General features: G+C 59.7%; 51 protein-coding genes and 6 pseudogenes (2 of these 57 cut by a window edge). 36 read left to right on the forward strand and 21 right to left on the reverse strand.

What is annotated here, in order from left to right:
* The 4 genes from IP86_RS17200 to IP86_RS17220 all read left to right on the forward strand — a co-directional run.
* Positions 1–11, forward strand: the end of a protein-coding gene (locus IP86_RS17200; RefSeq protein WP_012494631.1) for an NrsF family protein. Its footprint begins 628 nt before the window's first position; the window shows 11 of its 639 coding nt (coding positions 629–639); the start codon falls outside the window, past its left edge; it ends in the stop codon at positions 9–11.
* 129 nt (positions 12–140) lie between these two features.
* Complete coding sequence (locus IP86_RS17205) at positions 141–377, forward strand: hypothetical protein (RefSeq protein ID WP_012494632.1); 237 nt, start codon at positions 141–143, stop codon at positions 375–377.
* A gap of 651 nt (positions 378–1,028) precedes the next feature.
* A complete protein-coding gene (locus IP86_RS17215; protein WP_012494633.1) occupies positions 1,029–1,292 on the forward strand; it encodes a hypothetical protein in 264 nt (87 codons plus the stop codon).
* A gap of 682 nt (positions 1,293–1,974) precedes the next feature.
* On the forward strand, positions 1,975–2,376 hold the full coding sequence (locus IP86_RS17220) for a CopD family protein (RefSeq protein WP_049774695.1): 402 nt from the start codon (positions 1,975–1,977) through the stop codon (positions 2,374–2,376).
* 73 nt (positions 2,377–2,449) lie between these two features.
* Here IP86_RS17220 and IP86_RS17225 read toward each other — a convergent pair whose 3' ends face one another.
* Positions 2,450–3,670: an OpgC domain-containing protein gene (locus tag IP86_RS17225; RefSeq protein WP_012494634.1), complete on the reverse strand. Its 1,221-nt coding sequence runs from the start codon at positions 3,668–3,670 to the stop codon at positions 2,450–2,452.
* A gap of 621 nt (positions 3,671–4,291) precedes the next feature.
* Between IP86_RS17225 and IP86_RS17230 the strand changes: the two are divergent.
* The 9 genes and pseudogenes from IP86_RS17230 to IP86_RS17260 all read left to right on the forward strand — a co-directional run bounded on the left by IP86_RS17230 (position 4,292) and on the right by IP86_RS17260 (position 11,810).
* Positions 4,292–5,330 (forward strand): annotated as a pseudogene (locus tag IP86_RS17230) (IS256 family transposase).
* Between the two features lie 68 nt (positions 5,331–5,398).
* Positions 5,399–5,682, forward strand: a pseudogene (locus IP86_RS29420) (cupredoxin domain-containing protein); the annotation flags it as partial.
* A gap of 818 nt (positions 5,683–6,500) precedes the next feature.
* Positions 6,501–6,823 (forward strand): annotated as a pseudogene (locus IP86_RS28175) (TolC family outer membrane protein); the annotation flags it as partial.
* A gap of 131 nt (positions 6,824–6,954) precedes the next feature.
* A complete protein-coding gene (locus IP86_RS17235; protein ID WP_012494636.1) occupies positions 6,955–7,506 on the forward strand; it encodes a sigma-70 family RNA polymerase sigma factor in 552 nt (183 codons plus the stop codon).
* Positions 7,503–8,141, forward strand: coding sequence for an NrsF family protein (locus tag IP86_RS17240; RefSeq protein ID WP_012494637.1), 639 nt, complete (start codon positions 7,503–7,505; stop codon positions 8,139–8,141). The genes IP86_RS17235 and IP86_RS17240 overlap by 4 nt, the downstream gene beginning before the upstream one ends.
* Before the next feature lie 139 nt (positions 8,142–8,280).
* The gene (locus IP86_RS17245) at positions 8,281–8,511 is read left to right on the forward strand and encodes a hypothetical protein (RefSeq protein WP_012494638.1); all 231 of its coding nucleotides are present in this window, start codon (positions 8,281–8,283) and stop codon (positions 8,509–8,511) included.
* A 32-nt stretch (positions 8,512–8,543) separates the two neighbouring features.
* Positions 8,544–8,786, forward strand: a complete 243-nt coding sequence (locus IP86_RS17250) for a hypothetical protein (RefSeq protein ID WP_012494639.1) — start codon at positions 8,544–8,546, stop codon at positions 8,784–8,786.
* Positions 8,787–9,137: 351 nt separating this feature from the next.
* Entirely contained in the window at positions 9,138–11,543 is a 2,406-nt protein-coding gene (locus IP86_RS17255) for a heavy metal translocating P-type ATPase (protein WP_041809487.1), read from the forward strand.
* A 21-nt stretch (positions 11,544–11,564) separates the two neighbouring features.
* Positions 11,565–11,810, forward strand: a complete 246-nt coding sequence (locus IP86_RS17260) for a DUF2933 domain-containing protein (RefSeq protein WP_012494641.1) — start codon at positions 11,565–11,567, stop codon at positions 11,808–11,810.
* A 274-nt stretch (positions 11,811–12,084) separates the two neighbouring features.
* Here the strand turns inward: IP86_RS17260 and IP86_RS17265 are convergent, their stop codons facing one another.
* Positions 12,085–12,912 carry an IS5 family transposase gene (locus tag IP86_RS17265; protein ID WP_012494642.1) on the reverse strand — a complete coding sequence of 276 codons (828 nt, stop codon included), beginning with the start codon at positions 12,910–12,912 and terminating at the stop codon, positions 12,085–12,087.
* A gap of 455 nt (positions 12,913–13,367) precedes the next feature.
* On the opposite strand from IP86_RS17265, the gene IP86_RS17270 reads away from it, so the two are divergent.
* Positions 13,368–14,477 carry an efflux RND transporter periplasmic adaptor subunit gene (locus IP86_RS17270; RefSeq protein WP_245264891.1) on the forward strand — a complete coding sequence of 370 codons (1,110 nt, stop codon included), beginning with the start codon at positions 13,368–13,370 and terminating at the stop codon, positions 14,475–14,477.
* 373 nt (positions 14,478–14,850) lie between these two features.
* On the opposite strand, the gene IP86_RS17275 is transcribed toward IP86_RS17270, so the two are convergent.
* Positions 14,851–15,681, reverse strand: a complete 831-nt coding sequence (locus IP86_RS17275) for an LOG family protein (protein ID WP_012494643.1) — start codon at positions 15,679–15,681, stop codon at positions 14,851–14,853.
* Between the two features lie 226 nt (positions 15,682–15,907).
* Between IP86_RS17275 and IP86_RS17280 the strand changes: the two genes are divergently transcribed.
* The gene (locus IP86_RS17280) at positions 15,908–17,272 is read left to right on the forward strand and encodes an MBL fold metallo-hydrolase (RefSeq protein WP_012494644.1); all 1,365 of its coding nucleotides are present in this window, start codon (positions 15,908–15,910) and stop codon (positions 17,270–17,272) included.
* Positions 17,273–17,331: 59 nt separating this feature from the next.
* Here the strand turns inward: IP86_RS17280 and IP86_RS17285 are convergent, their stop codons facing one another.
* On the reverse strand, positions 17,332–17,586 hold the full coding sequence (locus IP86_RS17285) for a hypothetical protein (protein WP_012494645.1): 255 nt from the start codon (positions 17,584–17,586) through the stop codon (positions 17,332–17,334).
* A gap of 326 nt (positions 17,587–17,912) precedes the next feature.
* Between IP86_RS17285 and IP86_RS17290 the strand changes: the two genes are divergently transcribed.
* The 3 genes and pseudogenes from IP86_RS17290 (at position 17,913) to IP86_RS17300 (ending at position 20,176) form a co-directional block, all read left to right on the forward strand.
* Positions 17,913–18,245: a hypothetical protein gene (locus IP86_RS17290; RefSeq protein ID WP_150104493.1), complete on the forward strand. Its 333-nt coding sequence runs from the start codon at positions 17,913–17,915 to the stop codon at positions 18,243–18,245.
* 349 nt (positions 18,246–18,594) lie between these two features.
* Positions 18,595–19,707 (forward strand): annotated as a pseudogene (locus IP86_RS17295) (OpgC domain-containing protein).
* A 55-nt stretch (positions 19,708–19,762) separates the two neighbouring features.
* Positions 19,763–20,176, forward strand: a complete 414-nt coding sequence (locus tag IP86_RS17300) for a DUF1622 domain-containing protein (RefSeq protein WP_012494647.1) — start codon at positions 19,763–19,765, stop codon at positions 20,174–20,176.
* Here IP86_RS17300 and IP86_RS17305 read toward each other — a convergent pair.
* Entirely contained in the window at positions 20,161–21,945 is a 1,785-nt protein-coding gene (locus tag IP86_RS17305; protein ID WP_012494648.1) for a DUF3141 domain-containing protein, read from the reverse strand. The genes IP86_RS17300 and IP86_RS17305 overlap by 16 nt on opposite strands.
* A gap of 172 nt (positions 21,946–22,117) precedes the next feature.
* Here IP86_RS17305 and IP86_RS17310 point away from each other — a divergent pair, with 172 nt between their 5' ends.
* From IP86_RS17310 to IP86_RS29270, 5 genes are all read left to right on the forward strand, one after another.
* A complete protein-coding gene (locus tag IP86_RS17310; protein WP_012494649.1) occupies positions 22,118–22,813 on the forward strand; it encodes a Spy/CpxP family protein refolding chaperone in 696 nt (231 codons plus the stop codon).
* Between the two features lie 26 nt (positions 22,814–22,839).
* Positions 22,840–24,948 (forward strand): 2Fe-2S iron-sulfur cluster-binding protein, encoded by a 2,109-nt coding sequence (locus tag IP86_RS17315; RefSeq protein WP_012494650.1) that lies wholly within the window; start codon positions 22,840–22,842, stop codon positions 24,946–24,948.
* 1 nt (position 24,949) lies between these two features.
* Entirely contained in the window at positions 24,950–25,645 is a 696-nt protein-coding gene (locus tag IP86_RS17320; RefSeq protein ID WP_012494651.1) for an iron reductase, read from the forward strand.
* A complete protein-coding gene (locus IP86_RS17325) occupies positions 25,642–26,418 on the forward strand; it encodes a cytochrome c3 family protein (RefSeq protein ID WP_012494652.1) in 777 nt (258 codons plus the stop codon). Before IP86_RS17320 ends, IP86_RS17325 begins: the two co-directional genes overlap by 4 nt.
* 313 nt (positions 26,419–26,731) lie before the next feature.
* On the forward strand, positions 26,732–27,040 hold the full coding sequence (locus IP86_RS29270; protein ID WP_210168175.1) for a hypothetical protein: 309 nt from the start codon (positions 26,732–26,734) through the stop codon (positions 27,038–27,040).
* 631 nt (positions 27,041–27,671) lie between these two features.
* On the opposite strand, the gene IP86_RS17330 is transcribed toward IP86_RS29270, so the two are convergent.
* The gene (locus IP86_RS17330; protein ID WP_054163739.1) at positions 27,672–28,055 is read right to left on the reverse strand and encodes a hypothetical protein; all 384 of its coding nucleotides are present in this window, start codon (positions 28,053–28,055) and stop codon (positions 27,672–27,674) included.
* 539 nt (positions 28,056–28,594) lie between these two features.
* Here IP86_RS17330 and IP86_RS17340 point away from each other — a divergent pair.
* From IP86_RS17340 to IP86_RS17365, 6 genes are all read left to right on the forward strand, one after another.
* A complete protein-coding gene (locus tag IP86_RS17340; protein WP_049774782.1) occupies positions 28,595–30,040 on the forward strand; it encodes a TolC family protein in 1,446 nt (481 codons plus the stop codon).
* Positions 30,041–30,052: 12 nt separating this feature from the next.
* The gene (locus tag IP86_RS17345; RefSeq protein ID WP_012494656.1) at positions 30,053–31,435 is read left to right on the forward strand and encodes a multicopper oxidase family protein; all 1,383 of its coding nucleotides are present in this window, start codon (positions 30,053–30,055) and stop codon (positions 31,433–31,435) included.
* Positions 31,432–31,929, forward strand: coding sequence for a cupredoxin domain-containing protein (locus IP86_RS17350; protein ID WP_012494657.1), 498 nt, complete (start codon positions 31,432–31,434; stop codon positions 31,927–31,929). Before IP86_RS17345 ends, IP86_RS17350 begins: the two co-directional genes overlap by 4 nt.
* Before the next feature lie 32 nt (positions 31,930–31,961).
* Positions 31,962–32,264: a copper-binding protein gene (locus IP86_RS17355; RefSeq protein WP_041810228.1), complete on the forward strand. Its 303-nt coding sequence runs from the start codon at positions 31,962–31,964 to the stop codon at positions 32,262–32,264.
* A 98-nt stretch (positions 32,265–32,362) separates the two neighbouring features.
* Positions 32,363–33,004: an RNA polymerase sigma factor gene (locus IP86_RS17360; protein WP_245264892.1), complete on the forward strand. Its 642-nt coding sequence runs from the start codon at positions 32,363–32,365 to the stop codon at positions 33,002–33,004.
* 229 nt (positions 33,005–33,233) lie between these two features.
* Complete coding sequence (locus IP86_RS17365; protein ID WP_012494660.1) at positions 33,234–34,262, forward strand: IS110 family RNA-guided transposase; 1,029 nt, start codon at positions 33,234–33,236, stop codon at positions 34,260–34,262.
* Between the two features lie 621 nt (positions 34,263–34,883).
* Here IP86_RS17365 and IP86_RS29425 read toward each other — a convergent pair.
* The gene (locus tag IP86_RS29425; protein WP_012494661.1) at positions 34,884–35,066 is read right to left on the reverse strand and encodes a hypothetical protein; all 183 of its coding nucleotides are present in this window, start codon (positions 35,064–35,066) and stop codon (positions 34,884–34,886) included.
* Between the two features lie 492 nt (positions 35,067–35,558).
* On the opposite strand from IP86_RS29425, the gene IP86_RS17375 reads away from it, so the two are divergent.
* From IP86_RS17375 to IP86_RS17385, 3 genes are all read left to right on the forward strand, one after another.
* Positions 35,559–36,467, forward strand: a complete 909-nt coding sequence (locus IP86_RS17375) for a transporter (protein WP_150104496.1) — start codon at positions 35,559–35,561, stop codon at positions 36,465–36,467.
* Positions 36,418–36,810, forward strand: coding sequence for a hypothetical protein (locus IP86_RS17380; RefSeq protein ID WP_150104497.1), 393 nt, complete (start codon positions 36,418–36,420; stop codon positions 36,808–36,810). Before IP86_RS17375 ends, IP86_RS17380 begins: the two co-directional genes overlap by 50 nt.
* Before the next feature lie 548 nt (positions 36,811–37,358).
* On the forward strand, positions 37,359–38,543 hold the full coding sequence (locus IP86_RS17385) for an acyltransferase family protein (RefSeq protein WP_012494664.1): 1,185 nt from the start codon (positions 37,359–37,361) through the stop codon (positions 38,541–38,543).
* A gap of 152 nt (positions 38,544–38,695) precedes the next feature.
* Here the strand turns inward: IP86_RS17385 and IP86_RS28785 are convergent, their stop codons facing one another.
* From IP86_RS28785 to IP86_RS17395, 3 genes are all read right to left on the reverse strand, one after another.
* Complete coding sequence (locus IP86_RS28785) at positions 38,696–39,160, reverse strand: hypothetical protein (RefSeq protein ID WP_012494665.1); 465 nt, start codon at positions 39,158–39,160, stop codon at positions 38,696–38,698.
* Positions 39,157–40,371, reverse strand: coding sequence for a hypothetical protein (locus IP86_RS17390; RefSeq protein ID WP_012494666.1), 1,215 nt, complete (start codon positions 40,369–40,371; stop codon positions 39,157–39,159). Before IP86_RS17390 ends, IP86_RS28785 begins: the two co-directional genes overlap by 4 nt.
* A gap of 101 nt (positions 40,372–40,472) precedes the next feature.
* The gene (locus tag IP86_RS17395; RefSeq protein ID WP_054163740.1) at positions 40,473–41,195 is read right to left on the reverse strand and encodes a hypothetical protein; all 723 of its coding nucleotides are present in this window, start codon (positions 41,193–41,195) and stop codon (positions 40,473–40,475) included.
* Between IP86_RS17395 and IP86_RS28790 the strand changes: the two genes are divergently transcribed.
* Entirely contained in the window at positions 41,188–41,427 is a 240-nt protein-coding gene (locus IP86_RS28790; RefSeq protein WP_150104499.1) for a hypothetical protein, read from the forward strand. The two genes, IP86_RS17395 and IP86_RS28790, sit on opposite strands and share 8 nt — an antisense overlap.
* A gap of 403 nt (positions 41,428–41,830) precedes the next feature.
* Here IP86_RS28790 and IP86_RS17400 read toward each other — a convergent pair whose 3' ends face one another.
* From IP86_RS17400 to IP86_RS17415, 3 genes are all read right to left on the reverse strand, one after another.
* Positions 41,831–42,376 carry a c-type cytochrome gene (locus IP86_RS17400; protein ID WP_012494668.1) on the reverse strand — a complete coding sequence of 182 codons (546 nt, stop codon included), beginning with the start codon at positions 42,374–42,376 and terminating at the stop codon, positions 41,831–41,833.
* Positions 42,377–42,605: 229 nt separating this feature from the next.
* Entirely contained in the window at positions 42,606–43,784 is a 1,179-nt protein-coding gene (opgC, locus tag IP86_RS17405; RefSeq protein WP_012494669.1) for an OpgC domain-containing protein, read from the reverse strand.
* Between the two features lie 1,283 nt (positions 43,785–45,067).
* Positions 45,068–46,669 carry a Fic family protein gene (locus IP86_RS17415; RefSeq protein ID WP_012494671.1) on the reverse strand — a complete coding sequence of 534 codons (1,602 nt, stop codon included), beginning with the start codon at positions 46,667–46,669 and terminating at the stop codon, positions 45,068–45,070.
* A gap of 528 nt (positions 46,670–47,197) precedes the next feature.
* Here IP86_RS17415 and istA point away from each other — a divergent pair.
* Positions 47,198–48,766: pseudogene (istA, locus tag IP86_RS17420) on the forward strand (IS21 family transposase).
* Positions 48,699–49,427, forward strand: a complete 729-nt coding sequence (gene istB / locus IP86_RS17425) for an IS21-like element helper ATPase IstB (protein ID WP_012494672.1) — start codon at positions 48,699–48,701, stop codon at positions 49,425–49,427. The pseudogene istA and the gene istB overlap by 68 nt, the downstream one beginning before the upstream one ends.
* Before the next feature lie 76 nt (positions 49,428–49,503).
* Here the strand turns inward: istB and tnpB (IP86_RS29715) are convergent, their stop codons facing one another.
* From tnpB (IP86_RS29715) to IP86_RS28795, 7 genes and pseudogenes are all read right to left on the reverse strand, one after another.
* Complete coding sequence (gene tnpB / locus IP86_RS29715) at positions 49,504–49,776, reverse strand: IS66 family insertion sequence element accessory protein TnpB (RefSeq protein ID WP_080518789.1); 273 nt, start codon at positions 49,774–49,776, stop codon at positions 49,504–49,506.
* Positions 49,734–51,262: pseudogene (gene tnpC, locus IP86_RS17430) on the reverse strand (IS66 family transposase). The gene tnpB (IP86_RS29715) and the pseudogene tnpC overlap by 43 nt, the downstream one beginning before the upstream one ends.
* Positions 51,263–51,331: 69 nt before the next feature.
* On the reverse strand, positions 51,332–51,688 hold the full coding sequence (tnpB, locus tag IP86_RS17435; RefSeq protein WP_012494673.1) for an IS66 family insertion sequence element accessory protein TnpB: 357 nt from the start codon (positions 51,686–51,688) through the stop codon (positions 51,332–51,334).
* Entirely contained in the window at positions 51,685–52,095 is a 411-nt protein-coding gene (gene tnpA / locus IP86_RS17440) for an IS66-like element accessory protein TnpA (RefSeq protein WP_245290657.1), read from the reverse strand. Before tnpA ends, tnpB (IP86_RS17435) begins: the two co-directional genes overlap by 4 nt.
* 85 nt (positions 52,096–52,180) lie before the next feature.
* A complete protein-coding gene (gene tnpB, locus IP86_RS17445; protein ID WP_347336003.1) occupies positions 52,181–52,351 on the reverse strand; it encodes an IS66 family insertion sequence element accessory protein TnpB in 171 nt (56 codons plus the stop codon).
* 92 nt (positions 52,352–52,443) lie between these two features.
* A complete protein-coding gene (locus IP86_RS28190) occupies positions 52,444–55,965 on the reverse strand; it encodes a tetratricopeptide repeat protein (protein ID WP_080518791.1) in 3,522 nt (1,173 codons plus the stop codon).
* 17 nt (positions 55,966–55,982) lie between these two features.
* Positions 55,983–56,354 (reverse strand): hypothetical protein, encoded by a 372-nt coding sequence (locus IP86_RS28795; protein ID WP_150104500.1) that lies wholly within the window; start codon positions 56,352–56,354, stop codon positions 55,983–55,985.
* Positions 56,355–56,774: 420 nt separating this feature from the next.
* Between IP86_RS28795 and tnpB (IP86_RS29720) the strand changes: the two genes are divergently transcribed.
* On the forward strand, positions 56,775–57,032 hold the full coding sequence (gene tnpB / locus IP86_RS29720) for an IS66 family insertion sequence element accessory protein TnpB (protein WP_080518792.1): 258 nt from the start codon (positions 56,775–56,777) through the stop codon (positions 57,030–57,032).
* A gap of 410 nt (positions 57,033–57,442) precedes the next feature.
* On the opposite strand, the gene IP86_RS17460 is transcribed toward tnpB (IP86_RS29720), so the two are convergent.
* A protein-coding gene (locus IP86_RS17460) for a hypothetical protein (RefSeq protein WP_012494677.1) crosses the window boundary here: on the reverse strand, positions 57,443–57,671 show its 3' portion. Its footprint extends 14 nt past the window's final position; the window shows 229 of its 243 coding nt (coding positions 15–243); the start codon falls outside the window, past its right edge — the gene reads right to left on this strand; the stop codon is at positions 57,443–57,445.

Here is a 57,671-nt window from a genome sequence, read left to right on the forward strand (position 1 = left end):
TGCGCTGGTGAGCACAACAGACGCCGAGAAATATTCGGCGAACTGATGTAACCGACTCCCGCTTCCTTTCGAACTCACTTTTGAGCGCCCCAAAAGGTGCATCGCAAGGACTGCCCGAAAGGGCGGCGAAGGAGCGTAGTATGTCTGCATTGACCAAGATTTCACTCATGATCGCGTTGGCCACGACCGTTTCGGCGCCCGCGTTCGCGGGAATGAACGGCACCGATTGGATCAATCGTGTGCGGCCGCCGGCCTTGGCGCCATCAGGCCTGGATGCGCGCGCCGAATTCGTCAACCCCGGTTCGACACTCACCGTCCCAGCCGTTCGCCACGACGCGCCACACGCCTACCGCGGCGGACCGCGGTCCATTCACTGATTTGCCATTCAACGGAGGAATAACATGACAAACCGCAGCCTGATCGCCATCGCCGCCGCTCTCGCGTTTTCCGCCGGGCCGGCCTTCGCCCAGACCTCGTCCACGGATCCCAATGCCCACCATTATTAAGGTGGTCCGAAGACGCAGACGCCGCACATGACCAAGCACCCCGACATGGGTGTGAACAAGAAGGCCGGCAATGACGGTGGCCATCATAACAGCGGCGGGCCGAAGTCTGAAAACCATCATATGGGCAAAAGGAAGTAAACATCGGAGCGCGGACGCCGACGGTCTCGGTTTCTGCGCTCTACCGACGGCAGGACGTGTTCCGCTTCCGAGCGATTGCGGATCGGCTTTCCGGCGGCGCGCGGAGCCAAGGGATGTCGCGCCACAAATACTTCCGCGTCGTTCAGCCGGTCGACGTCCTCCAACGGAATGGCGGGACGTCCGCAACCTTCATCACGCCGGCGACGGCGTGTCGCTCCAGCCATTCGTTGCGGGCTCCGAGCTCGCCGGCGTCAGAACCACACGAGATTCTCTGAGTTCCAATGTAACCGAATCACATTCCCCCCCGAACTAATCAATGAGCGCCAAAGCAGGCGTGGTTGACGTCATCACAGAGCGCCATGAGTGGCGCACCAGGAGAAGGCAATGTCCAAACGCAACGCCAGTATCGCACTTTGCTTCGCATTCGCCGTCTCGGCGATGGCGGCTCCCGCCGTCGCCCAGAGCGCGGCCGAGATGGATCAAAATGCCCATCATTATCAAGGCGGACCGAAGACGGTTGTGCCGCACGCGATGAAACATCCGGATTTTGGACAAGAAGCCACCAGAGGCGATGTCGTGAACACCGGTCACCACTACAGCGGTGGACCGAAAGAAGGCGCGCCTCACCACATGGGCGAAAAAAAGTAGTAACGCTCCCAGGCACTACTACCGACTAGGCAAGCCGAACAACGTCGGTGATCGTTTCTTACAAGGTAATAACGTCATGCGATGCTCAGCATTTTTGATTGCCGCAGTGTTGTTCGGAATCCCATTGTCGGCGGCTCTTGCCGGCAGCATCAATCGCGATGACTCAAATAGTCTGCCAATGCAGGAGAAGCGGCTATCTGACGTTGACGTGGGGTCCGCGCTCAACCGAGTTGCCGACAGTCGAGTTAAGAGTGCCCCGAATCTGCGCCGCGGACATTGGGTCTGCATTGCGGATTCCACTCTGGGAAGCCATGGAACGACAACCGTCTGGAGCAAATATGCGGCGTCCATGCAGCAGGCAAAGCGTTCGGCGTTGCGGAAGTGCAACGCCGATGCGGCAAACAAGCAGGACTGCAGCATCTCCAGGTGCTGGCTCGATGGGCACAGTGGCTCATTGGATATCGAATATTAGATATTCGGACCAAGCCGCGCCGCAAAGATCGACGTCACCGAGATCGGCATTTCAATAATAGCGTTCCAGACAGCGGCGGAGCGAATTCCTGAACCACTGCAGATGCCGGGCATCTTCTCGCCGCGGGATCCACCAGCTTCGGCGTGTTATGGGCGGTGCGCATGGCGATCGCTGCCGCGGTCATCGCGGTTGCCGTGATGCAGGGGCGGGTTGCTGCCGCTCGGCTTCATCCTGCTCGGCAACGAGCAGCCCGGAGCGGAAGCCAACTCCATGGTTGTCGACGGCGTGCTCATAAGATTTTCGGGCATGGGTTATGCGGCCGTGGCGACGCCGGTCGGCGGCGGTGTGGTGAACAGCTGGCTTCTGATCGGATCGGTTAGCAAGCTGGTCCAGACCAGCTACGGCCAGATACTCGTGGTGAAATTGGCTCTGTTTGCCGGGATGCTCGCTCTGGCAATAGCGAACCGGTTCTGGTTGGTGCCGGCCTTGCTGACAACCCAAGCCGGCGCGGAGGGCGACGCCGTTCGGCGCAGCCAGTTGTGGACCCACTTGCTGGGCGTCCTGCTGGGCGTGAGCATTCTCGGAACGCTTCGTCCGGCGATTGGGCAATGACGGGCAGCAGCTGCCGTCAAGACGGACGACGACGCAGCACACCTGACGACGAGGCCTGATAAGTAAGCGGTCATCAGCTCGCATTCCCGCGCATTTCGTTTGACGTCGTCTGGTCAGCCGCGACCTCTTGGGGAGGGAGCTGCGAGCTTTGCGTCGCCGGAGGCCGTTTCGCCGTGGTAATTGGCGCCTTGTCAATTTGTTTTGACCAGGAACGGTAGTAGGCGACGCCCGTCATAACCGACAGACCGGCGGCCCCCACCAGAAGCTGAGCGAAGAAGGATTGTGACGTGGTTTCCAAGACGAAGTGCGCGATAAATGCCAGAAAGACCCCGACGCAGAAGACCTCGAGAGATTGCTGGCCGCAAGTGATAAGGGGACGAAAGATCGGCCAGCGAAGTCCCGGCCAATCGATTGGAATGAACCTCACCGCCAGCAGCGCCAACGCCATGAGGTGGAGGACGCGATAAGGAGCAAGATTGGTCTTATCGTTGGGACGAAAGGCCTGGGTCAACTGGCTCACGATCGGGACGTCCATCGCAGGGATCAGCGTGGCGAGCGTTGCCACCAAAGCAAACAGCACAAAGCCGACGCTGACGACCAAGGCCGTCCGAGCTGTGACGATGGCGCGGACGTCTCGGGCGCCTCCTGCGGCGAACCATGCGCCCAGCACGAACAGCAGCTGCCAGGTGAATGGATTGAAAAACCACCCCCCGGACGGATATGAGGGGAGATTCCAATGAAAGGCTCTCGCGGCAAGGTACAGCAGCAGCGATCCGGCAAGCGCCCAGTTTCGGTGCCGCAACATCAGCCACAGGATCGGCACAAACGCTGCCATCAAGACGATGTAGAGAGGAAGCACGTCGAGATTGAGCGGCTTGAACTTCAGCATCAGCCCTTCGGCCAATGTCTCGACCGGGAATTCCATCAGACGTGCAACGTTGAACTGGTCCATCAAGTGGCCGATGTCAAAACGATGGGCCAAATAGTGAACCGAGGTCAGATAGAAGATAAAGAGAAGGACGTATGCGACGTAGAGTTGCCAGACGCGTTTGAGCAGGCGGGTTGCGCCAATCAGGAAGCCGCGTTGCGCCATCATCCGGCCGAACACCAGTGCGGTGGTGTAACCGGAAATGAAGACGAACAAATCAGCCCCGTCGCTGAAACCGTAATTTCGCGAGGTCAACCACGCGAGCGCCGTTCCGGGAATGTGACCGAAGAAGATGGCCCAGTTCGCCAATCCCCGAAACAGATCGAGCCTCAGATCGCGAGCGGGAGGCGGACCAAACAGTGGCATTGGAATATTCCAGAATGTCAGAGGGCTGCAAGCCGGCGATGTCGTTCGCAAAACGGCTACTCAGGTCGGTCGTTGTGCGACGAGAACCACTCCACGCTCAACGGTTCGACCCAACGGCCGCGAGCGTCGCGTTCTTTGCCGCATTTACTGGACTTGTTTGAACCGATTCAACTTTTCCACAATGCTAATTACAACCTATTGCGAAATGGGTCCTTGCTTTGGGATTCGCCTTCTCCCGTTCTGCCGCTCAGGCAGCCTCACGAGCGAACCGGACGGATGGTCTAAGGATCTATTGTATAATTCGCAGGAGAGCGCGGTCCGGTTACAGTTGATTTCAGAGAATTGCCCCGCCGCGCAATCCGAAGCCGCGTCCCCACCAGAACGCATCTGAGGGTGCAAGCGTTGGACGCTTTTGCGAGGGTGCGGCCGCGTTGAACTGTGAGGCGAAGGATCCGTCACGTCGAGGAGCGTGGGTCGTGTCCCATCGGGTGGTGTAGCTGGGCAGTAGCGGAGCCGCTCGCGAGCGCGCTCCCCATAGCGCCGTAGCGAGCGAGCGGCGGTCAACGGCGATGTCCTCGGTAGGATCGGGTTGCGACACCAACCTGACCGAGGATTTCCCCGATGACCGACGACATGATGAACCTGCGCGCCCTTGTGGAGAAGACCCCCTACCCCGATTTGCTGCGCGAGATGATCGGCTTTGCCGCCCAGCGGCTGATGGAGCTGGAGGTCGGCAACCTGACCGGCGCCGGCTATGGCGAGAAGACCCGTGAGCGACTGGCGCAGCGCAACGGCTACCGCGACCGCGACTGGGAGACCCGGGCCGGCACCGTCGAACTGCGGGTCCCGAAGCTGCGCAAGGGCAGCTATTTTCCGGGCTTTCTGGAGCCGCGGCGGATGGCGGAGAAGGCGCTGACCGCGGTGATCCAAGAGGCCTATGTGCACGGCATCTCGACCCGCTCGGTCGACGACCTGGTCAAGGCGATTGCGGTGATTGTCGCGGTCGGCGTCAACAGCGACGGCCGGCGCGAGATTCTCGGCCTCGACATCGGCCCCTCCGAGGCCGAGACGTTCTGGACCGCGTTCCTGCGCAAGCTCGCCCGCCGCGGCCTGCGGGGCGTCAAGCTGGTGATCTCCGATGCCCATGAGGGGCAACAAGGCCGCGGTCGCCAAGGTACTGAATGCCACCTGGCAGCGCTGCCGCGTCCACCTGATGCGCAACGTTCTCGCCCATGCCGGCAAGAGCGGGCGGCGCGTCGTCTCTGCCTTCATCGCCACCGCCTTTGCGCAAGACGATGCCGAAGCGGCGCGTGCGCAATGGCGACGCGTCGCCGATCAGCTACGGCCGAAGCATCCGAAGCTCTCGGCCTTCCTCGACAATGCCGAGACCGACGTGCTGGCCTACATGAGATTCCCGCCGGCGCATCGCACCAAGCTGCACTCCACCAATCCGATCGAGCGTCTCAACGGCGAGATCAAGCGGCGCCCCGAGGCGGTCGGCATCTTCCTCAACGAGGACGCCATCGTCAGCTTGGTCGGCGCCATCCTGCTCGAACAGAACGACGAATGGACGGTGCAACGCGCCCTCTATATGACGTTGGAAACCATCGCCCCGATCGGCGATGATCCCGCCGTCAGCCTCCCGGCATTCGCCAGCTGACCGACCCGGACCTTACCGAGGCCATCGCGGTGACCTGCCGCCAGATACACCACGCCAAGGGGCACGATCCCTGGCGCATTGAGGTTGGCCCTGGCGAGAATGTTCGGTTTCTGATCCGACTTGGGTACAGAGGATCATAAGATCTTCCTTGCCACCGAAGGGGACAACCTAAAGCATGCGGAAGAGATGAAAAAGCATCCTCACATGCAGCACGATGAGCCGAATTGTGCGGTTGGCGCCGAAAAAGACGGCAGAAGTCGTTTGGAAGTTTATCAAGACGGGAACCTTTGAATTCTCTTGTCTAATTCCCGATCTTCGTGAGTACGGAATGACTGGTCACATCAGGGTGAAAGAATTTCTTAATGCCTGCCGCCCCGCCCAGGCCGGCCGTGAGCGCAAGATTGCCGATTCCGGGTTGGCCGAGACACGATCCTGCATTCTGATACCCCGTAGGGGTATCATTGCGCTGATTGGCATTGCATAGGCAATGTTCAACGAAAAGACCACGGGGTGGTGTTGAGCTTGACTAGCATCAAGCTTTTTCTTCAGCTGCGGCCTATCGTATGGATGTTTTGGCCTGCCTCAATCATTGAGTCGGACGAGCGGTGGATTTTGCGCTTAGAATGCGGTTGTTCCGGACCATAGTGGCAATTCTGATCGCCGCTTCGCTGGTGGCTCTACCGATTGGAGCCCACGCGTCAGCGTCGGCGATTTCAAAGAGCGGTTCAGCTTCGAGCGAACACTTCCACATTTCCGTAAGCCACTCCGCGGACATGTCGATGGACGAGTACTGCCCGCACGACACAAAGAGAGCTCCTTCGCCGACACATGGGTTTAAGTGTCCGCTGAGTTTCTGTTGCGTGGGCGCTTCGGTGGCTCTCAACCACGTCACTGCCGTCCGTATCGAATTCAGCATTGGGAAGACCACCCATGTGACGACTTTGATGGACGCATTCGTCCCCGCCCGTGCCGGCAGTCTGCCTTTCCGACCTCCTCGCGTCTGATCTCATTAAGCACTGAACTCGCGGGCGTTTTCACGCGTCCGTCGATGAACGTCGCGTGCATTCCTGTCCCGGCTTGAGACCAGACACGTTTGGAGACCATCATGATCCTGAAGTTCACTGGCGCCGCGGCCTTTGCCGTGGCCATTGGCCTATCCACGTCCGCGGCGCCGCCTGGGTCACCAATGAGGGCTCGAAGACGGCGCTGACGGCGGCCGAATCCGAGGTTCGTGCCGCCGACGTGGCGTTGCAGGGAGTGCAGCGGGAAGCACAGGCCGGGCAGCGTACCACCGTGGATGTTTTGAACGCCCTGCAGTATCTCACCAACGCCCGGGCACGGCTCATCACTTCGCAGCGTGATCGCGTCGTTGCGTCATACACGTTACTCACGCCGTGGGACGGCTGGACGTAAAAACGCTTGGTCTGCGGATTCCCGATTATCTTCCAGAGGTCCATTACCACCAAGTCCGTGACGCACGGCATGGATTGTGAACTCTGTCAGGGAAATGAGCCGCCGGCACTCACGCCGGGGAATGGGCGACACTAACCACCCGTTCCAGATTGTTTTGATGCGACATGTGACCAAATCGCAGTTCCGAATTGACATTGTAGGGGGCGCTGAGATGGACGAGAATCAGTTGAAGCCGCTCATGCTGGCGAGCCTTCACGGTGAGGCAGCTGCCCACCGCGAACTGTTGTCACGGCTGAGCGGCGATCTGCGCGCCTATTACAGGGGCAGGCTCGCCAGAATCGGCCGCAGCGCGACCGAGGCTGAGGATCTTGTCCAGGAAGCCTTGATGGCGATTCATATGAGGCGCGATACTTACGATCCGGCGGAATTGCTGACGCCCTGGGTGCGCGCGATTGCGCGCTACAAGCTGATCGACCACCTGCGGCACACGCGGGGTTCGATGTTGGTTGTTCCGATCGACGACATCGACCCGGCGGCGGAGGACAATGCGGCTGCCGGCATCGAAAGCTCGCTCGACCTGGGCAAACTGATGTCGGGGCTTCCGGATAGGATGCGGACGGCGGTGCAGGCGGTTAAGCTCGACGGCCTGAGCGTCGCCGAGGCCGCAGCCCGGCTCAATATCAGCGAATCCTCGGTCAAGGTCAGCGTGCATCGCGGTTTGAAGGCGCTGGCGGCGATGATTGGACGGGAGAACGCGTCATGAAGACCGACGACCTCATCGCCATGCTCGGGACCAACGTCGAACCGATCCGCCGGCCGGCCGGCCGGACACTGACGCTGGCGATCGCGGGGGGCGTGCTGCTCGCCGCGTGCGGCGTCATGGCCACGATGGGGCTGCGGCCGGACCTGGTGCAATCGGTTTCACTGCTCTATCTGCTGCTCAAAATCGGTTTGATGCTTTTGATCCTTGTCCCGGCCTCGATCTTCCTGAAACGGCTGGCGCGACCGGGTGGCGAGCGCCGGGTGTCGCTGGCGCTGCTGGCGCTGCCTTTCCTTGTGGTCATGGTGCTGGCCATCGTGGCCCTTTCGATGACGCCGCGGTCACATTGGACGGCCGAGATCATCGGCGATGAATGGATCGAATGCCTGGTGTCGATCCCGGTGATCGCGATCGTTCCGTTTGCCGCTATCATCTGGGCGGTGCGCCGGATGGCGCCGACCGATCTCGTACGGGCGGGCGCGGTGTCGGGTCTGGTCGCGGGCTGCATCAGTGCGTTGGGCTATGCGCTGCATTGCACCGCCGACAGCATTCCATTCATCGCCGTCTGGTACGGCGGGACGGTCGTGCTATGCACGCTGGCCGGCGCGCTGCTCGGTCCCCGGCTGCTGCGCTGGTGAGCACGGCAAGATGGATCGGTCCGCCGGGAATATTCTGCGGACCGCTGTAACCAAATTCCTCTCCCTTTCGAACTCCCCTTTGAGCACCTGAAAAGGTGCACCGCACGGACCGCCCGAACGGGCGGCGAAGGAGAGTAAGATGTCTGCACTGACCAAGATTTCGCTCGCGATCGCGTTGATGGCGACCGCTTCGGCGCCCGCGTTCGCAGGTATGAACGGCACCGATTGGCTCAATCGTGAGCGGCCCGCGGCCGCCGCGCAGTCCGGGCTGGATGCACGCGCTGAACTCGCCAACCGCAATCCGTCGGCCAGAGCCGAACAACGCCCGACGTCGCACGCCTATTTCGGCGGCCCGCGCTCCTTCCATTGATCCAACACCAACGACACCGAACGGAGACGACCATGACCAAACGCGCCTTGATCGCCATTGCCGCCGCTCTCGCCTTTTCGGCCGCGCCGGCCCTCGCTCAGACCTCCTCAACGGAATCCAACGCCCACCACTATCAGGGCGGCCCGAAGACAGAGACACCGCACATGACCAAGCATCCCGAAGTGGACGCGACCAAGAAGACCGGCAAGGACGGCGGCCATCACTACAGCGGCGGGCCGAAGACCGAGAACCATCACATGGGCGAAAAGAAGTAATCACCGGAGCACGGAGGCCGAACGTCGACTTCCGCGCTCCGTTTGGCGTTTCAACCTGTTATGGCTTTGAGGATCCCCTGATCTTTTCATCGAAAGTCCCTTTCGATAGCCGGAATGGCAGCGGTACCAGTTTGGTAATGTGGAGCCACCAATGCTCGGACTGTTGATCGGCATGCTCCTCGTTAGCGTGCTGATAATCGTTTCGTTCGTGCTAGTTTTCTGTCGTTGCGGACAGTCCTGGAACCGCGAGTAGCCAAACTTGGCTAATGGATATCCTTGGGATCGCAGCGGATAAACCTCGTCATACTAAGTAGTCAGAAAAGATCTATTTGACCGTAGACGGAGTGAACCATGGCCGGCGATGACACTCACGCTTCGAAAGGGGCTCGTCAAATCACTGACAAGCACGCGAATACAGGCTTCCATTCCCGTCATTCTCAATATCGTTTGGATCATGATGTTGGTCTCGCCGTAGCCCATGTCCGTGGCATGTCCATCGATCCTGCGACAACGCAACATAAGATCGAACGGACAGGTGAAACCGTTTACTTCTGCTCAGATCGTCGTCGAACCGAATTCCTCGATGACCCCGAAAGCTACGCTAGGTTACCGTCGAAGACGGCCAATTCTGTGACGGTGCCAGAGGGTGAAATCTACACTTGCCCGATGCACCCGCAGATTCGGCAACCAGGGCCTGGCAATTGTCCGATCTGCGGCATGGCCCTGGAGCCGGAGATCGCGACGGCAGAGACACGCGCCAATCCCGAATTGGCCGACATGGTGCGGCGCTTCTGGCTCGGCCTAGCGTTATCTGCTCCGGTGGTGGCGCTCGAGATGGGGGGGCACCTTATCGCTGGTCATGGTTGGATTGATCAGACGCTTTCAAACTGGATTCAACTTCTTCTCGCAACACCAGTTGTACTTTGGGCCGGCTGGCCCTTCTTCGCCCGCGGTTGGCGATCCATCCTGAGCCGAAACCTCAACATGTTCACCTTGATCGCGATGGGAACAGGCGTCGCTTGGATCTACAGCGTCGTTGCCACCCTAGCTCCTACGGTATTCCCTTCGACGTTCCGCGGGCATGACGGCGCTGTTGCTGTATATTTCGAGGCAGCGGCGGTCATTACTGTGCTCGTCCTTCTCGGACAGGTGCTCGAACTGCGGGCTCGCGAGGCGACCTCCGGCGCGATCAAGGCACTCCTCGATCTTGCTCCCAAGACAGCGCGGCGTGTGCGTTCCGATGAAGCCGATGAGGAGGTGCAGATTGCGGTGCTTCAGCCGGGTGATCGACTACGCGTACGCCCCGGCGAGAAGGTTCCTGTCGATGGTGAGATTGTGGAGGGCCGCTCCTCCCTCGATGAATCCATGGTCACTGGCGAATCCATGCCTGTCAGCAAAGACATCGGCGGCAAGGTGATTGCCGGTACACTCAATCAATCCGGCGGCTTCATCATGCAAGCGGACAAGGTTGGCAACGATACGATGTTGGCGCAGATCGTCCAAATGGTTGCACAGGCGCAGCGATCCCGCGCACCGATCCAACGCCTTGCCGACCAAGTCGCAGGCTGGTTCGTGCCTGCCGTCATAGGGGTCGCCTTCGCCGCATTCGCCGCCTGGGCTGCCTACGGCCCCGAACCTCGCTTTGCGTTCGGCATCGTTGCGGCAGTCAGCGTGCTGATCATCGCATGCCCGTGCGCGCTCGGACTTGCAACGCCGATGTCCATCATGGTGGGCGTTGGGCGCGGCGCGCAGGTCGGCGTGCTGATCAAGAACGCGGAAGCGCTGGAACGCATGGAGCGCATCGACACCCTAGTGGTGGACAAGACCGGCACTCTGACGGAGGGCAAGCCTAAGGTTGTCGCTGTGGTGCCTGCCATTGGCACTACCGAACTTGAGTTACTGCGCCTCGCTGCAAGCGTGGAGCGTGCCAGCGAGCATCCCTTGGCGGCCGCGATCGTTGCCGAAGCAAAGCAACGTGGTATCCAGACGAGCGACGTCCGTAATTTCGATGCGCAGGCCGGGAAGGGCGCGGTTGGTATAGTCGAAGGGCGGAAAGTGCTCATCGGGAACGTTGCCTTCATGGGGGGCAACGGCGTAGAGACATCCGCGCTTTCGGCTGAAGCTGAACGTCAGCGTGGCGACGGGGCGACTGTTATTAACGTCGCCATCGATGGCCAGTTGGCCGGCATCTTGGCCATCGCCGATCCCGTCAAACAAACCACCCCCGAGGCGCTGCGAGACCTCGCCGACGAAGGCGTCAGGGTGATCATGCTGACCGGAGACAACCGAACGACCGCGGAGGCGGTTGCCGGGCGGCTGGGCATTGCCGAAGTCGAGGCGGAAGTATTGCCCGATCAGAAGAGCGCCGTCGTCGCTAGGCTGAAGGGGGAGGGCCGGGTGGTTGCGATGGCAGGCGACGGCGTGAACGATGCGCCTGCGCTCGCTCTAGCGGAGGTCGGAATTGCCATGGGGACGGGTACCGACGTTGCGATGGAGAGCGCCGGGATAACTTTGCTCAAGGGAGATTTGACCGGCATCGTGCGCGCGCGGCGCCTGTCGCGCGCGACGATGAGCAACATCCGCCAGAACCTCTTCTTCGCCTTCGCCTACAATGCCGCGGGTATCCCGATCGCAGCTGGCGTCCTCTATCCCACTTTCGGCCTGCTGCTGTCGCCCATCATCGCTGCCGCGGCCATGGCGCTTTCTTCGGTCAGCGTTGTAGGGAACGCGCTTCGGTTGCGGGTGGCGAGAATTTGAATTCAAACATTGGAGGTAACGTTGGTCAACCATGATGGACAGGTCGCGGGACAGAGCAAGAAGAGCTTCTGGATTTCCGCCCCGTTTCTAATCGCGCTTGCGATTGGTGGGATCGCCCTTATCGCGCTTTGGCCAAAGCACCAAGGGCACATCGCCATTGTGCTACCGTACCTCATTCTGCTGGCGTGTCCGCTGATGCACCTCTTTCACCATCACGGTCACGGAAAACACGGTGAGCCTCGCGCGCCGGAGAAGCGCTCGCCGTGATGCCGGCGAGCGAAGTTGTTGATCATCGCTCCATAAGCCGGAGTCATTGGCAATGATCACGACTGCGGCGATAACCCGTTCTTGTTGTCAGCACAGCCTGGTAGCAGAAGAACCGCCCAAGGCGGACTAAAGTCGGGAATGCCCTACGAAGGTCGTCAATCGATCCTGAGCGTTTCACGCAGCCGCGTTGAGTGACGCCTTCTTCAAGGAGAGTTTCACCGGCGTGGAATGCTCGGTCGCATCCTCAGAGTCTGACTCAGAACTCGGTGCTGTGTCATGTGGGTTTTGCGAGGCGTCTGAGAAGCAGTCGAAGATGGGCGACGTGCAGCCAGGCGCATTCGGTTGCGGCGGAAGCTTCGAAGTCCTTGGCGAGGCGGCGACATCGGCCGAGCCAGGCGAAGCTGCGTTCGACTACCCAGCGCCGCGGCAACAGCTGAAAGCCTTTGACGCCGGCGGGCCGCTCGACGATTTCGATGGTCCACGGCCCGCAGGGCGCCAGCGCGGTGAGAAGCTGATTGCCGTGATAAATACGATCGGCAAAGACATGGCGCAATCGCGGGAAACAACGGCGCATGGCCGTGAGCAGCGCCACGGCACCATGACCGTCCTGCACGTTGGCAGGGTGAACGTGCACAGCGAGCAACAGGCCGTTGGTGTCGACGACGATGTGGCGTTTGCGCCCGCAGACGCGCTTGCCGGCGTCGTATCCGCGCGGACCGCCGGCTTGGGTGGTCGGCACGCTCTGGCTGTCGATCACCGCCGCAGTCGGCGTCGGCTTGTGGCCGAGTTGTCGTCGCGCGCGGCGAACCAGCGCGGCGAAGATCCTTTGCCAACGCCCGCTATCGCGCCAGCTATAGAAATAGCCTTGTACCGTCGAATAGGGCGGGAACTCCTTCGGCAGCGCGCGCCACTGACAGCCGGTGGAAGCGATGAACAGGATCGCTTCAACCACGCGCCGCAGATCGACCCTGCGAGGCCGTCCCAAACGTTGTCGCGGCGGCATTCGCCGGGCGATCAACGCCCACTCCGCATCCGTCAGGTCGCTTGCGTAGCGCAGCCCGTCGCGCCGATACTGCGCTCGAGTGATCTTGGTCCATGGCATTGTGACCTCCCTCAAATCTTTGCAAATCCGATGGAATCACAACCAACTAAGGTCACTCACCTATTTTCGGTCAGGCTCTCAGGGTTGGGGCCACCGTTGAGCTCGATCTGCTCGAGGGTGCCCGTCGCACCGTGACGATGCCGATCGTGGCGACCGTCGAGGACTATTTCGGCATTCGGGGAATGGTGGACATCGAGGCGCTTCAGAGCTGATGCGCGAGGCGCCCGTTGTGAACAGCGTGAACCTCAGCCTCGACGAGAACCGGAAGGAGCGGCAGTGAAGTCCATGCCGACGGTCGGCGGCGTGGCGCTGCAGCGCGTGCCCCTGGTCAACTTCCGCAAGGCCGTCGCTCCTCATCACCACGATGGCGAGCATCTACACCGGGCTCGCCGCCGTGATCGCGTTCGGAGTGGTTTACAACAACGCCCGGATTTCGCTGTCCGAACGCGACCGTGATGGCGAGCCTGCGGGTGCCCGGCTTCACGCGCGGCGAGGTTCTGCGCATCCTGCTGCTTAAGCTCGCCATCCTGACCCTGATCGCTCAGCCGCCAGGGTGGCTGATGGACTACGGCCTGGCATGGGTCATGAAGACGAACCTGGCCGGAGAACTGATGCGCGTCCGGCTGGTGGTGGAGCATTCGACCTACGTGATCACGACGTCCGTCGTCGTGCTGGCTGCCGTCGCCTCCGCAGCGGTGATCCGCGAACGTATCGACAAAATGGACCTCGTCGCGGTACTGATGCAGCCGACGCTGCCGGGCTTCATCGACGTGCGCTCCCGCGACCAGATTCAGGCCGAAGTATTGGCGGCCGACGCCGCCATCCAGCAGCAGGAGGCTGAGGTGCAGCGGATCGAAGCCGCGCTGGACTTCGCCCGGACCGAATTCCAACGGGCGCAGACGCTCTTGCGCACGCAGTCCACCTCCGCCCAGGCTTTCGACAAGGCGAAGTTCGAGGTGGCCACCAGCGAGGCCGCCCTGTTGAGCGCCAAGGCTCGGGTCGACATGCGTCGCGCGGTGCGGGCCAGCCTGGCGGCCCGGTTGATGGACCCGGCCAACGCCGCGCCGTCCGCGGAGCCGGCCTGCTGCGTCCGGGTGCTCGCGCCGGCGAGCGGACGCGTGCTGAAGATCATCCAGGACAGCGAGGCGACGGAGCTGCCCGGGACGCCGCTGGTCGACATCGGCAGCCCGCTCGATCTGGAGGTCGTCGCGGACCTGCTCTCGACGGATGCCGTCCAAATCAAGGTGGGCGCGGCCGTCCGGATCGACGGCTGGGGCGGGCAGCCCATCAAGGGGAGGGTGGTGCGAGTAGATCCCGCCGGCTTCCTAAAGGTCTCGGCCCTGGGCATCGAAGAGCAGCGGGTCCGGGTGACCATCGACTTCGTGGATCCGCCGGAAACGTGGTCACAACTAGGACACGACTACCGCGTCGTCGTCCGCGTGACCACTTGGAGCGCCACCGACGCATTGACCATCCCGGTAAGCGCCTTGTTCCGGAAAGGTGATCGGTGGGTTGTTTTTGCCGACGACAACGGGCATGCCCGGCTCAGGCCGGTCCCGGAATAACCGATCGGCCGAGGTGATCTCGGGGCTGACGGTTGGAGACCGCATTGTAGTTCATCCCAGCGACAGGATCGTCGATGGGACCAGAGTTGCGGACCGGTAGGTACCGTGGTTCCTTCTTACCGAAACAGTATTGCGGCTCGACCTCCAGCGACGTCCTCCTGTCGTTCCGCGCTTAGGGATTCCGGTTAACCGCCGCCAGGTGATCGTTCTCGGACACGGCGTCAGCGCCCAATCGGAAGACTTCCGGGGAGGGCCTGCAAATCGAGCCGGACTACCGCCGCAATGCGGGACGAAACCGCTCGTGAGGGCGGCAGCTCTACCTCCAGCTCCCAGAGTGGTCGGCGACATGAAGTCTCACCCGTGAGATGAATCGTCAGGCGTGCGAAGATTTGGCTCGACCGAATTTCGAGGCCTGACAGGAAAGACCGGGTACGCCCAGGCCGCATGAAATTAGTTCCGACCAAACGCCTTCAGCAGTTTCCGCGAACCGAAAGATATCGCAGTCGGATCTGTCGATAGTGCCACTGTCGATGAGCGCTTCGAAATTGACGACAGACCGCCAATACTGTTCGTCAAATAGCACAATCGGAATGGCCGGCGATTTCTTCGTCTGCCTCAAGGTCAAGATCTCGAACAACTCGTCCAGCGTGCCGAAGCCGCCGGGAAACGCGACGAGAGCGTTGGCGCGCATGGCCAAGTGCATCTTGCGCATGGCAAAGTAGTGGAATCGGAACGTCAGTTCGGGCGTCGAGTAACGGTTCGGTTGCTGTTCATGCGGCAGGGTGATGTTGAAACCAATGGAAGGCGCGCTCGCGTCGTTTGCTCCTCGATTCGCGGCTTCCATAATCCCCGGACCTCCACCAGTTGCTATAACGTTGTCGCGGATGCCGCCATTCGAGGTGAGTGCACCCCCGCGCTTGGAAGCTAGATGAGCGAACGAGCGTGCCTCCCGGTACCATCGTAAATGCCTGGGCGGTCCATCTTCCCGAACGCGTGCCGATCCAAAGACCACTATAGTCGATCGCACTCCCCACGCTCTCAGGAACTCCTCTGCCTTCTCAAATTCTAGCATGAACCGCACACCACGCATGGAATCGCCAAGCAGGAAATCCTGATCGAGTGCTGCCAACTCGTAGGAAGGCGAGCGCATTTGCTCGAGATTTGAAGGGTGGGTTTCCGTCGACGTTCGCGGGGTGTCGTTCATTACAACATCCATTTCAAAATATGCTGCTTTTACTATTCTATCGGCCGACTACACTGTTGCGCTGGATCAATAAAGCCGCACGAGAACCGTCACTTTTTGGCTCATTGCCGAAGCGGTACAGTCTTCCGAATCGCTGCGAGCGTTGGCCTCGTCATTCCGGCGCGAAGCGAAGCCGGCGAGCGTGCCGGAGCGGCGCGAGCGCAGAACAACTAATTGTGGGGATGGGATGAGCCTGAAATTGTCTTTTCTCGGAGGTGCGGGGACGGTTACGGGCTCGAAATACCTCCTGCAATCGGCGTCGCATCGGCTGCTGGTTGACTGTGGCCTGTTTCAGGGAGCCCGAGCCCTTCGAGAGATGAACTGGGAAAGATTCCCGGTGGAGCCGGCCGGCATCTCGGCCGTTATCTTGACCCACGCTCACCTTGATCACTCCGGCGCGCTCCCTCTACTGGTCAGGCAGGGCTTCAACGGGACCATCCTCTGCTCCGAGGCGACGGCCGCGCTCTGCGAGGTGCTGCTGCGCGACTCTGGGCATCTGCAGGAGCAGGATGCCCGATTCGCCAACAAGCGCGGCTTCTCCAAGCACAAGCCCGCTCTTCCGCTCTACACCGTGAAGGACGCCGAGGCGGCCTTGCGTTTACTAAGGCCGGTATCGTTCCACGGCGGACACAGCTTACCAGGAGGCGGAAACCTAATGCTCCGGCGCGCCGGTCACATCCTCGGAGCGGCCTCGATCGAGATCGAGTGGGAGCAAATTTCGGTCGCGTTCTCTGGTGACTTGGGTCGGCACGACGACCCGATCATGCTCCAACCCGAGCCGCTGACGAAAGCGGATTACCTTGTTGTCGAATCGACCTATGGCGACCGTTCGCACCCGAAAATCGATCCTCAACGCACGATCGAGGAAGTCGTCGGAACGACGGCGAGACGTGGAGGTACGGTCGTCATTCCGGCGTTTGCCGTTGGCCGTGTCCAGGCGCTACTTTACTACTTCGCACGCATCAAATCGGCCGGCGGTCTCAGCAACGTACCGATCTACCTCGACAGCCCGATGGCAGTCGATGCGAGCGAGATCTTTTGTAGATTCAAGGCCGACCACAAGTTGTCGGACGATGAATGCAAGACAACTTGCTCGGTCGCGACCTATACACGCTCGGTCGAGGACTCAAAGCGTTTGAGCGATAGCCCTATACCCAAGGTCATTATTTCGGCGAGCGGAATGGCAACGGGCGGTCGGGTACTCCATCATCTGAGGCGCTTCGCGCCGGATCAGAAGAACACGATCCTGTTTGCCGGATATCAGGCCGAAGGTACGCGAGGGGCAGCCATGACATCAGGCGCCAAAACAATCCGGATCCATGGCAAGGATATACCAATTGCTGCCGAGGTTCGTAATATCGACGCCCTGTCAGCTCACGCGGACGCTGACGAAATAGTCGCCTGGCTCAAGAGCGGAAGAATAGCGCCGAGACGAACCTTCGTCACTCATGGTGAGCAGCGAGCCGCGCATGCGCTGCGGAGCCACATCGCGGATGAATTAGGTTGGACAAGTCTCGTGCCCGAACGAGGTCAACAAACAGCGCTGAGCTGAGTCCCGCCGAAGGAGGAAGTGATCCGACGATGTTAGTTCGTCGGATCACTGCTTCACAATCATTGTTCTTTCCTGGGCCCCATGTGGTGCGGTACGTCCGTCTTGGGTCCGCCGCCGTAGTGATGGCTGCCGCCGGACTTGCTCGTCGAACCGGTGCCCTCCTTCTTGCCCATGTGGTGGGGGACTTCCGTCTTCGGTCCACCCGAATAGTGATGGCCGTTCTTCTCGTCTCCAGAAGTGGTGGTCTGTGCCACGGCAGGCAGCGTAACGAAGGATATTACGGCAGCGGCCGCAAGCAACTTGCAGGCGTTCATTTCTCTCTTCTCCCTTTTGACCGAGCTGGTATCGAAAGCAATCAAATCAGATGTTCGATCCGGAAACAATCGAACCAGAATCGGAGATGTAGCGCTTGAGCTGGATCAACCGTCGCCCGGCGCGAGTCGGAGTCGATGCACAAGACTTCATCCGAGATATAGACGCCTGATGTGGGGATTTCTTACAGAGCTGATCGAGATATTTTTGCAAGCGATCGTAGCCACGAACGGCGAGCGGCAGAGTAGGGTTGTTCTCCAGCCTACTGGGTCGCGAACAACTGCATGGCCAGTCATTCGGAACTGGCGGTTGAAACGATTTGGAGACGATGATGAAGACGATCGGTCAAAGAAGCCTCATGACGGCCCTCTCGCTTATGTTGGCCTTCGGCGTGTCCGGAGCTGCTTCAGCGCAACAGCAAGCGCCAGTTACTCAGGCTCAACAGAACGCACCCCCTCAGCAGGCCGCGCCAGCTCAGCCGGGCCCGGGCATGGGTCAGAAAATGATGAAGGACGGAATGGAGCACGAGCAAATGGGCCGAAAGGGAATGGAAGGCGAGCATGGCCGGATGGGGTCGGGAATGCAGCAGGGTCAGTCGAAGGACTCAGCCCCGACGACTGGCGCAAATCCCTCGACCGCACCGTCCACCGGTTCCAAGTAGCTGCGCGAAGGAGCCGTGGTTACAGGTTCGTTCGACAGATGGGAATAAGTCTGAGCCATCGGACAAACACGCTACGCGGTCGCACGAGGAGAGATATCCTCTCCGTCCTGCGGCAACAGATTCAGATGAACCTCAAAGGCAAAACTACCGAGGGGACGTTTCCGGCTATTGTTTCGTTACATCGGCGAGCGACCCATCGAGAATGAGAGGAGCAACGTTGGCTGACGCAACGACTGGCCGCGCGCCCGGTTGGACGCTGCAGATTGCGATCTTAGTGCGGCAGCGGATCTGGGAAACGATCACCATCAGATCCGTTCTGCCGCAGCCGGAGCGCGATCTGCGCCTGGATTTGTTTCGCGGTCTTGCGAATTGGCTCATCTTCCTGGGGCATATCCCTGACTCCGTGCTCACCTGGTTCACGACGCGAAACTACGGCTTCAGCGATGGAGCAGATCTGTACGTATTGATTTCCGGCTACACGGCGACGTTTGTGTTCGGAAAAATCATGATCGACCGCGGCTTTGTGATTGGGGCCACGAGGTTGTTACGTCGGGTGTGGCAGCTCTATGCCGCGCATCTGCTGCTGTTCATTCTATCTTACGTCGGTGCACTATCTCTCGCACAGATTCGAAGATCCTCATCTCATGGATCAGTTCAACGTCGCCTACCTCATGAACTCTCCTGTCGAGACGCTTTCGCAAGGCCTGCTGCTCAAGTTCAAGCCTCTCAATCTTGACGTTCTGCCGCTCAACATTGTGCTGATGGCGGCGTTTCCGATCGGGCTTTGGTGCATGTTGCGGTGGCGAAACGCGGTCCTGATTGGATCGATCGGTTTGTATCTGGCAGGTCGTCACTATGGCTTGAATTTTCCGTCCTATCCCGCAGGAGTCTGGTACTTCAATCCGTTTGCCTGGCAGTTGCTCTTCGTCTTTGGAGCATGGCTCGCGCTTGGCGGGGCCGAGCCTGCCGATGGCTGCTTCGCTTTCAGATGCTCTACATCCTGAGTGTCGTTTTTCTGCTGTTCGCGCTGGTGCTGACGCTCGCAGAGCGGATTCCGCCCCTGCGGCAGTTCATTCCATTCGCCATTCACGAGATGTTCATTCCCAACGACAAGACTAATCTCGCGCCCTACCGTGTGATCCATTTGGCGAGCTTGGTCTTCATCGTCGTATCGGTCATTCCGATGGACTGGTCGGGATTGCGGTGGCCAATCCTCAAGCCGCTCATCAGATGCGGGCAACAGTCGCTACCGGTGTTTTGTGTAGGTCTGTTCCTTTCATTCGTGGCCCATTTTGTGCTGGAGTTCGGTTTAGAGGGGATTCTGGCCCAGATCCTGGTGGGCGCGGCAGGTCTATGGATGATGACGATCGTCGCCTACTACCGGACGTGGTCGAAGCAAGTCGACAAGAGTCTGTCCTCCAGCCGGAAATCGACGGCCGCGGAGGTCGGTGGCGATCCGTGAACCGCCCGGATGAGGTATTGCTGCTTTGAACTGTGGACATATGGGCGGAGTGGGAATGATAACTTCCGAAAATCTCTTCACCGAACAAACTCAAGGTGCCATTCTGCACGGGCTTCACTGGACCGCGTCGGCTATCGAATTGCTCGGAGTCGTTGTAATCGTCTGCGGCGTCATCGCTGCAACAATCTGGTCCTTGGGCGAAATGCGGCAAGGGTCATTTGACGACGCCTTTTGTTCCTACTGTGCCAATCTAGGCCGCGGAATCTTGCTAGGCTTGGAGTTTCTGATTGCCGCGGATATCATCGGAATGGTCGCGATAGTGCCGTCGTTTGACCGCCTCGGCATTCTCGCCCTTATTATCGTGATCCGGACGTTCTTGAGCTTCTGCCTGCAGATCGAGATCGAAGGTCGATTGCCTTGGCAGCGGTACAAGTCGGCTGCCGAAACGGCGGATCACGTCGTCCTCTGATACGTGTCGGATTTCTTGGGAGGAGCAGAGCCGTACATTATCGCGAACATGCGCTCCAGAGTCGCGTCGCGGTTGAGCCGGGCCGTTTCGATGGACGAGGTAACCAGGCTGATCCATTTTCGTTCGCCGCCAAGGTAGGGATTGTCTTCGGCCAAAGGCTGACGATTGTCGCGGATCGATTTCGCAAGGGGCGGGAGCCCGCGGAGCCACGGCAAGAATGCTGGGGAGAAGAGATAGCGGCGGGCCCGCATCGGGTGAAGCCATTTGGCCATTTCTGCCGTCAACGGATTGGAAGTAGCCTGGACGAAGGGGCTGAAGAACGTCTTGTAGATTGCTTCTGCCGTTTCGGAGAAGTCTCTTATGCGCTCGAAGGCGGGGTCCGGCTTCGGGAAGTTGAGATCTTCGACCTGCCGTGGCTCGAACCGCACTGCAAAGGGGAGATTTGACGAGTTGTCCGAAGCGCCTCCTTCTTCAATCTTCATCTCGTATAAGCCGGGCGCGAGCCGTTCGATCTCGGGCATGCTGGCGAGGATGGCCCGGTGCTCGCGTTGAGCAACCGCACCTGACACGAAGATTCCCAAATGTCCCACGTGGGGATTGGTCAAATATGCTATCCGCTGTCCGGCCTGGATCAGTTCGGAGGTGGTCCTATACACGATCGGAATCCAGCCTAGGGCCTGGTGCGGCGGCGTAATGTTGTCGCCGTAGGAGGCAAAGATCACGAGCGGATTGCGGATGCGACGAAGGTCGGCGAAGCAGTGTTCGCAGATTCGGAAACGACCGTCTTCGAGCTGATTGCCGATGAAGAGGTTTTCGACGATCGCCAAGATTTCCTCACGGCTAAGGAAGAAGAAGCTTCCCCACCAGCGCTCGAAGTCGAGGAACCGCTCCCGTTCTCGGTCGATGTGGGTGAATAGGTTGGCGTATTTTTCCCATTGAGCTTCAGGTTTCAGATTCTCGAAGTTCTGCGCCAGCCAGGCGCCGTCGAATCGTCCATCGCCGAGATCGGCAACGAGATGTGCCAGCCAAACGCCCCCGTTGAAGCCGGCTGCGAGACGCATTGGATTGACACCCGCTTCCCCCGACCAATAGGAGAGCGGCGATCCGTTCAGCACCGCGGGTCCCACAAGTCCGCTGCAGTCTGCCGAGAGCAGCGTCACTGCCCAGCCGGCCTGACAATTGCCGTACAGAATGGGCGCGCGGCCAGCGTGACGGATGGCCACGGCTTGAACGAAGTGACGGAGCGCATGCAAGACGTCGGCGAGGGTCTGTCCACGGCAGGGCTCAGGGAAAAACGAGACAAAGTATACCGGGTATCCCTCCGCAAGGGCGATACCAACCTCCGAATCCTTCTTGAAGCCGCCGATTCCCGGCCCGTGTCCGGCGCGTGGATCGATCACGAGGACGGGAGATTTCTGCTCGTCGCTTGGCGTGATGGTCGGTGCGTCTTCGGCGAAAATGCGCAAGAGGACGTAGTTGACGGGATGCGCAAACTGCCGCGCATCCAGAATGGTCTCGGACCGAAAATCAAGGAGAGGCGGCAGCCCGCGTCTTTCGTGCTCTATCAGATCGTCGGCGCGTTGCCGGAGCGTATCCCAGAAGAGAATGGAGCGTTCGAGGAGGTCGCGGCTGTACGTCCACAGGTCCGGCGCGGCATCGGATGCCTCTGCACGAGTGGGCTGGGAGTTTGCCCCGCATGCATCGCCATTGGGTGTAGGTGCTTCGGGAGCGGCCTGAGAACCAACGGGACTTGAGTGTAAGAACTGCATTTTTGCTCTCTGGCGCTCATGTGAACTCGGATTCGACCGTACCATCCCTCCCACGCTCGCGGGCTGCACTTATTCGCGTAATATTTGGTGCCGTTCTGCGTCTATAACTTGAATACGTATCAACTCGTCCGGTCCTTGAGTGAGTGGGCGAGCATCAACGCGGAGATTGTACATGAAAACCGTAAAACGCGCCGGGACGGCCATCCTTCTTGCACTGAGTCTGGTTCCGGCGGGCCTGTCATTAAACTACGCTGCAGCGACCGAGCGTTCTCGACTTGCGATGATGGATGACGACAAAATGTCCAAGAAGCCGGATTCGCCCGCCGGGGGCGGCATGGGTCAGCCCGGCGGCCAAGGCAATCCGAATAGCATGGGCGGCGGCAGGGACGACAGGATGATGAAGATGCAGCCGCCTGGCCAAATGCAGGACTGTCAAGGTCCAAACTGCCAGGGCTCCGGCATGATGATGCAAATGATGAAGATGATGGAGCAGATGCATGGCAAGATGGGTCCGTCTTCGGGCGCTGCCGCCAGCGGCCCTGCCGATGTAACCGAGCGCCTCGAGGGACGGATCGCCTTCCTCAAGGCCGAGTTGCAGATCTCCGACAAGCAAGCGGCAGACTGGAATCAATTGGCAGATGCCTTGCGCTCCAGCCGCCAGCATCTCCTGGAAGCTCGCAAACTGCTCGTGATGGACGACAAGGTGACGGGAAGCGAACGGCTCGACCACTACGAGCATCATCTGTCGGAGCGTCTGGAAGCGATCAAGTCGGCTCGCGCCGCCTTCAATCGACTGTATGGATCGTTGAACGACGGGCAAAAGCAGACGGCAGATGCCATTTTGCTGCCGCTGATCGCGACGTTCTGACGGCGTCTTCTCGGAAGCAGGGGTTCATGTCGAGATCCGCTACGCCCTTCCGGTGCCGACACGATCTGCTCTCCCGGCTCTTCTGTGGGTCGTTGGTCGCGAGCATCACAGTCGCGGTCACTGTGGCGTTTGCCAATGACGGTCGCGTACAGCAAGGTCAAGATGAGTTCGCGGCGTTGCCGACACGCGTGAGGGTGCCCGATGTTGCTTCAGGTCGGTCGAGCGGCCGGCCGGGCGCCGAGCAGCCGAATCGAATCTGGCGTCTGGCGCAGGACGATAGTCATTCGGCTCACCATCCCGCCGCCCCTAGCAGCGATACGGTGCCGCAATCGAATGGCCCGACAATGTCGGGTGGCAACACCGCGGCTCCATCGTCAAGTCGTCCCAATTCGGGGATGATGGGCGAGATGGAGATGATGGGGCGGCCCCGCAAGGAGTTCTTTCCGTCGCTGATGGAGATGCCGGCCCTCTCGGCGGAGCAGCGCCGCAATTTGGAATCTCAAGCTCGCAGCCGAATCAACTCCAAAATTGACGGAATCTCAACGGCCGAGATGGACTTGCGGCATGCCATTGCTGCCGGCGATGTGGCGGCGGCGGATGGGGCTGCCGCTCGAATTCGCGACTCGCTCAACCAGGTCCAGAGTGGTGTGACCGTGTTGCGGTCGCTGGACGAGGGGGCGTCCCCGCAGCAGATAGCGCGGACCTGGTTCAAGGCGCAGATGAATCTTCCGGTGCAAACCGCGGCGGTGAGTGCTGATGGTGTACTTGGAGTTTCCTGGTTTCACGTCATCACGATGGGACTGCTTGCGATCTTCTCGGCCGGACTGCTGGCCGTCCATGTGGCGCGAATGCGACGGGCCAACGCGCTGGTTGACCGATTATCACATGTCCCGGGCAATTCCCCGGCATTGTCTACCGCAGGCGTCGATATTCGATCGACAACCAGGATGGTCGATGTCCCGGCCGTGCCCGCGACGAGAAATGCGTCTCGAGGGCAGGAAAAGGAGGCGCCAGCCGCGTCGCAGGCGAGTGCTCCGAGCGCTCGTCCAGCAAAGCCGGAGGGACTCTGGAAAGGTAAGCTTCGCGTCGGAGCAATCTTCGACGAAACGCCGAGCGTCAAGACGTTTCGTCTGCAAGCGCCGCAGGGCGGCCCTATTCCCTTCGCGTTTCTCCCGGGTCAGTTCTTGACCTACTCGGCCGAGATTGATGGAAAGGTCGTCAGACGATCTTACACTATCGCTTCGTCCGCCGCCCAGACCGCCTACGTGGAGACCACGATCAAGAAAGAAGACGGGGGCATTTTCTCCGCGTACCTGCACGCCAGCATTAAGGAAGGCGATCTCCTTGATGTCATGGCTCCTTCCGGCGCCTTCACTTTCACCGGCAAGGAGGCCGAGAGCGTGGTCTTGATCGGTGGGGGCGTAGGTATCACGCCCTTGATGGCGGCGATACGATATCTGTTCGATACCGCGTGGCCCGGACAGATCTACCTCGTCTACGGCTCCCAGACGACTGAACAGTTCATTTTCAGAGACGAACTGGAACACCTTCAGCGTAGAATGAACAACCTGCATGTAGCCGCCACTATGGCGCGCGCAGCGGGTACGGCCTGGATGGGAAGCGAAGGCCAAATCACGGCCGAATTCTTGCAACGCTCGGTACCCGAACTTGCAAAGCGTCGCGTGCACTTGTGTGGGCCTCCGGGGATGATGGAAGCGCTCAAGAGGACGCTCCGCGAAATTGGCGTCCCCCCCGAACAGGTCAAAACCGAGGCATTCGGACCCGCCTTCGGAGCCGTTCCGCCTCCAGGCAGGACCATTATCGAAAGTCCCGTGCCGAAAAACGCCGAAGGGGGTGCAGTGATCGGTCCGGCAACGGCATCGATCCGCTTCGCGAAGTCGGGCAAGCTCGCTCCGCTGCCCCCCGACAGAAGCGTTCTCGAGGTCGCCGAGTCGATCGGCGTGGCGATCGACTATTCGTGCCGTGCCGGAACATGCGGCATCTGCAAGACGCGGCTTCTCGAAGGCAAGGTCACGATGGAAGTCCAGGATGCGCTAACGGAGGAGGAAAAAGCCGACGGACTGATCCTCGCGTGCCAGGCGAAGTCGATCGGAAATTTGATCGTCGAGGCTTGACATGGACGGCAGAGGGCGCCTGATCGCTGACATCGTTCTCGCAAGCCTCTTGCTGTTGGTGCCCGCATATCTGCTCCACTCGGATTCGAGATTTGCAGGCAGTCTGGCAGGATTTGCACTCGGCGCGTCGGCCACGATGCTGATGGTGCTTCTCCTCATCTATCCTCTCGTGAAGTACAGCAGAAGCTTCAAGGTCGTGGCAAACCGTCTTGTGTCGACGCGGACTCTCCTGGGATTTCACGTCTACGCCGGGATCGTCGCCGCCTTCCTTGCGCTCCTGCACACGGGACACAAATATCACAGCCCGCTCGGGGTTGCGCTGATTGTCACAATGTTGGTCGTCGTCGTCACCGGCTTCGTGGGAAGATACTACCTGCCTCAGACCGCCAACGAGATCCGGGAGCAGCAATCGCGTCTTTCGATATTGCGGTCGGCCTACGACCGTACGGCGATCGTTCTGTCCATCGAAACTGCGGATCCGGAGGCGGTGAGTGCGTCAGCGCTGCAGGAAGTGCCGCTCTCACAACTGGTCGACGGAATTTCCGATCTTGAGCATGCGATAGGGTCGCAGGAAGCCATCAAGAAGATCTTCATGCAGTGGATCGGCGTACACGTGGTTTCGGCAATCGTCATGTATGCGCTGTTGGCGCTGCATATCGCCGGAGAAATCTACTACGGGCTTCGGTGGCTCTCGTGAGCGTTCGGACGTTCATCTATATGGTGGTCGTGACACTCGCAGTCGCGGGCGTCGCCGCGTTGTCGCTGGGCCTGTATCGTAACGGGTCTCTGGCTGTTTCGGGATGGACCGACGCGGTCCTCCCTGGCCATCTTTCCAGTCGGCACGGGTTTCTGTCCGAGAGGTGCGAAACCTGTCATACGCCGACCAAGGGTGTAGAGGCAGCGGCTTGCATCGCCTGTCATACGACAGCGGCTACCGATCTTGGCAAGCAGTCGACGGCGTTTCATGCGACGAGCAAGGAATGTCGTGGGTGTCATCTTGAGCATGCGGGCGGCGTGCGTCCGACCAAGATGGACCACTCTGTACTTATCCAGATCGGAGCGTTTTCCCGAAACGCCGACACCTCGGCTCGGGCGATTACCGAGAAGATGGTGCTCGATCTGAAGAACGTCCTTGGATTTTCCAGGTCCGATGAACGCGAAAAGGCAAGTCTTGGTTGCTTTGAATGTCACAGCAATCGAGAACCGCATCGGGGGCTCTTCGGGCGTGAGTGCGCTGACTGCCACGGAGTGGACTCCTGGAAGCTCGCGCAGTTCATGCACCCCTCCCCGAGCTCCAAGGAATGCGCACAGTGTCACCAGGCGCCGCCGAGTCACTACATGGAGCATTTTGTGATGATGGATCAGATGATCACCGGAAAGGAGAAGGCGGCCGTGAACCAATGCTACCTCTGCCATCGGACGGACTCCTTCAACGACATCAAGGATGTCGGTTGGTACAAACATCATTGAGGCTGGTGCAAGATGACGATATCAGCCGCGCGTCAACTTTCGCGCAGGGCGGTCTGCGGCGTCATCCCCGGAATCACCTGGCCATTTCGGCTTCGCGCGACTGCCGCTTCGCGTGCGGCGCTGGTGTACAGGGATCCTAACTGCGGTTGCTGCGGAGCTTCGGCAAAGCATCTCGCTTCTGCGGGCTTCTCAATCGAGGTTGCAGAAACCTCCGATCTGGACGAGATCCGGCGCCGTCTCGGGGGACCCGCTGAACTGGCGGCCTGCCATACCGCCAAAGTTGAGGCTATTTCGGTCCAATGAGGACTCCTGAATGGCGGCGCACGCGGAGCAAAGACGATCAGGTGCAAACCGTAGTCGACGTGCATCGCCGGCAGCCCATCTGATCTTTGCCAGCACATTCGCCCGCGATTTTTTCGCGGTCGTCCCAACAAGCAGCGTGATTCCAGACCTGCTTGTCGCCCCGGGTTGGAGGTTTGTTCGTATACTGAAGGGCGGTGGCGCACTTCTGCCCTTTCTACGCCGACAGTCCGCCATTGATGCCATCAAGCAGGATGGGTACCACCTATTCGCGGATCCGGAATTGAACTCCAAGATCGGCAACTGGAACTCGAAGCGGTGACCAGAGAAACATTCCGGTTACGAGCGACCCGGGGGCGCAGCCTTAGGGCGTTGCCCACCACGCCGACCGACGAGAGCGCCTGGTCGTGGCTGCGATTTGCGAGAGCAACATTCCGAAGGTTGGGTAAAGGGCATCGGCAGCAATCGGAATTCAGGCGACGGAAGTGGACAAACAATAGATATTGTCCGACGCTGCCATGGCCGCTTCCGACAGGCGCCTTGGCCGAACGTGGTCGTGCAGATCGACCCTGCAAGCTTGCGCCGCCACTCGCCATGGCAACATCCGTTCCGGTCCCTACGGCGATGCCGACTTCGGTTATAGCCGATGAAAGCGTGGACGCCGTCACCTGCCTTCGCCACGATCCGGCTCTGCAGGCCGGATACAATCACAGATTGGTGTGACCGGGAAAGCTTCCGCCAACTGGCGAGGAGCGAGCTGACCAAGCCCGGAAATGGAACCGGCTCGGCGGCCCACCCACATTGATCTCGGTCAAGTGTCGGCGGTGCGTACCGTATAATTCTTTCGGACCAGCAAGTGGGCGCTCCTACGGGCGCAACCATCTCCAAGCCGGATTTCGGGGTTGTCCTGCGATGCGATACAGTTCAACCGCAGGCCTCGTTACCGTCGTTTTCTATTGGCGTTGGGTCGAAACGGAGCTATATTTCAGTATTAGGGGACTAATCATAGCATGAGTGGCCTGCGGCGACGAGCGGCGCGGAGATGGTTGGGGTGGCTGGTAGCCATCGCATATCTCTTTGGCTCGTTCGCCCCCGCAATGGCCTTCCCAATTCCGGAGGATCTTGCTGAGCTTCTTGCTCAACGTGCTCATGAGCTTACTCATAAGCACGTGCATCAACATGACCACCAACACCAGCACCAACACCAGCACCAGCACCAGCACCAGCACCAGCACCAGCATAGCCACGCCGATGCTAAAGCGGCCGTTCACTCGCACGAAGCGACGACGTCCGCAATCGGAGACACCGACCGCGATCGCCCTAATGGTCACCAGCATGGAAATTGTTGTGGTTCCGTAGTGTGCCTCAGCGCCATTTCTCCTCAAATGGTGTCACTCCCGCAAATCGCACCTCCACAATCCCGGTGCGAACTGGAGCCTGACTCGACCGGTGTCGGGCAAGCGCTCGGCCGGCTTTATCGTCCCCCCATTACCTAAGAAGCACATGAATCAATGAGTTGCCGCGCCCCCAATCGGGGCAGGAGTGCTCATGCGTGGTTGCTTCTTAGGAGATCGATATGCTTGCGCAAATGGTGGCGACTTATGCCGCCACGTTGAACGCGTCCGCGAGACGTAAATTCTATCCGATATGGAGCGCTGCTCCGAGCCTTTTGCTGGGCTTGTTGCTCACCGGTTGCGTAACGACCGTTCCGCCGGCGGAGCTGGATTCTGCGGATCCAGGGGTGAAGGTCGCAGGCGTCGGATACAGGTCGACGATTGCTCCTTACGTGAGCCTGCGGCCGGTATCGCCAAATAGCTGGAGGGATCAGAATCAGCGCGCGGCCCCCACGCCGAAGAACGAGCAGTAGGGGATGAAGATGCCGCTAACCGCTCGATCCGGCCTTTCTCATCACCGAGCCCGCACGACGCTCGGCGTATTGTCGATGTCGATGTTGCTCGCCGGGTGCGCAGCCTTTTCCCCCGATGCCGGCATGTCAGGCGTCGCCGACATTGCCGCGAGGACCATCACGAAGGATGTAGTTGCGATCCGCTCGATCGAGGACGTCGAGCGGGTTAACGTGGCGGTCTCGGCACTGCTGCGGCGAAGCCTGACCGTCGACGCTGCGGTTCAGGTAGCATTGTTGAACAATCGTGGCCTGCAGGCTGCCTACAATGAGCTCGCACTGGCGGAAGCGGACTCCATCAGCCAAAGCCTGCCTCCGAACCCGACGTTTTCTCTCTCCAGAATCGCCGGAAATGGGGGGAGTGAGATCGAGGGCCAGATCGTTGGCGATATCCTCGCGCTCGCGACGTTGCCGTTTCGTACGGAGATCGCGCGTGAACGTTTCCACCAAGCTCAATTGCGCGCGGCTCTGGAAACACTACGGCTCGCCGCTGACGTCAGACGAGCATATTACCAGGTGGTGGGTACGAACGAACTGGTCGGACTTCTGGCCGAGACTAAGACCACTGCCGAGACGATCGCTCAGCTCGCGGAAAAGCTTGGACAGACCGGCTCGCTCAATAAGCTCGATCAAGCGCGCGAACAGGTATTTTACGCCGAGATCACTACCGACCTCGCTACCGCGCGGCAACGCGCTGCATCCGAGCGCGAGCGGATCGCAAGACTGCTCGGTGTTTGGGACGGTCAACTCGATTTCAAGCTGCCCAAGGTTCTTCCGGCCCTGCCGCGCAGCCCGAGGCCGTTACCCAACATCGAAGTCGAGGCCGTCAGCCGTCGCGTCGATCTTCAGATGGCCCGCATCGAACTCGGAACGTTGGCCAAGGCTCTCAATCTCACCGAGGCGACCCGCTTCGTTACGTTGCTCGACGTCGCCGGCATCTCCCGGAAGACCAAGGACCCCGAAAGCCCCGCCTTCCGCGAGCGAGGATTCGACGTCCAATTTCAGATACCGATCTTCGATGGGGGCGAGGTTCGCGTCCGCCAGGCCGCTGAAATCTACAACAATGCATTTAATCGCCTGACCGAGAAGGCGGTCAACGTGCGTTCCGAGGCACGTGATGCGTACCGCGTCTATCGCTCCACTTACGATATCGCCGGCCACTACCAGCGGGAAGTGGTGCCGCTCCGGAACATCATCTCCGATGAAGCTCAACTGCGCTACGGCAGCATGCAGATCGACGTGTTCGCGCTTCTCGCGGAAGCGAAGCTGAGAATCTCGGCCCAACGAGCATCGATCGAAGCCAAACGCGATTTCTGGTTGGCGCAGTCGGAACTGCAGACCGCAGTCAACGGCGGAGGCCGCTCCGACAGTCAACAGGAGAGCCGTTCACCAACCAATTCGCTGGCAAACGGCGGATAAGGAGAGGCGATCATGTTATCTCGAAGAAGCTTTCTTGGTAGCGCAACTGCACTAGCGAGCGCGAGCGTCGTTGCTGGACGCGTTCAGGCAGCGAGCATTCCCGAAGCGCCAACGATGGACAAGGTGACGAGTCAGCCGCCGCTCTATCCCACGAGCGGACCGGAATATCGCCCCGTCGTCACCCTGAACGGTTGGTCGCTGCCGTGGCGAATGAACGGAGACTGGAAGGAATTCCATCTGGTCGCGGAACCAGTCGTCCGCGAATTTGCGCAAGGCATGAACGCCCATCTGTGGGGTTACAACGGCCAGACTCCGGGACCCACGATCGAGGCCGTCGAGGGCGACAAGGTACGCATCTTCGTTACGAACAAGCTCCCGGAATACACCACCGTTCACTGGCACGGCATGATCCTGCCGTGCGGCATGGATGGGGTCGGAGGTTTGACTCAGCCGCACATCAATCCAGGCAAGACATTCGTCTACGAATTCGAGCTCAAGCACAGCGGCACCTTCATGTACCACCCTCACGCGGACGAAATGGTCCAAATGGCGATGGGGATGATGGGAATGTTCGTGGTCCATCCGAAGGACCCGAGCTTCCGACCGGTCGACCGCGACTTCGTCTTCGTCATGAGCAGTTATGACATGGATCCGGGGACCTACGTGCCGAAGGTCACCGAGATGACCAACTTCAATATGTGGTCGTGGAACGCCCGCGTCTTTCCCGGCATCGATCCGCTGCCGGTGAGACTCGGAGATCGGGTGCGCGTGCGCATCGGCAATCTTACGATGACCAATCACCCAATTCATCTTCACGGCCATAGCATTTCGGTGAGCGGCACGGATGGAGGGTGGGTGGCGGAAAGCGCGCGTTGGCCGGAGACCACGATAGATGTCCCGGTCGGATCCATTCGCGCTTTCGAGGTCGTCGCTGACAATCCCGGCGATTGGGCTTTTCACTGCCATAAGTCGCACCACACGATGAACTCGATGGGACACGACCTCAGAACTCTGATCGGCGTGTCGAAGAAGGACATCGCAAAGGCGGTGAAGAGGCTGGCGCCGGATTCGATGGCGATGGGCTCCACTGGAATGGCCATGGGCGAGATGGAGATGCCGCTTCCTGACAACACGCTGCCCATGATGACCGGATCAGGTCAGTTCGGCCCGATCGAAATGGGCGGAATGTTCACGGTCATGAAGATTCGGGAGGGGATGGCGCGCGACGACTACAGCGATCCGGGACCGTACAAGTTCCCGAAGGGTACCGTTGCGTATCAGGTCGAAACTCCGGCCGAAGAGCCGGCGCGTCAAGATGGTCCATCGAAGAGCGAGGGCACCAGGGAAAAGAAAAGTACGAAAGGGATGAAGAGCACGAAGAGCAAGGGGGCATGATCGTGAAACTGCTTTGGAGAATGACCGCTACCTTGATGGCTTTGTCGATGTCGACGGCGGCGTGGGCCAGTCATGGTCATCAACACGACGGTCATCATCACGATGATGAGGCATTTTCCGCGGGCGAGCCGGGAGATCCGAAGAGGCCGGCCCGGATCGTTCCGATCACGATGCGTGAGGCCGACGGCAAGATGCTGTTCGTGCCGCAAGAGGTCGACGTGAAGAAGGACGAGCAAGTCAAGTTCGTTATTCGAAACAACGGCGAACTTGACCACGAATTCATCCTCGCGACGACGGCCGAAAATTTCAAGCACGCAGAAGCGATGAAGACAAATCCCGACATGGAGCACGACGACCCAAACGGGAAGCGGCTCGCACCGAGGACGTCGGGAGAAATTCTCTGGAGATTTACAAAGACCGGAGAATTTGAATTCGCCTGCCTTATCCCGGGTCACCGCGAGGGCGGCATGGTGGGCAAGGTCGTCGTGAAGTGAGCCATTTTCCAAGAAGAAGGAACCCCAAGATGATGAAGTCCAACGTGCGCGCTGCGCTACTAGCCGCGATCATCGCAGTCGCCCCGGTTATAGCCCTCGCGCAGGCAAATCTCGTCGCCGGCGAGGTGAAGAGGATCGACGAAGCGGCCGGCAAGATCACGCTGAAGCATGGGCCAATCAAGAACCTGAACATGGATGACGAGGAAATGACCATGGTGTTTCGGGTCGCCGACCCCGCCATGCTGAAGCAGGTAAAGGCCGGCGACAAGGTTCAGTTCGAGGTCGAACGCCAGACAGGCGGCCTCACACTCACGAAACTTCAGAAGGCCAAGTAAGCAGGCGGGCGTGGCGATGCCGCTCAGGTATCGCCAGGCACGGTCTTGCTGGACATCGAACCGGAGCGATTGCCATGTCATCAACACGGGACAGAGGAGTGATTTCGGCGAACGCTTCCCCACTCGCGACCGCCTCGGATCGCGCGGTGCGGGCGGCCCTGGTGGAGGGCTACGATCGGCTCCGGAACTATCTGCAGAAGCACTTTCGTACGCCGAACGAGGCGGAAGAGGTCCTGCAAACGTTCGTTTTGCGGGCCTTGGAACGCTCGGCCGCCATTCGCGATGCGGATTCGGTGCGTGGGTGGCTTAGTCGAGTTCTGGCGACTACCATAGCCGACTTCCATCGGCAGACCTCGAAGAGAAGGGCGAGGGAAGTCGAGTTTGCCGTTGAATTGTACGATCGCCTCGTCGCCGATCAACGTGGCGAACTGGACTGGGCGGCGTGCGAATGTGTTCATGCTTATCTACCCTTGCTGAAGACGGAACACTCCGAGGCGATCAAGAGAATCGACCTAGGTGGGGAGCAGAGGGAGGCGGTCGCAGCCGAGCTCGGCGTGACCGTGAATAACCTCACCGTGCGCCTTCACCGCGCGCGCCAGGCTTTGAAGGAGCGGCTCGAAGGCTCGTGTGCGGGCTGTGGGGAGGAAAGCTTCTTCGAATGCCGATGCGGCGACCACGAACGGAATATCCACTCTGGATTCGAGCTCCAGCCGAATGGCCGCAACGAAAAACGATCATGACGACATCTCAGGTCGCCGCATCGGATTGCCAGTCAAAACAATGGAAAGACGGCAACGTGCGGGATGCGCCCGGCGCGCCGGAATTTCCCCGATGTCATTCGGCGTGCAAAAATTGGACGCCGATACGGGGTCAAATTTGCGCACGATGACGTAATTGCGGTCAGCGCTTGCGGCACGGAAAGACCGTTAGCATCGAGCTCTCGCAATCAACCGATTCGGAGTGGCGATCATGAAGCATTACGTCGGTTTGGATGTCTCGCAAAGAGAAACTGCGGTGTGTGTGGTCAGCGAGATCGGGCAATTAGTCTTCGAGGGAAAGGCCAAGTCAGATCCCGGCGCTCTGACCAACCTGCTTCACAAACATGCTCCGCTTGCGGAGCGCATTGGCTTTGAGACTGGCGCGATGGCAAGCTGGCTTTGGCACGAGCTTCGTAGAGTCGAACTCCCTGTCGTTTGCATCGATGCGCGACATGCAAACGCGGCCCTGTCGGTCCGTATGAACAAGAGCGATCAAAATGACGCTCGAGGCCTAGCCGAACTAGTGCGGGTCGGTTGGTATCGAGAAGTCAAAGTTAAGAGCGAGAAAAGTCAGAAGATCCGCGCGATGCTTGTAGCACGATCCCGACTCGTATCGATGCGCCGGGACATTGAGAACCAGGTCCGTAGTCTGATCAAAGAATGTGGATTACTATTCCCTCGCGCCATCGGCCAACAGTTCCGCAATCGGGTCAGCGAGCTATTGGGCGAGGACCATCAGCTTGTCAGCGTGGTCGCGCCGCTGCTGTCGATTCATGAGCACATCTGTCTGCAGCAAGGCAAGTTCGACGACGAGGTTCGCCGATTGGCGAAGTCGGACGAAACGACGCGACGCCTGATGACGGTTCCTGGCGTCGGAGTAGTGACCGCCCTGACTTTCCGCCATACGATCGATGACCCATCCCGCTTCCGGTCGGCCTCGACAGTCGGCGCCTATCTCGGTCTTACACCTCGGCGCAACCAATCTGGGGAAACCGACACCAGTGGCAAGATATCTCGATGGGGCGATCGGCTGCTCCGAACGTACCTGTTCGAGGCGGCGACCGTGCTGCTCTATCGGACTAAGAAATGGTCCTCCCTCAAGGCCTGGGGAGTGAAGCTCGCGAAACGGATAGGTATGAAGAAGGCGAAAGTCGCCATCGCCCGCAAGATCGCCGTGATTCTTCACTGCATCTGGGTCGATGGCACATCGTTCGAGTGGGGTCAGGCAACGCCGGCCTGAACGCTTCCTGACGCTTCCTGGTCCGGTCCGCCGGGCTGGCGATGTCCCGCTGGGACGGTGGTCGTGGTGACCTCGGTCAATCGGCTGGTGGCGGCTCGTTCGTACCCCGCTGCACACGTTGAGGCACCCGACCCGGACATCATCATGAGGCGCTTCGCGACCTCGGAAAGGACCATGACCCCAGCGATGCATCAATCAAATGCCCGAAAGACCATGCTATCTCAGCCGCGCGCTCGCGCCGTCTCCGCTACCCAACCAGCTCCAACGGCGCGAGCGCTACCGTCGTGCAGTTGGAGAGTGAAAAAGATGGATTGACAACAAACCGCAATTAAAGGGCCGATTGACAGGCAAAGTCGTGGAATGGATGGACAAGGTCACCGACGAACAATATCGACCATGACGACTTCATGAATTCGCACATCATCTGCCTCGGGATGACCAGCGTGCTTCGTTGGAGCGAAAAGTCTTATGATCCGGAGCAAGACGGCCGAGCTTCGGCGGCGGGCGATCCGCAACCTATCCCGCTCCCGGGCGAAATCGTCCACCGTGACCAAAAGCTTGGCTGAGACGGTCGCGGCCCGCGCAACGGTGGCAGGTCACGGCGAAGGGCCAGGCGGGCTCTTAATCCTCTCGTGGCGAGCCCTTCGCGAATGCGCGCTCGACTTCTGCGGCGAGGGCGGCGAAATGGTCCGCTAGTCTGGTGAACAACTCCCGCTTATGGATATCGGTAGCCAGGTTGCGTATTAGTGCCGCTTCCGCGGCATCGGCGCGCAGCTTCTCAAGGCTTGCTAGGATGTCTTTCATAGCGGCTGCCCGTTTGCCCCGGACGGTGCGGCGATTGGAGGATTTTTGGTACTAGTAGCTCGTAGCGCAATACAATTTACATAAAGACGCCGTACCTAGCTGAATATTACGGCACATTTGAGCATAGCAGTATTCATCCCAGGGTGCGGTGGGGGCGTAATGCCATGGCCGTGTCGCCCCGTAAGCTGCTACAGATCCAAATGGGGATGGCGTGAGGGTGGAAGTTTTTTGGATGCGAAGGTACCGGCCGGCGGTGCGGCTAGTTGCAGCACTCTTTTACAGCCTCTGAATGTCCAACGTAGATGGAGGCTGTTCTTTTGGTCCGTACCCTGAAGCGGCGGTCGAGGGGAAACTTGAGTTCGACGGGCAAATGATCGGCGCGACCCGCGCGGAGCGCGAGTAAACCAAAATAGCCCCCGCACACCTTCGCCCGCGTCCGATAAGCCTCAGTAAGACAAGCGCTGCAGGCGGGGGGCGGCGACGAAGAGTTCTTTGAACTTCGACAAGCAGATGTCCTCGCAGCGAATAGGCCATTACCACAATTTGCGCGTAAGCGAGAAGGTGCTGAAGACCGGGCGGAAGATTTGGGAAGATGCCAAGCAGTGGGATGTGGCGCCGATTCCGGCGTCGAAAGTTTTGCCGCGAGTTAGCGAAGGGAATCGACAAGTGGGGAATCTCCCCTGGTTAATCGTCCCTTTGGTCGCATCCACGATCGGGCTGAATTCCGCATGGGCGCACAACCCGGGAATCGGCGCCGGTGAGGGCGGCGGAGGAATTCTTACGATAGGAGCCGCCACGCTGGAGCGCGGACAATTCGCTTTCTCCGTATTCTCGGACTATCTTAGGCTGAAACAACTCGGCGAAGCGACCTTACTCGCAAATGTGGGAAATGACGTCCACGGGATCAAGGCAGTCGAAAGTCGCGCATTCGCGCTTGCCTACGGGGTCACTGACGACTTCACGATTTCGGTCCGGGCGCCCTGGGTCGAGCGGACCGGCATTTTGGAAGCCTTCACCGAAGGTAGCGCCCTTACGTCCGTGGTGCGGGATCGTGGCGACGCCGCCGGCTTCGGCGACGTCACGCTTCTCGGTCAGTACCGGTTCATGAACGAAAAGTCGACCGGGACACAAGGCGCGGTGCTTTTCGGGGTGAAGCTGCCGACCGGCAGGACCGACGTTGTCGACAGGTTCGGAAGCCTTTTCGATGCCGAGTTCCAACCTGGGTCGGGCTCATGGGACGCGCTTTTCGGCGCGGCCTTGAGCCAGCGACTGACTTCCTCGCTAGGCTTTCATGCAAATATACTGGCGATTGCCAGGCACGGGAGCGCAAGACGCGAATCTCGGAAATCGCATGCTCTACAATGCGGCGCTTTCTTATCGTGTGTTCGGCGACGCTGCTAACGAAGCGCACGCGCACGATCCATATCGCGCCTATGCCCACGTCGGCGAGCATGTGCCGGCGGCCACCGACAGTCCGATGCTCGCCCGGTCGCAGGATCGCGGCGCGCTCGATGCCTTGCTGGAGATCAATGGCGAGTGGCACGACAAGGAGCGTATTGCCGGCCTGATGGACCCGAATTCCGGAGGCAGCTCAATCTTTATTTCTCCGGGTCTGCGGTTCAGCCTGAAGAACTGGACGAGCTACGTGTCCCTGGGCATTCCCATCGCGAACCACTACAACGGGATTCAGGCCACGCCTGCGTGGCGAACCCTTTTCGGGATTTCCGTGGTTTTCGGTCCGTGATCCGATCGGCATCCAAAGATCGCGTTGTCGCAGCGCGACGGTCCTCCACTCGCGCGGCGGGGCCTCCAAAGCGGTCGGGCATGCGCTATCGCATGGCACCGTTCCCTTCGCTGTTCGCGCAAATCCGACGGATTTGAGAGCGAGCGTAGGGCAGTTGCGTGTCACTTCGTGGCTCGCGAAGTGTAAGGTTCTTCGACCCTGTACGTCTTTCACTACAATCGAGAAAGACTTGTGGTCTGCGCATTCGTTTGTGTCGGCGGTTGTTTGTGCGTGCGAGAGCCAGCAATAGCAGCGAGCCCATGGACGCGCTCGATCTATACCAGAGACTTGCCATGGATGCCAATGTTGTGCGCCGCTGATTACCGTCCTCGAAGCGTTTCAGCTCGATCGAGGTTTCGGTCCTCCACGGACTACGGTCCACGAGACCCTCAGGCCCCCTTATCGGTTGGAAGCGGCCGCCCAGAAATGGCGTTCGGCTGGTGCCATCCGTCGCTTGGCCGGATATTCGCCAACAACTTTTCGCAAAGAGACGCGGAGCTCAGCGCTACATGAGGATGACATCGCATGCGGCTACTCCAACGGACGCCGAGGCCATACCAAACCTCAATACGCGCAACGTGGCGTTGGATCGCGTTCGTACATTTCTGACACTCGTAGTTCTGCTGCATCACGCAGTAATTCCGTACACATACTTCGGCCAAACTGACGCAAAATCGTGGATCGGCTTCGATGCGATTATTCTCGCCACGGATAGCTTCTTCATGGCGATGTTCTTCTTCCTCTCTGGGCTGTTCGTATGGCCGAGTCTCGCGGACAAGGAGGCCGAGAAGTTCTTACGCGATCGTCTGCTTCGGCTCGCCCTGCCCTTTGCGCTTGCGGCGCTAACTGTCATCCCGATCGCCTATTTTGCGATCGCGCTGCGCCGATCCCCAGGTACAACTTTTGCTGTGTTCTGGTGGAAAACCATCACGGTCGGACCGTGGCCAAGTGGACCAGTGTGGTTCGCTTGGGTGCTGCTGGCATTTGATCTTACGGCCAGCGTGCTGTATCGCGTCTCGCCCAATCTGGTCGATCCGATCAATAGGTTGTCGCTCCGTGGCTGCGGTCGGCCGACCGACTTCTTCATCTTCCTGCTTGTCATGACGGCTATGCTTTACATTCCGATGCGGATCTATTTCGGACCGGGCCGATGGTTCGAGTTCGGGCCGTTCTCGGTTCAGGCCAGCCGCGTGCTGCTCTATCCGGCCTACTTCATGATCGGAGTAGGCGTGGGAGCTGCGAATCTTCATCGTGGCCTACTGAGCATGGACGGACGGCTCGCCAAGAATAGTTGGGTTTGGGCCGTTGCGGCCCTCGCTCCTTACTGCCTGTTGTGGGCGCTGATCTTCGTCAAACGCGGGATGCTGGAGAATCCGGTGTGGCTGCCTGCTTGGTACGAGGCGAGCTACGGCTTCTTCTTCTCTGCCTTCAGCGCAGCCACCCTGTTTGCGATTCTCGGCTACTTCTTGAGGTTCAAGCGATCAGGTCGAAGCATGCTCGATCGGATGCAAGCGGAAGCCTACGGCATGTTTCTGGTACACTACCCGATCGTCCTTTGGCTCCAGTACTGGCTATTCGACTTCGAGATGCCTGCAATCGCCAAGGCGACGGTGGTGTTCGTACTCACGGTGGTATCTAGCTGGGCTGTAACAGGTATTTTGCGTAAGATTCCGGGAGCGGCGCGGGTGCTCTGAGCCTTTGCTGAAGAGCGGCCCAATCCTGCAATGCGATGTTGTTCGCGCGGCACCCCACTTTTGGTCTTGCTTCAGGAGCGGAGCCTTCCGTATGACAAGCGCGCCTCCGCGACGTGCGGGAGCCGTTCAAATCCGGACGGCTTTGGCTCGCGTCAGCAGGCCTTGTCCAGAGCTTCCTGAAGCGATCGGCGCGCCATGCCGTTCACGTCGAAAGCACGCAGCAGCCCGCTTCCGAGATCGCCGGCGGCGTTTATGTCGATATGCTCGATCTTGCAGTTGCTGCCGGTCACCGTCGCTTTCGCGGTGAGACGATCGGACACGCTCGCCCGTATCAAAGCAGCGTCGCTGGTCCGGCATGTGAGATCAGCGACGATCTCGATCGTGGACTGCGGTCCCGTCGAAGAATAGCAAATGCTTCTTAGATGATGGTCGGGTCTATCCAACCCCGCTCGGGTAAGCGCACTACAATCCAGAGCCTCGATGGGCGGCCGCACTGCCTTTGTTATCAATCGAGAGGCCAGTTCGTCGCATGTCTGAGCCTTACCGGCCGATGGCGATGCTGCGACGGCCAGCAAGGCGAGGCCCAAGACGGATAGTAGAATCTTGATCTGCTTCATGCTGATTTCCCTCTGACTCCGGCTCGAAGAGCAAAGGGGCCTTCGACATCGGGGAGCAGTTTCGACATCCGGCGCATCGCGACGAGTCCGAAGATGTAGGTGATGGCGAAACCTCCGGCATGCATCCAGATCAGATGGAGATTGGAGGTAGAGCTGTCTCCGAGTCGATTGCGAATAAGCACGAGCATGGCGCCCAATGCGGCGCCCGCAAACGCGAAGCAGGCAAGACCCGCGATCGAAGCGGCCGCGGGCGGCGCCACGCGCCAGAGCTGACGCGCAGCGAGAAACCCAAGCAGAAACGCCCCGGTCATGAAGACGGCCAGCCAAGCTTTGAGAGAAACCAGCGTGATGGTCCGCAGCCCGTTTACGGACGCAACGCTCGTGTCTCCGATCATGGTGACGCCGATCAGGATGTTGATTGTCAGAGCACCTGCAAGCACCAGAAGGCGATCATGTCGATCCGGACCAAATCTTCCCATCCCGACCCGCGACACGGTGGTGCTCAGAAAGATTGAAACAAGCCATCCCAAGCCAAAGCTTCCCGGACTTATGCCCCAGAACTCCGCTCTGCCGTGACGCGAAATTCTTTCGACAAACGCAGGGATCAACTCGTGGCCAAGAAGGCGCCCACCGTCGTTCAGAAGGACGAAATAGAGCGAGTCGAAGACCAGACAGACGGTGCCTGTGATGAGTGCGTATACGACCAGTTCATATGCCGCCAACGCATGAACGGCGCTCGTGTTGCCCTCGGAGGCCGGCTGCGCGCCGGCTCTGTCTAGAGGTCGGATGAGGAAGAACGGAACCATAAAGACGAAGAACAGGACCGCAAGCGTGTAGACGAGCCGCTCCGGTTCGCCAGACTTCAGGGCGTAGCTATAAAATTCAAGGCTGGTAATGAATGCGCTTCCCAATCCGACGAGCTTCGCGTTGAGACTTATCTCGTCGCGCTTCGCGACCGCTTCGTTGAGCGTGACATAGCCGAACCAAAGGATGACTACGAAATTAAGCACGATGAAGATGGCGTTGACGTCGCTGACCGCTTGCTGGTTCGGTTGCTGATCCCACGGCACTCCGTCCCGCAGACGTACGAGAAGGGCAGCAGTGAGCGCGCCGGATTGTGCCAGGAATCCGGTGGTCAGGATCGGAACGAGTTCGCGCTTGGTTGACCGCGGAATGCGGGCCCAAAGCGTTTCGTTGCCCGGTTCTTCCATATGCAGCGCCTCTCTCCCGGGCCTAGTCCGAGGTACACGGTTGATGCCTTTACAAACCCCAGCGCCCTTGCACGCAAGTCGATCGTCGGCGGGAGCTCAAGTCATGGCTCGAATTTGCCGCTCTCTGCCATCGCATCGAGACCGAGACTCGGCCACGAACTTCGAATCGCGGCGGTAGACCGGCTCAAGCTCCTCTTCTTTGTAGGCTCGGATCTTGGCCTTGGCGACCTTGGCGCCGCCCCGACCTGCCAAGCGGAAGTCCAGAGCGCGGCGAGAGCTCCAACGCCGTCCGCCAAGGACCGTATCGTCGCCTTGCTGATCTGGTCGTCGTCCCAAAGCGCCTTGGCTCTGGCCGTCTGGCTCTGCGACGGGTCGTCGGCATCTATGATCGTATTCGGGGCGAGGCGCGTCTGCGCATCGTTCATGAGCGCGATCACCGCCTTCGCCGCACGGTGGCCGCTTCGATCAATGCTCACGGCGCGCCGCTTCTTGAGTTCATCGTCCACCGCGGCAAGAGCGCCGGCGGGGTCGACCTCGAGCATGGTCTCCTCGTAGATGCCGTGGATCTTCGCCTCTCGGCTCTTCTTGGATTCCTTGAATTCGTCGCTGTCGCGCGGCACGGGATAGCTTCGTCCGCTCACTTTCCGCATCGGCGGCACGCCGTGATGCATGTAGGAGCAGTGCAGCGGTTGCGAGGCGTCGCCGACATAGTGGGCCATAACGCCCGCGCCAGCGACGAATCGAAGCACGTCCCCTTTCTTCAGGCAAGTCACCATCGCATCCCAGATCTGCCAGACGTGGAATGGGAGTGCTCCAATGGCCATCACGCCGCAGGAAGGCCGGGGCGTCCTGGACGTCGGTCTCGCATTCATTGAAATAGGCTCCGATCTTCATCGAGGCGGCGAATCGCGAACCTTCAGGCGCGCGGATCGTTTTCGCTCCGACGATCACGCTGCCACAAGCAAACGCTGCGGCCAGTCGCGCTCGATCGACCATGGAGAGGCCGATAACGCCGCCGTAGGTGCAGTGGCCGAAAGGGTTCGTGTCGGCGCGTAAACGGAGCATGAAGAGTTTTTCGTCGGTGCAGTCGAACGAGCGCTTCAGAGCAATCTGCTTCTACCGTCGCGCTTTGCTAACTCCTGGCACGCGCCGGCGATGCTGCCAGCCGTCATCGATCTCCAGCCTTCCAGTGCATCACACAAAGCTCCTGCGGCCGGACACCGTCGCCGCCAAGGCTGCAGCGTGACTATGGGGCACGTCTTACAAAGTCCGTTGCGGTAGGACTCTCGGCTCGATGGACGAGTAGCCAGTCAAAATATTACGCGGGTTACACTCTATAATTTCCAAGGCGATCTTGGAACGTAGCGATGGCGTTGAGATCCGTCGCAGGATGGCGTTGCTTCGGAAATCGGCTCGTCGATAATCGGCGTCCGACCGCCATCGGAACGGTTTGCAGATCCTACTGATGCTCGTGCCCCCCGTGGCTGTGGGGTTTGGCGACGTCTGTGGTATCCGATTGAAGTGCTTCGTATTGTTCTGCGGTCAAAGTAGGGAGGCTCCTCACAAACGCCACGACCGCCCAAATTCGCTCGTCGTCATGCGTCGGACCGAATGCGGGCATGCCGGTCATATGGACGCCGTTCTTCACAATCCAAAAGATCTCTGGGGCGCTCCATCGTTTCGCGGCGTCCTTGAGCGGGGGAGGTTTAGGAGAAAGACCGTTTCCGATCTCGCCTGCTTCCTTCCCGGGCGCCCCGTGGCATTGTGCGCACATTTCGTCGAAATCTTGAAAGCCCTGAGTAGCCAGAGCAGGCAGATCCGGTGGCGAGGCGATCGCGGCGGCTCTCGCGCGAACGGAGTTCTCCATTGTCGTATGCAGGGCCCAGGCGAACAGAGGATGCATGCCGCTCCCTGCTGCGACGTCGTACCGGCCGGTGTAAATGACGCCCAACATGCCGAGAATGCCGAGCAGCGTGGCGGTGGCGAATCCCATTGCGAACTTCATGATAGTCTCCGCGGTGCGGGCACTGTTGGGGCTACAACGCGAGTTCCGCGAGCGGGGTCAAGTGGACCTGTTAACCGGCGATGCATAGCGTGGATTGAGCGCGAACCGCGGCTGTTGCCGTACTCCGATCGTCGACGCGCAACAAGCCCTCGTTTCGATCGCTGCACAGTCCCTGACGGTTCGCGATTGATTGGCTTGCTTCGGCACCCCCGGAGAGCAAAAAAGTACGTCACGCGAATTGCCTCTCTTGTGCGCTCATAGCGGACGCGGATGACCAGCCGCAGCTCGTTCGGTTGCGGCAAGCAACGACGCGATAGCGCTCATCGCGCCGAGCCCTGCCAAACTGACCAAAGTCTGCGCCCCAAGGCTGTTCCAACCCAGGTTCAGAACGGCGTGCGCAGCAAAGGAAAGCCGGACGCCGGCGCAATAGATTACGAGCGAATGTTTGCCGCATCGCACCAGAGGGTCGTATCTCCCGCGTTCTCACGATGGCGGAACTGCTCGGAAGAAAGCGCCAACAGAGCAGCGCGAGGGAAGCAAAGTGCAGTAAGCGCAGCACATCGAGGTTGCTCTTATCCACCGGATAGTTGAGGCGGGAGAGCCATGCCGGCACGTAGGCCTCGATCGAATGAATTGGCCACCCCAAGGTAGTCACGAGTGAGAATGCCAAGTGGAGCGTCGCCAGAGCTGCGAGAGCGTTTGACCTGAGAACGACAAGCTGCCACGTGCCCCGGCTTGCTCCCCACCAGACGCCGATTACGAAGAGCAACTGCCAGTTCAGCGGATTGAAATAGAGCTGGCCGGTTGGATAGGCAGAAAGGTACCAATCGAACAGGTGAGCGCAGACGTAAAGTGCCGCTGACCCATGCAGCGCCAGCTGCCAGGCATGCATCACCAAGGGAAGGATCAGCAGCAGCCCAAAGTGGAGAACGATCATCAGCAGTAATGGGTCGCGATTCACGGGCGAATACCGCAGCAAGATTGCCTGGAACGTGGTCTCTGCCGACCTATCAAGCAAGACGTCCAAGTTGGCATGATCCAGCATACTGGCCTGCCGGGCACCAAAGTAAGACACTTCGGCCAACAAGAAGGCCAACGTGACGATTTGAGCGATATAGATCTGAGCGGCTCGCCGGAATACACGCATGCAAGCGAGGGCCAGGCCCGAGTATCGTGCAACGCCGTCATAGACCACGCCGGATGCGAGTCCCGAGAGTAAGTATCTCTGCGGCGTCGCTGACCCGAAGTTCTCGGGTGTGAAATGATTGAGATAGCTTTCGGGAACGTGATCAACCAAGATCCACCACAACGAAAGCCCGCAAAAGAGATCAATCCGAAGATCGCGCTCACTTGACGACGTGGACATGGGAGAGTTGTACTTCACGTCTGAGTCTTTGCCCGTTGCCACCAGCGAGTCCTTGACGCTGCATCAGTAAACGTAGGCGATCTCCATGCCGAGACACCAGCCAGGCAAAGTGTTGAACGAGTACGGTTGCCCGAACTCTTTATGGACGCTGAGCTTCGCGAGATATTACAGCCGTTTGAGCATGCCAGTGCTTGCGTCGTGGACAGGCAGAGTCCGCGGCGCGGCGCCATAATGGTTCTCCTACGTCGCGCTGGTGCTTTGGAGATTTAGTTTCCGTTGGTCGTTGGCGCTTGCCTTATCGAAACTGCCGCGGGATGCGTATTTATAGACGCGAACGTACCGCATATCTTTGAACGCCCGGCGATTTGGAAGCTGTGGAATCTCGCAGGCGACGTTCTGCGCCTGCATGTTAAGCCTCCGATGGAGGCTATTCTTCGGTCCGTACCCGCTGTTGATGATGTGCACATGGGCGGGCAAGATTGGATTGATCGAGGATAGCAGGAAAGCGGTTAGTTGTCTCGATAGGCTCCGTAGGGCGGCGGTCGAGGGAGAGCTTGACTTCTACGGACAATTGATCACGACGAGCGGGGTAGAGTACGCCGCGCGCGTACGCGCAGGGTGGAAACGAAAATGTATTTACTTATGATCCAAAGCAGAGGGGTTTGAAGACCTCGCAGATTGGTCAATATCGCAATCTACACTTGAGCAGGAGAGTGCTGAAGATAACGCAGAAGAGTTGGGAAGATGCGCAAGAGTAGCTGCTTTCCAGCCAGCGCATAGCCACAAGTTAACGCGATCCTCAGAACCGACAGCTCATGAGCGACGTGCTGCGCGAAGATGTGCTGATCCCGTAGGCACGTCGCCTTGATGCGGCGTCGGGCATGACAGGCCTTGGCGTATCTCCAACCCGTCGAGCTAGTCTAGCAGTCTCCCCCTTCCCCGAGTCTTGTGGAGCCGTACGGGACGGCGAGTTTGAGATCTTCGCGACGTTGTTATGCCGTCCGCATTGGGCCTCGAGCGCTAGGGGGCCGGCTTCCGATCGTCGTCGACCTCCGCCGTTTCGGCGATCTCATCGCGGTCGATGCGAAGTCCCCATGGGAGGCGCGCCCGGCCGATCATGGGAGGGTCGACAACCTCGCCGTCTCCGCGCTCGTCGAAATGGTCGGTGTCGGCGCGCGAACCGAGCAGGAACAGGTTGTCCGTCGGTCCGGCCTGACATCGCGATCTCGTCGCGAGCGAACGAACGTCTGAGCTCAGTCTGCATCTTTCGTCGATCGCTTACGAGAGGTCGGCCGCGGAAAAGCGTTGCATCACAGGCGGCGCGATCAGGGGCGGCGGCCGACGGTCGCCTCCGCCAACTCCGCCTGAACCTCGCCGGCCCGCAGTCTCCTCGGCGGTGGGGGTTCCAAACGAACGCAAGCCGCGACGAAAGCCGCGAAGGGGGTGATGTCGCCCTTTACGCTCGCAAGTTCCAGAGCCTGCATGTACTCATTCCGACGGTCGACCGGAATGATCGTCCACGGGTATCCCCCTTCGGCGAGCATGACGTTCATCAGGAAACGGCCCGAGCGACCGTTGCCGTCCGGCAGGGGGTGGATGAAAGTGAATACAAAGTGGCCGAGGACCGCACGCACGCGGGGATCCTTCTCCGCATGCAAGCATTCGAAGAACGTCTCCATGGCGTCGGGCAGTGATTCCCACGCCGTCGGAGAGTGTCCGGAGTTCTTGATGAAAATGAAATGCTGCCGATAGCCGGCCAAGCGCTCCGGCTTCAGCAGACCCGCGGCGACCGACGGTTCGAACATGGAGCGGAACCACTTGAGATGGTCTTCCTCCGCAACCGTCGCCGCGTCCGTCCTCTCCAGCACGCGCTTCACCGATTTGACGACTTCTGCAAAGGCCAACTGGTAGCCCTTCGCGGCCATCGCGTCGGTTTGCTTCCTGTCGTCTTCATCCGTTTCCGGATTCCACTTTCCCGATTTCACCCGCTCAATGAGATCTTCGCTTACCGAGTACCCCTCGATCGACAGCGAGTGGTAGGCGTCCGAAGTGTATCGCTCGTTGACGGCGGCGATGTAGGCGTCGACGTCCTCGACCTGGCTCGCTTCGTCGGGAAACGCGGCGATCACCGCCTCGCGCATCTGCGCCCACATGAGACGGATGCGGGTGACGACGGGGGCGACGGCCCGGCCGGCGCCCAGACTGATCTGCACCGGTCCCTGGAAGGGATCCTGCTCCTCGCGCACCTGGTGGTCCGCTCGTCTCATCGTTTCGACGATTTCGTCGGCGATCGCGGGCTTTCCCAGCGCCCGGTACGCGCCGGCGATCCTGCCCGCCGCCACCGTTCTTCCGCCTTCCAGCAGCACCTTGAGGATGGCGCTTCGATCCCGAAGAGATCCGAGAAGGGCGATCATGTCGGTGCGGTTCGTGCTCCAGAAATTTGGAGCCACGTCGCAGATCGCTTCGATCGTCGGGTAGACGCGCAGGTTCGCGATCTCGCCCGCAGCGCTCTTCGGCAAATTAGTCTTGTAGGCAAAGATGGAGGTATCGTGCGGAAGAGTGACGGCCTTGTTGTTGGCATGCGGCGCCTGGACGACGATCTGCGGCGGGACGTTCATGTTGCCGGCGAGCAGCGGAATCGAATTTTCGGGAGACAGAACCCAGTTCGCTCCGAACCGCTCGTCCAGGTAACGCCGGCAGAATTCCCAGTAGGAGGTGTACCAGGAGGTGCTGTCGCCGGAACGTGCGTCGGGACGCGACAGCATCAGCCAGCCGTTCATGATCTCTTTGAGGAAACCATTCTTGATGAGCCTCTCCCGGTCGGTCCGACCTACCTCCGAGGTCTTGAAGACACGACGTTGCCCGTTGTCGCTGAGGGCTTTGAGAGCGGAGAGCGATTTTGCCAGTTTCTCATTCGTCGCGGCCATGGCCTTGTTCCGAGGTTGGTTCCGTACGTTTCCAATCATTTTCCGTTGTTGAGATTCAATCATTTTTTGTTGTATATACAAGTATTTTTTTCTGCTTATATCAATCCCTTTTAGCTGTTCTATCTCAATCCCTTTTCGTTGTTCAAATACAATTCTTTTATGCTAACCTTAGCGAAGCACCACCACCCCTGAATGCCGCTCAGTCCCATCGGAGGCCTTCGACAAAAGTCCGGCAAATCGAGCTAAGATGGTGGAAAGCGTTTACCATCCCTCGGAATTCGCTTGAACCGAACTGCCGATTCCGGTACATACCACCGGTACACACAACCTGCCTAGGTTGTCCGGAAAACGTTGATTTAGCTTCCGTTTTCGCGGCTCTCGGGAGAGGGGCTGAGAGTCCCTCCCTCTCCGCCATTTGTGATCTTTCATGGAATAGGGACCCCGCTACGGGGCTGATTTTCATCCAATCGGGACCCCGTTGCGACGGGTCCACACTGGCCTTCAGGACAACTGGAGGCCGCGATTGGGATGCTGGTTGTGGAGACGATCGCCAAGATTCGCCGGGCGTATTTCAGCCAAGGCAAATCGATCAAGGAGATCTGCCGAGAGCTGCGGGTCTCGCGCAAGGTAGTTCGGAAGGTCGTCCGATCGGATGCGACCGAGTTCCGGTACGAGCGTTCACGGCAGCCGTTGCCGCGGATCGGGCCGTGGCGGGAGCAGCTCGAGGCGTTGCTGGAGGCGAACGAGAAGCGGTCGGCGCGTGAGCGGCTGACCATCATCCGGCTGCACGAAGAGCTTCGCGCGCTCGGCTACCCGGGCAGCTATGCCGCGGTCCGGCGCTACTTGATCGCCTGGCAGACCAAGCGGGCCAGCGCGGCGGCAGCGGCGTTCGTGCCGTTGAGTTTCGCGCCGGGCGAGGCCTACCAGTTCGTTTGGAGCCACGAGATCGTGGTGATGAACGGCGTGACGACGACTGTGAAGGTCGCGCACATGCGCCTGTGCCACAGCCGGATGTTCTTGGTGCGCGCCTATCCGCGGGAGAGCCAGGAGATGGTGTTCGACGCGCACGAACGCGCCTTCGCGTTCTTCAGGGGCGTCTGCACGCGCGGCATCTACGACAACATGAAGACGGCGGTGGATGCGATCTTCGTCGGCAAGGACCGGCAATACAATCGCCGCTTCTTGCAGATGTGCTCGCATCATCTCTGGTCGATCCGGTCGCCTTCACGCCGGCGTCGGGCTGGGAGAAGGGCCAGGTCGAGAACCAGGTCGGGCTGGTGCGCGAACGCTTCTTTGCGCCGCGTTTGAAGGTGAGGAGCTACGACGAGCTGAACGCCTGGCTGGTCGACAAATGCGTCGCCTACGCCAAGAGCCACGCCCATCCCGAGCGGCCGGAGACCACGATCTGGGCGGCGTTCGAGGACGAGCGGCCGCATCTGATCCCGTATCGCGGCCGGTTCGACGGCTTCCACGCGCTGCCGGCGTCGGTGTCGAAGACCTGCCTGGTGCGGTTCGACAACAACAAATACTCGGTCAGTGCGGGCGCCGTCGGCCGGCCGGTCGAGGTCCATGCCTATGCCGACCGGATCGTGATCCGCCAGGACGGCCGTGTCGCGGCCGAGCACGCCCGCTGCTATGGACGCGGCGAGACCGTCTATGATCCCTGGCATTACGTGTCGGTTCTGGCGCGCAAACCGGGCGCCTTGCGCAATGGCGCGCCGTTCCGGGACTGGGTTCTGCCGACGGCCTTGGAGCGCGTCAAACGCAAGCTGGCGGGGTCCAACGACGGCGACCGGCAAATGGTCGCGATCCTGGCGGCGGTCCTGACCGACGGATTGTCCGCGGTCGAAGCCGCCTGCGGCGAGGCGCTGGCCGATGGCGTCCATTCCGCCGACGTCATCATCAACATCCTGGCGCGCCGGCGCGATCCGCTGCCGATCGCGCCCATCGCGACGCCGGCGTCGTTGACGCTGCATCACGCGCCGATCGCCGATTGCGCCAGATATGATCAATTCAGGAGGACATGAGCATGGAGCGCACCGACGTTCTCGACATGATGGGGTCTCTGAAGCTCTACGGAATGCGCGCCGCCTATGACGAAACGCTCAACCTCGCGGTCAAGCGCAAGCCCGAACCGCAACGCTTCGTCGGCGACCTGCTCAAGGCCGAGATCGCCGAGAAGCAGGCCCGCTCGATCAAGTACCAGCTCACCACCGCCAAATTGCCGCTCGCGAAGGACATCGACGACTTCGCCTTCAAGGACACGCCGATCAACGAGGCTCTGATCCGTGACCTCGCCGGCGGCGGGTTCATCGCCCAGCAGCGTAACGTCGTGCTGATCGGCGGCACCGGGACCGGCAAGACCCATCTGGCGATCGCGATCGCCCGCAATTGCATCCGCGCCGGCGCCCGCGGGCGCTTCTTCACCACCGTCGATCTCGTCAACCGGCTGGAAGCCGAGGCCCGCTCCGGCCGCCAGGCGAGGCTCGCCGACTATCTCACCCGCCTCGACTTCATCATCCTGGACGAACTCGGCTATCTGCCGTTCGCCCAGGCCGGTGGCCAGCTCCTGTTCCACCTGATCAGCCGGCTCTACGAACGCACCTCGATCATCGTCACCACCAATCTGGCCTTCGGCGAATGGCCGACCGTGTTCGGCGATCCGAAAATGACCACGGCGCTGCTCGACCGCCTGACCCACCACTGCGACATCGTCGAAACCGGCAACGACAGCTGGCGCTTCAAAAACCGCGCCTGACATCCCCCGTTGATCCGCGCGCGCCGGCTCCGCAACCCCGGCCAGCTACGCCGGCGCGCGCACTACAATCACGCGATCAGCAAAGGGGGCCCTTTTGGATGCAAGAACGGGGTCCGTTTGGGTGATAAGTGACACTGCGGATTGCGCCAGTCGATCGCAGCAAATAGCCGCCCATCTGGGCCGCGGTCAGCGCCACCACGCCATCCGCAGCCGAAGGCCAGATGAAGCGGTCGCGGTCCAGCCGCTTGGCGTAGAGCGACAGCCCGATCCCGTCGTGCCACAACGCCTTGATCGTAAGCGCTGTTTTCAGGCCACGCGCCTGAGGTCTTGCGTGGCGGGATAGGCCCAGGGCAGCAGTTCGTCGATCTGGCTGTTCGGGTGTCCGTTGACGATCCTGGTGATGACGTCGGCGAGATAGGCGTGGGGCTCGATGCAGATGAGCTTGCAGGTCTCGATCAGCGAAGCAATGACGGCCCAGTGTTCGCCGCCGCCGTCGGAGCCGGCGAACAGGGCGTTCTTGCGGTTCAGCGCGATCGGGCGGATGGCGCGCTCGACGACGTTGGAATCGATCTCGATGCGGCCGTCGGCGATGAAGCGTGTCAGGCCTTCCCAGCGCGACAGCGCATATCGAATGGCCTCTGCGAGCTTGGTCTTCTGGCTGATCAAGGCGAGTTTGGCGCGCAGCCAGGGTTCGAGGTCGTCGACGATCGGCCGGCTCTTCACCTCGCGGTCGGCGCGGCGTTCGTCGGCGGTGCGGCCGCGGATCTCGGCTTCAACGGCATAGAGCCCGGCGATGCGTTCGAGCGCTTCGCTGGCGATCGGCGCCGGACCGGCCGCGGCAGTTCGTAGAAGCGCCGGCGGACGTGGGACCAGCAGAAGGCAAGCTGCACGTCGCCGCGCTCGGCGAGCACCCGATAGCCGGCATAGCCGTCGACCTGGAGGATGCCGGCAAAACCCGCAAGATGGGCGATCGGCCGTTCGGCTTTGCGGTCGGGGGCGTAAACGTAGGCGACAGCGGGCGGGTCGGTGCCACCCCAGGGCCGGTCATCGCGGGCATAGGCCCAGAGCTGGCCGGTCTTGGTGCGGCCACGGCCGGGATCGAGCACCGGTGCGGTGGTCTCGTCGGCAAACAGCTTTGGCGATTGCTTCAGGGAGGCGAGCAGCCGCTCGTGCACCGGCCGCAGCAGGAAGGCGGCGCGTCCGACCCAGTCTGCCAGGGTCGAGCGATCCAGATCGAGACCCTGGCGGGCGTAGATCTGAGCCTGCCGATACAGCGGCAGATGGTCGGCGTATTTGGCGACGAGTACCTGCGCCACGGTGGCGTCGGTCGGCAGCCCGCCCTCGATCAGCCGCGCCGGCGCCTCGGCCTGCACCATGGTCTCGCAGGCCCGGCAGGCATACTTCGGGCGGCGCACGACCAGCACCCGGAACTGAGCCGGGACGATGTCCAGTCGCTCGCTCACATCCTCGCCGATCCGGTGCAGCGCCTGGTGGCAGCACGGGCAGGCATGATCGTCGATGTCGACCAGCATCTCGACCCGCGGCAGATGCGGCGGCAACAATCCTCTGTTCCTGCGGCGTCGGGCGGCCCGACTGGATCGCTCGGCTGCATTGGCCGCCTCGGTCGCGGCATCACCACTCGCCTCGATCTGTTCAGCCTCTTCCAGGCCGAGCAGCAATTGGTCCTCCGGCAACGTCTCGGCGCGGCGGCCGAAGCGATGACGCTGCAACTCCTTGATGATCTGCTCCAGCCGCGCGGCGCGCGCCCGTTCAGCCAGCAGCATCGCCTTGAGCGTACCGGGATCGTCTGGAAGCGTATCCGCCGTCGTCGTCATGAGGCGATTACACCATGCGTCGCGGCGTCCCGCGAGCGCGACATGCATGCTGATTCACTGTGCCGCAGCTCAGTTCGCCTGGATCGGCGACGGTGTCTCGCGCGCAGCGTGGACGCGCTTCCAGTCCAGCCCTTCGAGCAGCGCTGACAACTGCGCCGCGGTCAGGCGAATGACGCCGTCCTGCACGTTCGGCCAGCAGAACGAACCGGTCTCCAGCCGCTTGGCGAACAGGCACACGCCGGTGCCGTCCCAGTAGATCAGCTTCACCCGGTCGGCTCGCTTGGCGCGGAACACATACACCGCGCCGGAGAACGGATCGGCCTGCATGCTCTCGCGCACCAGGGCGGCGAGCCCTTCGGCACCCTTGCGGAAGTCGACGGGCCTGGTCGCCACCATCACCCGCACCGCGCCCGTCGGACCGATCACGTGCAGGTTTTCAGCGCACGGATCACGGCCGCAACCGTCGCAGCATCCGCGCCGCGGCCGACCCGGACCGCGACGCCGTTGATCTCCAGTTCGATGTTGCCGGTGTTCTCGCCGCCCTGGGGCGTCTTGCGAACGTATCGACGCCGTTGCGGTGAGCCCGCCGGCGGAGATGATGGCGTAACGACAGCGGGCACGAACATCTGCGGCTCGGGAGCCGCAGGGATCGCAGCCGGCTGTCGCATTTGCCGGCGCCACGTAAACAGTTGTTGCGGTGACAATCCGTGCCGCCGCGCGACCTCCGACACCACAGCTCCCGGGGCCAGCGTCTCTTCGACGAACCGCGCCTTGTCGTCTGCCGAAAATTGCCGGCGTCGACCGGTCTCGGTGATGACCTCGACCCGGCGCACCGAGGTCTTAGGCTCAAGCATATGGTCAAGCTTAGACACAAGCCGATCTCCGGTTCAGAGATCGATCATTCCTCAGTCCGCGCATTCAATGGAAGGTGGGGCCGAAACAGCGCTTACCCTTGATCAGCGTGCCGGCGCGGCCACGGAACACGAAGACATCACCGGCGAATGGATCGCGCCCGAAGCCTTCCTGGACCAGAAGCGCAAGCCCCTGCATGCCTTTGCGCATGTCGGTGTGCCCGGTTGCGATAAAGATCCGCGCGCCCGCCGCGAGTGCGCGTGATTTGGGAAATGTTCGTTTGAACTGAACAGGCTACGCCATACCAGTTAAATTGCTTCGTGGCGGAACTACTTCAATATTTCGACTTCCGGGACAATGCCCGCGCGGGCACATGAATCTATATAGTTCATCCGAAGAAACTGAAGCAGATTCTTTTCGCTAAGAGAAAGGGGCGTTGCAATACGACCGAAAACGACCAACGCCTCGCGACTTGCTTCCGCGGCTTCCGCGAATTGCCCCATGCGAACCAACACGGCGTCAAGTGACGCAAGGCAAGCTGCGAGCGTCGGTAATACCGTCGGATTCTCCGTAGCCAGTCTCCAGTAGATCTCAACGACATCTTTGCTCACAGGCAGAGCCTTTCGGTATCGGTTCATTCTAAAGAGCGCGGATCCCTCTGCATTGAGGACCTCTGCAAGCTCTTTTAAGAAAAGGCCGCCGTTTTCGCTGTTCAACTGTCGATAGATCCGCGCAGAATCGCGAAGCGCAGCCAATCCATCCTTCGTTCGATCGCAACTGATGAGCTCTTCACCCAGCGCTCGCGCGGCTTTTGCCTGCTCCGGTAAGGGTCGATGCGAGAACTGTTTCTCTAATCTCCCGTATAGGTCGACCAGACGTCGGAGCAGGACCAGTCTTTTTTGACCTTCTCCAATGGACAATATAATGCGGCTCGCCTCCTGTAAGAAATGCATGCACCTCTGGAGAACCTGGTCAGATTGGCTCTGATTCAAATGCCTCCAGTACCCTATCGACTCGCTCGCCGAAGCAAGCGATCCAGCAACGTCGTTGAGTTTTAAGAGGGTTCTCCCGATCTGTAAGAGACTGAGGGAAAGCATGAATGTCTTGAGGATACTCTTGCTGGATTTCCGATAGAGAGCAGCAGCTTCCCTAAGTGCCGCCAAGGCCTCGCCGTCAAGGCCGGATCCAGAAAGACGTGCGGCTAGGTTGAAAGTACTTCCGGCAAGGTCAAACTCATATTCAGTCGGATGGTCAACTGTCAGTTGTTTGAAGATGAATACAGATTCACGATGAGCATTCAAAGCGTCTTTATGACGGCCAGCAGCTCCAAAGCAGACACCCATATTATCGAGGCTGCCCGCCAGATCAGGAAGGAAAGTCGAATCGTGTTCCGCAATTTCTCTAAATATAGCGACGGATTCACTTATCGCGGCTTCTGCTTCCTCAAACCTTCCGCATGACCAAAGAAGCTCGCTCAGTTTCCGCAAACAACGGGCCAGCTCCGAGGGGTGCCCCTTCTCTCCATCTAATGCCAAGGAGTGATAGAGATCAACCGACTCGCTTTTCGCGCTTATTGCGCCGTCTAGATTTCCCGAATCATATAGATCCTCTGAAAGGGCTGACAGGCTCCGCGCTAGATCGAGAGTCGAGAGCTTTTTGTTGCTAACATCGCGATCGACGCTCGCGATTCTTCTATACAGGGCGACAATGCTTAGGCTAACCGCTGCTGTTTCTTCAGAACGACCTACAGCTAGTAATCGCGATCTGCTCTTCACGAGGGCATGCGCGAGTCTATAACTGAAGGCATCTGGATGAACTCTGCATAATTTGCTCAGAATCGCGCATGACTCCTGTACTGCAGCAAGCGCCTCGTGATGCCGCGCTTCGGAAGCTAGGCAGTCTGAGTAAACTGCAAGCGAATAGGCAAGGGCTGGCAAAAGCTCTTCCACGCCCAACTCGATCGCTTGCCGTCGTAGTTTGATCGCCTCGCTACAGTCAGCGAGCGCCTCTGAATGACGCTTTAGCTGCTGCAAAATCAATGCGCGATTGTGCAGAGTATTAGATAGATCCGCATTAAAGATAGATGGATATTTGCCAGCAAGCGAGGACCGAATTGAAATTGATTCATCGCACGCCTTGAGTGCTTCGCTGGCTTGATCCAGTAACATGAGGGCGGCTGCTTTATTGTTCAGAGCACCAGCCAACGAAGGCAAAAACGCCTCTCCCGTCTCGTCGCTCAAGCCTTGAAGAATATTAATGGCTTCTGTTGCTAATTCGAGCGATTCCTCGGGTAGGTTGCAAATCAATGATCGTTGGCATTGCGACATCAGAGCTGAGAATAATTGGAGAGACTCGTCTTCTCGAGGATCTTGAGACGATATCGCGCGTTGGATTTCCGATGAAATCCGACGTGCGAGATTCAACCCAATTTCTTTCAATCCCAGGGTCTCGGAGGGCAGGCGCGAAGATATTCGTTTCATGAGCGCCAGATCCAACGGCTCGAACTCTAGAAGATGCCGAAGCCAGTGTTCAGCCTCCTCATGCCCGTCGGAAAAGAAATCCTGAACGGTCCGAATTAGGAAGTTGGCGACTTCCTCTGGTTTTCTTCTCCAAACGCGCTCGATCGAGGATCTCCCGTCAATTCCGATTGATGCAAGTGTCCCGTAGCGCCCAAGCCAATCAAGAACGACCGCCTCCCCGATTATGTCGGGAACAAGCGGTAGCACCTCAGCCATCTGCGGATACACATCGAGTCCATTCATCAACGCGTCGATCGAAGCATTTAAGTCAGCGGTTGGATCTATTGTTGATCGCTCCTCACTCGCCAAATCTCGCAATTGGTTCAGAGGCATCCCCTGACCCAAAGTAGATAACACCGCCAAATGACGTGGCATCAGTTTTCCGGGTGCGCCGCCACCCGCTCTCGCTATCTCATCTATGCGATTTAGCTCCCGTCTTGCGATGGTGATCGCTATCTCGTCTCGATTTAGACGAAGCGAATTCTCAATTCCCATGCTCCCAGCATTGAGGCCGGCAATAATTAAGTATAGGGGGGTGCCGGCCCACTTCTCGTCCAAAAGAGACTTTTCGAGAGTCGAATCATTGTCAATGGCGGACAATTCTAGGTCCGGCCGCTTTCTTGCCAGGATGGTCTTGAAGATGGTCCGACGAATAGAAACGTCGTCTATACTCGAGAGCGTAACGGGTTCGGGTGGGTCCATCAGCCGTAGCGCAGCGAGAGATGCGTCACTATCGCCGCGGCCGAATATCGTTGGAAACCAGCCATACTCGGGGTTCGCGTGTCGCTCTAGCAACAATAATCTTAGTGGAGGAGAGTTTTGATCCTTATCAATCAGAACAGCTAGAATCTCATTGATTTGTTGTGCCACGCGTGCTGCGTAATCGACGACAATCAGCGTCCGCTTATCCCATTTCCATTTTGAAATATCAGGCTGTCTAACAAAACGACTTAGCTCGCGTATTTCAACAAAGCCGGCGAGCCATCCAGCGCGGATTGCGCGACTTACAATTTCGGAAGCAAGGCGAGTCTTGCCTTCCCCGCCCCTCGCAACGATTGTTCGTATCGATACTTGGCTCTCGGATTCCATCCACTGTTCGATATTGGCTATGACTAATTCGCGTCCCAATAATGGAATTACGTCTGACCGATGCGGGCTTAGAAGTGCGAGGTCCGACTTGCTCTCACGAACTTGTGCGGTGCGATTCGAAAAATCAGTCAGACATAGGTGTGGCGTGGAGGAGCAAACCTCCACATTGATGCCGCTCCCGACTGCTTGAATAACGATATTGTTCAGACCAGATACCGCACTCCAAACATGGCTTTGATTCATTAGCGGAGTGCTTTGTACTAGGAAGTCTTGCTAACGGATATTGTGATCCCAGCACCTATTGCTTGATTGACGACGTTTTTGTCTCCGATGAGATGGGTTGATTGCTTGGAATCTCCATCCGACATATTCAAGAGCCGTTCTAGCTCCGTGCGAGCCAAAGGACTGAGTGCTAGCTCGGCAACTATTGCATTCCGTAATGCAGTAGTATCGGCAGGCGCCGGTTGAGTGTGAATTTCTTGAAGAAGCGCTTTTTGATCGTCCCTCGTTAGGTTGGCTTTAAGCCACTGCCAAGTGTCCTTTCCAACTGCGCTTGCTACTCCTTTACCGGTTGCCGCCACGAATGAAAGCGCTGCCGAGATAGCCGCTTCTGCCAGAACTTCAAGAGTCATCCACGTCCTCCCCACCGAAGAGATTAAAAACTAGGGTGCAAGCCGTCAGATTGTCATGCCATTGTGGTTGAAGCCGAAGCTCACAAGCTTTCAAATCAGAAGTCGTTTGTCCTCATCGGCCGCAATGGGCAGCTAATATGATCGGCCTGTTTCGATCTATCCAATCGCCGTTGGTATTGTGAGTGAGGTGTCTACCAATTGCAATATTTCGGCGAGCAGATAGGACACTACCTAAGAGTCGTATCGACCCACTTAGGGCGACCTGCCAAGTGGGCAATCCTCTATAATAGCTGCGGCATGGTGGACGAAGCCGGGCCGATACAACGCTTTTGGCGATGGGACGAGTGCGGGTATGGATTTACAGGGATCACACGGATATGCGCCGCGGAATGCAAGGGCTGGCTCTGACCGCTCAGGACCCTGAAGCGTAATCCTCACGCAGGAGGTTTGTACAACTTCCGTGGTCGTCGCGGCGAATTGTTGAAAATGCTGTGGCATGATGGCGTCGGCCTATCGCTGTATGCGAAGCGATTGAACCGAGGAACTTCGTCTGGCCATCGGCCACGTCTGGCGCGGCGTCGATCTCGACGGCAAGGTCTGGTCCATCCCAAAAGCCTGCAGCACGATGAGGTCGCGGCCGGGTTTTCTTTCGTTCCTCGATGGACCGGGATCACCTAGACCGAGAAGCCTCGCGACTTGCCCGATGGCGGACTGTGCGGAATCATGCATTCGCGTCTATCGGCGTTTCGATGCGGAATCGGTGCGATTGACGGACGGCTTCGGCCCCTACCGCCCGGTAGCCCTGCGGAGGCACGCGGATTTTGCCCGCTTTTGGGCAGCTGGCGCCTCTTCTCCCGCGAATTCGTATGACGGTCAGATAAGTCTGGCTGGCGAGCCGCCGAAATTTCCAGACCAGAGTTCAGGGCCGGGAAGGTTTAAAGGAGTTAGTTGAAGGTAAGAGAATTTGACCCGGTTGGCAGGCTTGCGGCCAGCCCTCGGCGGACAGCGGGTCCCGGCGCGGGTGGAAGAGGTCGGCGTAGGATTCGACGAGCTCCAACCGCCAGTCCTGATTCGAACGGGCCGCCATGTCAGGCCTCCCTGCGAAGGTCGGCGACGTCGTCGATCTCGACGAAGGCGTCGGTGTCGAAGTCGTAGCGGGCGCCGACCACGACGCGGAGGCGGCCCTTCACCGTCACCTGGATCAGATGGACGTTCTCCATCGCCGCGCTGAATGCCGGCGCGCCCTCGGCGTGGTCCCGGCAGCGGGTCGCGACGGTGTCCTCAGCCCGATAGCGCCGGCCGCGGGCGCCGCAGAGT

This window comes from Rhodopseudomonas sp. AAP120 (assembly GCF_001295845.1).
GTDB lineage: Bacteria > Pseudomonadota > Alphaproteobacteria > Rhizobiales > Xanthobacteraceae > Rhodopseudomonas.

Coding starts and splice junctions, on each gene's coding strand:
- IP86_RS17365 (WP_012494660.1), top strand. CDS start 33,234: ATGAAGCATTACGTCGGTTTGGATGTCTCGCAAAGAGAAACTGCGGTG.
- IP86_RS17400 (WP_012494668.1), bottom strand. CDS start 42,376: ATGAAGTTCGCAATGGGATTCGCCACCGCCACGCTGCTCGGCATTCTC.
- IP86_RS28790 (WP_150104499.1), top strand. CDS start 41,188: ATGGCCATCACGCCGCAGGAAGGCCGGGGCGTCCTGGACGTCGGTCTC.
- IP86_RS17315 (WP_012494650.1), top strand. CDS start 22,840: ATGTCGAGATCCGCTACGCCCTTCCGGTGCCGACACGATCTGCTCTCC.
- IP86_RS17345 (WP_012494656.1), top strand. CDS start 30,053: ATGTTATCTCGAAGAAGCTTTCTTGGTAGCGCAACTGCACTAGCGAGC.
- IP86_RS17250 (WP_012494639.1), top strand. CDS start 8,544: ATGACCAAACGCGCCTTGATCGCCATTGCCGCCGCTCTCGCCTTTTCG.
- IP86_RS17320 (WP_012494651.1), top strand. CDS start 24,950: ATGGACGGCAGAGGGCGCCTGATCGCTGACATCGTTCTCGCAAGCCTC.
- IP86_RS17265 (WP_012494642.1), bottom strand. CDS start 12,912: ATGCCATGGACCAAGATCACTCGAGCGCAGTATCGGCGCGACGGGCTG.
- IP86_RS17290 (WP_150104493.1), top strand. CDS start 17,913: ATGATGAAGACGATCGGTCAAAGAAGCCTCATGACGGCCCTCTCGCTT.
- IP86_RS17395 (WP_054163740.1), bottom strand. CDS start 41,195: ATGGCCATTGGAGCACTCCCATTCCACGTCTGGCAGATCTGGGATGCG.
- IP86_RS28785 (WP_012494665.1), bottom strand. CDS start 39,160: ATGAAGCAGATCAAGATTCTACTATCCGTCTTGGGCCTCGCCTTGCTG.
- IP86_RS17390 (WP_012494666.1), bottom strand. CDS start 40,371: ATGGAAGAACCGGGCAACGAAACGCTTTGGGCCCGCATTCCGCGGTCA.
- IP86_RS29270 (WP_210168175.1), top strand. CDS start 26,732: ATGGCGGCGCACGCGGAGCAAAGACGATCAGGTGCAAACCGTAGTCGA.
- IP86_RS17225 (WP_012494634.1), bottom strand. CDS start 3,670: ATGCCACTGTTTGGTCCGCCTCCCGCTCGCGATCTGAGGCTCGATCTG.
- IP86_RS17310 (WP_012494649.1), top strand. CDS start 22,118: ATGAAAACCGTAAAACGCGCCGGGACGGCCATCCTTCTTGCACTGAGT.
- IP86_RS17340 (WP_049774782.1), top strand. CDS start 28,595: ATGCCGCTAACCGCTCGATCCGGCCTTTCTCATCACCGAGCCCGCACG.
- IP86_RS17285 (WP_012494645.1), bottom strand. CDS start 17,586: ATGAACGCCTGCAAGTTGCTTGCGGCCGCTGCCGTAATATCCTTCGTT.
- IP86_RS17205 (WP_012494632.1), top strand. CDS start 141: ATGTCTGCATTGACCAAGATTTCACTCATGATCGCGTTGGCCACGACC.
- IP86_RS17275 (WP_012494643.1), bottom strand. CDS start 15,681: ATGAACGACACCCCGCGAACGTCGACGGAAACCCACCCTTCAAATCTC.
- IP86_RS17280 (WP_012494644.1), top strand. CDS start 15,908: ATGAGCCTGAAATTGTCTTTTCTCGGAGGTGCGGGGACGGTTACGGGC.
- IP86_RS17380 (WP_150104497.1), top strand. CDS start 36,418: ATGCTCTACAATGCGGCGCTTTCTTATCGTGTGTTCGGCGACGCTGCT.
- IP86_RS29425 (WP_012494661.1), bottom strand. CDS start 35,066: ATGAAAGACATCCTAGCAAGCCTTGAGAAGCTGCGCGCCGATGCCGCG.
- IP86_RS17235 (WP_012494636.1), top strand. CDS start 6,955: ATGGACGAGAATCAGTTGAAGCCGCTCATGCTGGCGAGCCTTCACGGT.
- IP86_RS17255 (WP_041809487.1), top strand. CDS start 9,138: ATGGCCGGCGATGACACTCACGCTTCGAAAGGGGCTCGTCAAATCACT.
- IP86_RS17240 (WP_012494637.1), top strand. CDS start 7,503: ATGAAGACCGACGACCTCATCGCCATGCTCGGGACCAACGTCGAACCG.
- IP86_RS17300 (WP_012494647.1), top strand. CDS start 19,763: ATGATAACTTCCGAAAATCTCTTCACCGAACAAACTCAAGGTGCCATT.
- IP86_RS17350 (WP_012494657.1), top strand. CDS start 31,432: ATGATCGTGAAACTGCTTTGGAGAATGACCGCTACCTTGATGGCTTTG.
- IP86_RS17355 (WP_041810228.1), top strand. CDS start 31,962: ATGAAGTCCAACGTGCGCGCTGCGCTACTAGCCGCGATCATCGCAGTC.
- IP86_RS17305 (WP_012494648.1), bottom strand. CDS start 21,945: ATGCAGTTCTTACACTCAAGTCCCGTTGGTTCTCAGGCCGCTCCCGAA.
- IP86_RS17215 (WP_012494633.1), top strand. CDS start 1,029: ATGTCCAAACGCAACGCCAGTATCGCACTTTGCTTCGCATTCGCCGTC.
- IP86_RS17415 (WP_012494671.1), bottom strand. CDS start 46,669: ATGGCCGCGACGAATGAGAAACTGGCAAAATCGCTCTCCGCTCTCAAA.
- IP86_RS17270 (WP_245264891.1), top strand. CDS start 13,368: ATGGCGAGCCTGCGGGTGCCCGGCTTCACGCGCGGCGAGGTTCTGCGC.
- IP86_RS17245 (WP_012494638.1), top strand. CDS start 8,281: ATGTCTGCACTGACCAAGATTTCGCTCGCGATCGCGTTGATGGCGACC.
- istB (WP_012494672.1), top strand. CDS start 48,699: ATGGAGCGCACCGACGTTCTCGACATGATGGGGTCTCTGAAGCTCTAC.
- IP86_RS28795 (WP_150104500.1), bottom strand. CDS start 56,354: ATGACTCTTGAAGTTCTGGCAGAAGCGGCTATCTCGGCAGCGCTTTCA.
- IP86_RS17385 (WP_012494664.1), top strand. CDS start 37,359: ATGAGGATGACATCGCATGCGGCTACTCCAACGGACGCCGAGGCCATA.
- IP86_RS17330 (WP_054163739.1), bottom strand. CDS start 28,055: ATGCTGGTGACCATTAGGGCGATCGCGGTCGGTGTCTCCGATTGCGGA.
- IP86_RS28190 (WP_080518791.1), bottom strand. CDS start 55,965: ATGAATCAAAGCCATGTTTGGAGTGCGGTATCTGGTCTGAACAATATC.